Origin of the sequence: Paenibacillus whitsoniae (assembly GCF_003955665.1) — a bacterium.
GTDB classification, from domain to species: domain Bacteria; phylum Bacillota; class Bacilli; order Paenibacillales; family NBRC-103111; genus Paenibacillus_E; species Paenibacillus_E whitsoniae.
In genome coordinates this window covers 1-57,260 of the sequence record NZ_RXHU01000032.1, presented here as the reverse complement: position 1 = coordinate 57,260, position 57,260 = coordinate 1, and the positions used below count along the sequence as shown (strand labels likewise).

General features: G+C 47.6%; 43 protein-coding genes. 10 read left to right on the top strand and 33 right to left on the bottom strand.

Annotated elements, in window-relative coordinates:
* Nucleotides 1-169 precede the first annotated feature (169 nt).
* The 3 genes from EJQ19_RS12120 to EJQ19_RS12110 form a co-directional block, all read right to left on the bottom strand.
* Nucleotides 170-3,418, bottom strand: coding sequence for an S-layer homology domain-containing protein (locus tag EJQ19_RS12120; RefSeq protein ID WP_126141483.1), 3,249 nt, complete (start codon nucleotides 3,416-3,418; stop codon nucleotides 170-172).
* Between the two features lie 87 nt (nucleotides 3,419-3,505).
* Entirely contained in the window at nucleotides 3,506-4,612 is a 1,107-nt protein-coding gene (locus EJQ19_RS12115; protein WP_126141482.1) for a BTAD domain-containing protein, read from the bottom strand.
* A gap of 4 nt (nucleotides 4,613-4,616) precedes the next feature.
* Nucleotides 4,617-7,640 carry an ATP-binding protein gene (locus tag EJQ19_RS12110; protein WP_126141481.1) on the bottom strand — a complete coding sequence of 1,008 codons (3,024 nt, stop codon included), beginning with the start codon at nucleotides 7,638-7,640 and terminating at the stop codon, nucleotides 4,617-4,619.
* A gap of 387 nt (nucleotides 7,641-8,027) precedes the next feature.
* Between EJQ19_RS12110 and EJQ19_RS12105 the strand changes: the two genes are divergently transcribed.
* From EJQ19_RS12105 to EJQ19_RS12095, 3 genes are all read left to right on the top strand, one after another.
* Complete coding sequence (locus EJQ19_RS12105; protein WP_126141480.1) at nucleotides 8,028-8,708, top strand: response regulator transcription factor; 681 nt, start codon at nucleotides 8,028-8,030, stop codon at nucleotides 8,706-8,708.
* Between the two features lie 124 nt (nucleotides 8,709-8,832).
* A complete protein-coding gene (locus EJQ19_RS12100; RefSeq protein WP_241242862.1) occupies nucleotides 8,833-10,059 on the top strand; it encodes a sensor histidine kinase in 1,227 nt (408 codons plus the stop codon).
* Between the two features lie 152 nt (nucleotides 10,060-10,211).
* The gene (locus EJQ19_RS12095; protein ID WP_126141479.1) at nucleotides 10,212-11,603 is read left to right on the top strand and encodes a DJ-1/PfpI family protein; all 1,392 of its coding nucleotides are present in this window, start codon (nucleotides 10,212-10,214) and stop codon (nucleotides 11,601-11,603) included.
* 95 nt (nucleotides 11,604-11,698) lie between these two features.
* Here the strand turns inward: EJQ19_RS12095 and EJQ19_RS12090 are convergent, their stop codons facing one another.
* The 8 genes from EJQ19_RS12090 to EJQ19_RS12055 all read right to left on the bottom strand — a co-directional run bounded on the left by EJQ19_RS12090 (nucleotide 11,699) and on the right by EJQ19_RS12055 (nucleotide 16,073).
* Complete coding sequence (locus EJQ19_RS12090; protein ID WP_126141478.1) at nucleotides 11,699-12,382, bottom strand: DUF4386 domain-containing protein; 684 nt, start codon at nucleotides 12,380-12,382, stop codon at nucleotides 11,699-11,701.
* Nucleotides 12,383-12,386: 4 nt separating this feature from the next.
* Nucleotides 12,387-12,614, bottom strand: a complete 228-nt coding sequence (locus tag EJQ19_RS12085) for a helix-turn-helix transcriptional regulator (protein ID WP_126141477.1) — start codon at nucleotides 12,612-12,614, stop codon at nucleotides 12,387-12,389.
* 1 nt (nucleotide 12,615) lies between these two features.
* Entirely contained in the window at nucleotides 12,616-13,062 is a 447-nt protein-coding gene (locus EJQ19_RS12080) for a hypothetical protein (RefSeq protein ID WP_126141476.1), read from the bottom strand.
* A gap of 133 nt (nucleotides 13,063-13,195) precedes the next feature.
* Nucleotides 13,196-13,600, bottom strand: a complete 405-nt coding sequence (locus tag EJQ19_RS12075) for a VOC family protein (RefSeq protein ID WP_126141475.1) — start codon at nucleotides 13,598-13,600, stop codon at nucleotides 13,196-13,198.
* 93 nt (nucleotides 13,601-13,693) lie between these two features.
* Nucleotides 13,694-14,119: a VOC family protein gene (locus EJQ19_RS12070; RefSeq protein WP_126141488.1), complete on the bottom strand. Its 426-nt coding sequence runs from the start codon at nucleotides 14,117-14,119 to the stop codon at nucleotides 13,694-13,696.
* 27 nt (nucleotides 14,120-14,146) lie between these two features.
* Complete coding sequence (locus EJQ19_RS12065; protein ID WP_126141474.1) at nucleotides 14,147-14,575, bottom strand: SRPBCC family protein; 429 nt, start codon at nucleotides 14,573-14,575, stop codon at nucleotides 14,147-14,149.
* 68 nt (nucleotides 14,576-14,643) lie between these two features.
* Nucleotides 14,644-15,612 carry a sigma-70 family RNA polymerase sigma factor gene (locus tag EJQ19_RS12060; protein ID WP_241242861.1) on the bottom strand — a complete coding sequence of 323 codons (969 nt, stop codon included), beginning with the start codon at nucleotides 15,610-15,612 and terminating at the stop codon, nucleotides 14,644-14,646.
* A 110-nt stretch (nucleotides 15,613-15,722) separates the two neighbouring features.
* The gene (locus tag EJQ19_RS12055; RefSeq protein ID WP_126141473.1) at nucleotides 15,723-16,073 is read right to left on the bottom strand and encodes a winged helix-turn-helix transcriptional regulator; all 351 of its coding nucleotides are present in this window, start codon (nucleotides 16,071-16,073) and stop codon (nucleotides 15,723-15,725) included.
* Nucleotides 16,074-16,224: 151 nt separating this feature from the next.
* Here EJQ19_RS12055 and EJQ19_RS12050 point away from each other — a divergent pair, with 151 nt between their 5' ends.
* Nucleotides 16,225-16,740 (top strand): dihydrofolate reductase family protein, encoded by a 516-nt coding sequence (locus tag EJQ19_RS12050; RefSeq protein WP_126141472.1) that lies wholly within the window; start codon nucleotides 16,225-16,227, stop codon nucleotides 16,738-16,740.
* 47 nt (nucleotides 16,741-16,787) lie between these two features.
* On the opposite strand, the gene EJQ19_RS12045 is transcribed toward EJQ19_RS12050, so the two are convergent.
* A complete protein-coding gene (locus tag EJQ19_RS12045) occupies nucleotides 16,788-16,949 on the bottom strand; it encodes a TetR family transcriptional regulator (RefSeq protein WP_126141471.1) in 162 nt (53 codons plus the stop codon).
* A 6-nt stretch (nucleotides 16,950-16,955) separates the two neighbouring features.
* Nucleotides 16,956-17,825: a LysR family transcriptional regulator gene (locus tag EJQ19_RS12040; RefSeq protein WP_126141470.1), complete on the bottom strand. Its 870-nt coding sequence runs from the start codon at nucleotides 17,823-17,825 to the stop codon at nucleotides 16,956-16,958.
* Nucleotides 17,826-17,925: 100 nt separating this feature from the next.
* Between EJQ19_RS12040 and EJQ19_RS12035 the strand changes: the two genes are divergently transcribed.
* Nucleotides 17,926-18,810, top strand: a complete 885-nt coding sequence (locus tag EJQ19_RS12035; RefSeq protein WP_126141469.1) for a DMT family transporter — start codon at nucleotides 17,926-17,928, stop codon at nucleotides 18,808-18,810.
* Between the two features lie 65 nt (nucleotides 18,811-18,875).
* On the opposite strand, the gene EJQ19_RS12030 is transcribed toward EJQ19_RS12035, so the two are convergent.
* From EJQ19_RS12030 to EJQ19_RS11990, 9 genes are all read right to left on the bottom strand, one after another.
* Entirely contained in the window at nucleotides 18,876-25,733 is a 6,858-nt protein-coding gene (locus tag EJQ19_RS12030; protein ID WP_126141468.1) for a polysaccharide lyase family 8 super-sandwich domain-containing protein, read from the bottom strand.
* Between the two features lie 135 nt (nucleotides 25,734-25,868).
* Complete coding sequence (locus EJQ19_RS12025) at nucleotides 25,869-26,690, bottom strand: carbohydrate ABC transporter permease (protein WP_126141467.1); 822 nt, start codon at nucleotides 26,688-26,690, stop codon at nucleotides 25,869-25,871.
* A gap of 1 nt (nucleotide 26,691) precedes the next feature.
* Nucleotides 26,692-27,645, bottom strand: coding sequence for a carbohydrate ABC transporter permease (locus EJQ19_RS12020; protein ID WP_126141466.1), 954 nt, complete (start codon nucleotides 27,643-27,645; stop codon nucleotides 26,692-26,694).
* A 65-nt stretch (nucleotides 27,646-27,710) separates the two neighbouring features.
* Nucleotides 27,711-29,057: an ABC transporter substrate-binding protein gene (locus EJQ19_RS12015; RefSeq protein ID WP_126141465.1), complete on the bottom strand. Its 1,347-nt coding sequence runs from the start codon at nucleotides 29,055-29,057 to the stop codon at nucleotides 27,711-27,713.
* 130 nt (nucleotides 29,058-29,187) lie between these two features.
* Nucleotides 29,188-29,991, bottom strand: coding sequence for a response regulator transcription factor (locus tag EJQ19_RS12010; RefSeq protein WP_164716498.1), 804 nt, complete (start codon nucleotides 29,989-29,991; stop codon nucleotides 29,188-29,190).
* Nucleotides 29,992-30,007: 16 nt separating this feature from the next.
* Nucleotides 30,008-31,333, bottom strand: a complete 1,326-nt coding sequence (locus EJQ19_RS12005) for an ABC transporter substrate-binding protein (RefSeq protein WP_126141463.1) — start codon at nucleotides 31,331-31,333, stop codon at nucleotides 30,008-30,010.
* A gap of 25 nt (nucleotides 31,334-31,358) precedes the next feature.
* On the bottom strand, nucleotides 31,359-33,116 hold the full coding sequence (locus tag EJQ19_RS12000) for a sensor histidine kinase (protein ID WP_164716496.1): 1,758 nt from the start codon (nucleotides 33,114-33,116) through the stop codon (nucleotides 31,359-31,361).
* Between the two features lie 472 nt (nucleotides 33,117-33,588).
* Complete coding sequence (gene lepB, locus EJQ19_RS33055; protein ID WP_164716494.1) at nucleotides 33,589-35,367, bottom strand: signal peptidase I; 1,779 nt, start codon at nucleotides 35,365-35,367, stop codon at nucleotides 33,589-33,591.
* A 163-nt stretch (nucleotides 35,368-35,530) separates the two neighbouring features.
* Complete coding sequence (locus EJQ19_RS11990) at nucleotides 35,531-36,241, bottom strand: TetR/AcrR family transcriptional regulator C-terminal domain-containing protein (RefSeq protein WP_126141460.1); 711 nt, start codon at nucleotides 36,239-36,241, stop codon at nucleotides 35,531-35,533.
* 102 nt (nucleotides 36,242-36,343) lie between these two features.
* Here EJQ19_RS11990 and EJQ19_RS11985 point away from each other — a divergent pair, with 102 nt between their 5' ends.
* Nucleotides 36,344-36,709, top strand: a complete 366-nt coding sequence (locus EJQ19_RS11985; RefSeq protein ID WP_126141459.1) for a VOC family protein — start codon at nucleotides 36,344-36,346, stop codon at nucleotides 36,707-36,709.
* 537 nt (nucleotides 36,710-37,246) lie between these two features.
* On the opposite strand, the gene EJQ19_RS11980 is transcribed toward EJQ19_RS11985, so the two are convergent.
* From EJQ19_RS11980 to EJQ19_RS11955, 6 genes are all read right to left on the bottom strand, one after another.
* Nucleotides 37,247-40,342 (bottom strand): AAA domain-containing protein, encoded by a 3,096-nt coding sequence (locus EJQ19_RS11980; protein WP_164716492.1) that lies wholly within the window; start codon nucleotides 40,340-40,342, stop codon nucleotides 37,247-37,249.
* 489 nt (nucleotides 40,343-40,831) lie between these two features.
* The gene (locus EJQ19_RS11975) at nucleotides 40,832-41,374 is read right to left on the bottom strand and encodes an HNH endonuclease (protein ID WP_206438408.1); all 543 of its coding nucleotides are present in this window, start codon (nucleotides 41,372-41,374) and stop codon (nucleotides 40,832-40,834) included.
* A gap of 870 nt (nucleotides 41,375-42,244) precedes the next feature.
* Nucleotides 42,245-42,712 carry an SRPBCC family protein gene (locus tag EJQ19_RS11970; RefSeq protein WP_126141458.1) on the bottom strand — a complete coding sequence of 156 codons (468 nt, stop codon included), beginning with the start codon at nucleotides 42,710-42,712 and terminating at the stop codon, nucleotides 42,245-42,247.
* 3 nt (nucleotides 42,713-42,715) lie between these two features.
* Nucleotides 42,716-47,326, bottom strand: a complete 4,611-nt coding sequence (locus EJQ19_RS11965) for a leucine-rich repeat protein (RefSeq protein ID WP_126141457.1) — start codon at nucleotides 47,324-47,326, stop codon at nucleotides 42,716-42,718.
* A 102-nt stretch (nucleotides 47,327-47,428) separates the two neighbouring features.
* Nucleotides 47,429-48,019, bottom strand: coding sequence for a response regulator transcription factor (locus EJQ19_RS11960; RefSeq protein ID WP_126141456.1), 591 nt, complete (start codon nucleotides 48,017-48,019; stop codon nucleotides 47,429-47,431).
* Nucleotides 47,994-49,232: a sensor histidine kinase gene (locus tag EJQ19_RS11955; RefSeq protein WP_126141455.1), complete on the bottom strand. Its 1,239-nt coding sequence runs from the start codon at nucleotides 49,230-49,232 to the stop codon at nucleotides 47,994-47,996. The genes EJQ19_RS11960 and EJQ19_RS11955 overlap by 26 nt, the downstream gene beginning before the upstream one ends.
* A 141-nt stretch (nucleotides 49,233-49,373) precedes the next feature.
* On the opposite strand from EJQ19_RS11955, the gene EJQ19_RS11950 reads away from it, so the two are divergent.
* Nucleotides 49,374-49,754, top strand: a complete 381-nt coding sequence (locus EJQ19_RS11950) for a recombinase family protein (RefSeq protein WP_126141454.1) — start codon at nucleotides 49,374-49,376, stop codon at nucleotides 49,752-49,754.
* A gap of 74 nt (nucleotides 49,755-49,828) precedes the next feature.
* On the opposite strand, the gene EJQ19_RS11945 is transcribed toward EJQ19_RS11950, so the two are convergent.
* The 3 genes from EJQ19_RS11945 to EJQ19_RS11935 form a co-directional block, all read right to left on the bottom strand.
* Nucleotides 49,829-50,680: a hypothetical protein gene (locus tag EJQ19_RS11945; RefSeq protein ID WP_126141453.1), complete on the bottom strand. Its 852-nt coding sequence runs from the start codon at nucleotides 50,678-50,680 to the stop codon at nucleotides 49,829-49,831.
* Nucleotides 50,681-50,779: 99 nt separating this feature from the next.
* Nucleotides 50,780-51,361: a cupin domain-containing protein gene (locus EJQ19_RS11940; protein WP_241242860.1), complete on the bottom strand. Its 582-nt coding sequence runs from the start codon at nucleotides 51,359-51,361 to the stop codon at nucleotides 50,780-50,782.
* A gap of 165 nt (nucleotides 51,362-51,526) precedes the next feature.
* Nucleotides 51,527-52,366, bottom strand: a complete 840-nt coding sequence (locus tag EJQ19_RS11935) for an oxidoreductase (protein ID WP_126141452.1) — start codon at nucleotides 52,364-52,366, stop codon at nucleotides 51,527-51,529.
* A 190-nt stretch (nucleotides 52,367-52,556) separates the two neighbouring features.
* Between EJQ19_RS11935 and EJQ19_RS11930 the strand changes: the two genes are divergently transcribed.
* The 3 genes from EJQ19_RS11930 to EJQ19_RS11920 all read left to right on the top strand — a co-directional run bounded on the left by EJQ19_RS11930 (nucleotide 52,557) and on the right by EJQ19_RS11920 (nucleotide 54,934).
* Nucleotides 52,557-53,462, top strand: a complete 906-nt coding sequence (locus EJQ19_RS11930) for an AraC family transcriptional regulator (RefSeq protein ID WP_420901675.1) — start codon at nucleotides 52,557-52,559, stop codon at nucleotides 53,460-53,462.
* A 533-nt stretch (nucleotides 53,463-53,995) separates the two neighbouring features.
* Nucleotides 53,996-54,442, top strand: a complete 447-nt coding sequence (locus EJQ19_RS11925; protein WP_126141450.1) for an RrF2 family transcriptional regulator — start codon at nucleotides 53,996-53,998, stop codon at nucleotides 54,440-54,442.
* A gap of 144 nt (nucleotides 54,443-54,586) precedes the next feature.
* A complete protein-coding gene (locus EJQ19_RS11920; RefSeq protein ID WP_126141449.1) occupies nucleotides 54,587-54,934 on the top strand; it encodes a DoxX family protein in 348 nt (115 codons plus the stop codon).
* 568 nt (nucleotides 54,935-55,502) lie between these two features.
* On the opposite strand, the gene EJQ19_RS11915 is transcribed toward EJQ19_RS11920, so the two are convergent.
* A complete protein-coding gene (locus EJQ19_RS11915) occupies nucleotides 55,503-55,859 on the bottom strand; it encodes an SET domain-containing protein (RefSeq protein WP_126141448.1) in 357 nt (118 codons plus the stop codon).
* Between the two features lie 28 nt (nucleotides 55,860-55,887).
* A complete protein-coding gene (locus tag EJQ19_RS11910) occupies nucleotides 55,888-56,973 on the bottom strand; it encodes a CotH kinase family protein (RefSeq protein WP_126141447.1) in 1,086 nt (361 codons plus the stop codon).
* Nucleotides 56,974-57,260: the final 287 nt, after the last annotated feature.

The following is a 57,260-nucleotide window of genomic DNA, read 5'->3' as shown; positions in this document are numbered from 1 at the left end:
ATGTGTAAATACTAAATGATTGCGAACGAAGAAATTCGACCGAGTAAGATTCCCGTGTGAAATAGAGCGGAATTGACCGAGACCTCAACCGGGTGCCCTATTATTAAAAATAAGCTCTTCTCGTATTACGAGAAGAGCTTAGACTACATGGCCTATATCAGATGATACATTACTCGGTCAGCCGTTCTCCACCTTCAGGTCGAAGCGTATAAGCATGATCCGTTGAAGCTTCCTCGATGTCTTCGTATGCCCAGTAGGACGGGGTCACATCCGGCCAACTCGGCTTCACGTTTCCGGTAAGCGGCCCCCGCTTCAGCATCCGATTCAGCATGGTTACCGCTTCGGCACGGGTGAGCTTGTCGTTCGGACGGAACGTCAGATCGGGGTAGCCGTCCATATAACCGGATAGGGCTGCGATCATCCCGCTTGCCCAATGAGACGCCGCTACGTCCGAGAATGTGCGGGAAAGCGCACTCTCCGGCTTCAAATACCGATAAGCGATGGCGGCCATCTCTGCGCGCGTAATTGAAGCGTCTGCTCGGAAGGTTCCGTCCGGATACCCTTCCAGCATTCCCGCCTGCTCCGCTCTTCCGATATTCGCGGCAGCCCAGTGCGAAGCCGGAACATCGGAGAACACCGCTACAGCCGGCTCCGAGGAGGTCAGTACAATGCCACTGTTGACTAGCAGCGTTGCCATCTCTGCCCGCGTAATGCTGCGCTCCGGTCCGAAGGTGCCGTCCGGATAGCCGTCGACATACTTGGCATGGGTCCGGGATGGCGATTCGGCTCCGTTTCCTGCAGCCATATGCAGAATCGTGAACGTACTGAATTTGTTGACGTCAAATTGCAAGCCAAGCTTGCCGTCAGCTCCGGTAACCACCTTGCCGGTTACCACTTCCTTTTCGCCATCCGTATGCTCGATAAAGATGCCCATATGCTTCAAATACGCGGCCCGTTCCTGCGCATCTTGCGGCAGCACGACATCCCGCAAGGGAAGCGTCAGCGTAATGGCTCTGCTCGATAAGTTCGTCTCGATGGTCATCGGACGTGCGACAACTTGGATATCGTCATTGCCGGCGATCTTCCTGACGACCTCTTCCGTTCGGGCGCGCTGCTCGATCTCTTGACGAATCACAGCCTCTCGAATGGGGACGAGGCGGAAATAGAAATCTTCGTCCAATCCGTCCAGCGAAGCGATCGGAACGTGAATAACCGCGTTGTCGGTGTAGATTTCCAGATCGATTTTGTTCTTCTGAAGCACCGCCAATGCGTTCCGCGGCACGTTCACGCGAACTTCGCCGACTTCGTCCTTGGCGTCGGGGATGACGACTCTAGCCACATGCTGCTTGGCTGCCGCAGCCCGCTCGGCGACTTCGTTCGCCTTAGCTGCGTCGAAGGTGACGAGGTCGGATATTTTTCCGTTCGCCTGCTTCGTACGCTCGATTTTGACTTTGGCGGTGTCGGCCGGCTGCTCTCCGCCGATGACGACGTCCACCGTTATGGTTTCCTTGCCGTCATTTGACGCGGGCGTATTGTTGTTGGTGCTGCTTTCGCTATTACTTCCGTTGTTGCTATTGTTGTTCCCGTTGTTATTCTCGTTGTTATTTTCATTGTTGTTCTCATTATCGTTGCCTGGCGCCTGCTTCACTTGACTGCTTGTGAGTACGACATCCGACCAGTAGGCGACCTTCTTGTAGCCCTCATCATCGTACTCCGCCATGACATAAATATGCTGCCCTGCAGAGACGGCCAGATCCTCACCCGGCTGAAGCACCGTGTCGTAGCCGAAATCAGACGGAGCCTCGCCCACTAAGGGATGCTTGTTGCTGTCCGCGTCGCCGATCCGATATTTCAGCGTCAGCTCCCCGTATTTCTCGTCCTGCAGTGACCCATCTGCGATCGTCGCCGTCGTCGTGCCGATCTCGCTGCCGGGCGACCATGACAATCCGCCAAAGGCGGGCGCTGGGGTAACCGTTTCACCATGTCGATTGGTCCCCCAACCGACCAGAGTGCCGTCCGACTTCATCGCGATCAGGTGATACCTTCCTGCTGCAATGGCTACGACGCCGTCAAGCCCGGGCGGCGGTTGCAACCTTCCACCGTCTCCCCAGACGACGAGATGCCCATCTCTTTTAAGCGCCACAGAATAGTTGTCATTCGCATCGACCGCAACGACGTCCGACAAATTCTCTGGAATCGGTTCAAGGTAATGCGGCCCCCACCATCTGACCGTCCCGTTTGGCAACAGCGCCAGCGTGTGATTGAGTCCCGACGCGATAGCCATCGTTTCCGGCAGATTTTCAGGCACATTCGTCGCCCCCATCGAAGCGGAACCCCAACTGATGACAGTGCCATCCCACGTCAGCGCTGCCGCATGGTTATATCCGCCGGAGATGGACTTGAACGGGGTATGATTGGTTCTCCATTCCTCCGGGAATGCATAGCCTCCCCAGTTGATGATCGTCCCATCACTCATCAAGGCCGCAGAGGCGTACCCATCGAGTACGAGCTCGACAACGCCGGTTGCGGGAACTTCCGCAGGAACTGTACAGCCTTCGCCCAAGGCCGCAACGGAACCACCTGCCTTAATCGCATAACCGCAGTCGTTGGACGCGTAAACGGCCTGCACATTGGATAAGCTGTCAGGCACTTCAATTTTGTGATCGTTAATCCAACCATAAGCCTTGACCGTGCCGTCATCCTGAAGCGCTAGCGTAAATCCATTCCCAGCCGCAATTCGCGTATGGGGAATGGGCAATAGAACCGGCGATGCTGTGTAGGCAATATTCAGCTTGGGAACGGAGGACCCTGATGATACAAAGCGGAACAAACGCTTGTCCGGAGCATCCGCCCAAGAGCCCTCCAGCACGAGAACCAGCTCATTCTCGCCTTTAGCGATACTGTCGCGCACCAGTGGCGCAACGTTGAACTTCATCCATTTCCCGCCGCCTGTATCCGTTATGGCAAAAGCCCGTGAACGCAAATTTCCAAAAAAAGGCCGAACAGCCGGTGCCTCTAAATTCGATGAAGGCTGCGTCCAGTTCCCGTTAGGCTGATGAACTGTAAGCTCAGGGCTGCCTTCCGCATTCGCATAGCTATCGGTTACGAACAGCTCCAGATTAGCCTCCAGCACCGTTCCGGCGAAGCCGCTCAAACCGAATTTGAGCACGCTTAAAAAGGTGTTGTCCGGATCGGTGCCGACCGAAATCGTATCCGGGCAAGATGAGGTTGTGCTCATCGTTTCAACCGCACTTTTGTACTCGCAGCTGGCCAGCAGCTGGCCGGCGAACGTAGCTGTCGGATTCGGCTCCGCGCTCGCCGTGCCGGTCATCGCAATGGACGGAACGGCCAGCACCAGCGCCAGCAACAGTTGAAGTTTTATTTTGGACAACAGGCCGTACATGGATCGCTCTTTCAAAGGTAACTCTCCCTTTCTGCACTAGAATCATAGGTTGCATAGGCGTAGAGTACCAGTTGAGCTCTAAACATTTTCCAAACAATGCAATTATTCGCGATGAAGCTCATTGACAGGCAGTCCAAGGTCGGTCCGAAATGTCATCTCCTTAAGACGATTCACCTCGTCTGCAGCTGCAGCGTCTCCCAAGAACGTCAAATGCAGCACCAGATGATCATAATATTTCTCCTGATACGGTTGCAGTTCGAGCAATCTGCGCAGCAGGCGTTCCTTCAGCGAAGCATCCAGTTCGTGCTCCGCCTCCGATTCCAGATAGCGAATGACTGCCGCGCGCAGCTCGTATTTTCGGCTATTCGCCCAACTATAGTTTTCCGTCTCGAAATAATCGCCTCGATAGAGCGACAGCAGCTCCTCCGCATCGCCCGCCAGCCCACCTCTTCCGAGCAATGCTTCCAGACGCGTCACATCGCAGGCCATTTCGTCCGTCCGCATCCAATAACGCTCATCTCCGAAACCGATCATGTCCGGACAGCCCGCCTGCTTCAGGGTATTCCGCACATAGTACATCGTCGTATGAAAAAGCGACTGCGCGCGCTCGGAATCGAGTTCCGGCCACAGGTGCTCGTAGATGCGATACCGATACACGGGCGCTCCCCCATGGTGCCACAAATAGCCGAACAGTTCTTTCGTCTTCCTCGTCCGCCATGTGATCAGACGTCCTTCGGCATCGTACAATTCCATGCTTTCGAGCAGCTTCAGCGACAACGTTCTTCTGGGGGGCTCGTGGGAAATTGCGGTGCTTATGCGTATAGTCCCAGTTCGGCGCGCTGCTTTCTCACGGAGCTCTGCGTACCTCTCCAAGGTTTTGACGAGCCGGTGCTTGGCCACGGGTTTAAGCAAATAACCGATCGCTTTCGTCTCAAAAGCATCCACCGCATACTGGTCGTGCGCCGTCACATACACGATATCCGCATCGGGGAAATTTGCGAGAAGCGCGGCTGAAGCCGCAAGCCCGTTCATCTCCGGCATCTCGATGTCGAGGAAGATCAGATCCGGCTGCATGCCTTCAGGCTGCGCAATCGCTTCGGACACCAGGCGGAATTTGCCAAGCACCGTGACCCCGCCGACTTCCTGAAGTACAATTTCCATCACGTCGAGCGCAATTTCCTCGTCATCAATCAATAGTGCTTTTATCATCGCTTTATTTCGCCTCCGGTATATTCAGCCTGATCTGCGTGCCTTTGCCAGCGCTGCTGCGAATATCCAAGCCACCCCCGCACACCATCTGAAGGCGACGGTTGACATTGCCGATGCCAACCCCGGCGGCCCGCCCTTCTTGCAGCACACGCAGCAATTCCTCGCTGATGCCGACACCATTGTCTTCTACGGTGATCTCCGCCCCGCCATCGCGCCTGCATGCGGCAATCCGCAGCGTGCCTCCGGACGATATCGGCCCGATGCCGTGCCGCACCGCATTTTCTACGATGGGCTGAAGCGTCAGCGGCGGCAGCATGCACTGGAAGCCCGCTTCCATCTCGATTTGGACAGCCAGCCTACTGCCGAAACGCAGCTGCTCAATCGCCAAATAAGCCGTGACCAGTTCCATCTCGCGTTCGAACGGGACCCGTTCTCCCGAGAAGACGAACGTAAACTTAGCCCGTAGGTAGGTCGTCAAATGATGAATCGTCTCTCGCAGCTTATCCACATCTTTATAACTGAGCCCTACAAGCGCATTCATACTGTTGTAGAGGAAATGCGGTGTAATCTGCGCCTGCAAAAAATCCATCTCCCGACGCACCGCACGTTCGGACGAGCTCTTCATCGCAAGCAGCGACTGTACCCTCGCCCTCAATTCGGCCAGTTCAAACGGCTTCTGCACAATATCGTTGGCGCCGGCAGCAAACGCGGCCACGATATCGCCCGTCTGCCCGGAAGCGGTCATCATCAGGACCGGCAGCTCCGCAAGCCCTTGCAGGCGCCGAATCTCCCGGCATACGTCAAGCCCGGAGATGCCCGGCATCATCAGATCGAGCAGCAGCAGATCCGGTTTCATCTTGTTGCTGCGCAATGCTTCAAGCGCCTCGTCTCCGCTTCCGACCGCCGTATACCCATATCGCATCGAGGAGACCTCGTCGATCAATATTTTTAGGTTGGACGGTTCGTCGTCTACGATGAGAAGGTGAAATCCAGCCTCCTGATCGTCCTGCATCCCCCCGGACAGCGGGAACGGCATCGTCTCCTCCGAGACGGAGGAAGCTGCCGCCTCCTCTGACCCCAGATCGATCGGCAGCGTAAAAGTAAACCGCGACCCTTTGCCAACTGCGGATTCAACCTCCAGTTGTCCCCCTTGCAATTCCACAAGCTGCTTCGCAATGCTCAGTCCGAGACCAAGTCCCTCACCGGTTTCACCGGCTTCCTCTACTTGCACGAATGGCTGGAATAAGTCGGCAATCTCATGTGCCGGAATACCCCTCCCCGTATCTGCGACCGAGATGGCAAGCTCGCTCCCCCTTCGCTCTGCGGAGATGCTCACCGTCCCTTTTTTCGTATATTTCAATCCATTTTCCAGCAAATTGTACAAAATCTGCTTCAGCCGGTTCTCATCTGCAAGGATGAGCGGCATCTTGGCGGGCAGCGCATTGAGCAGTTGCACTTCCTTGTTGACCGGAGCGATGGACAGCGTCTCCATCACGAACTGGACGGACATGCCAAGGTTCACAGAAGTCGTATGAATCCTTAGTTGCCCATGGCGAATCCGGTTCAAATCGAGAATATCGTGCACGAGTCCCGCAAGCCGTCTCCCCAACAGATGCAGCATGCGTATATTGTCGCGATGCTCCGCTTGAAGCGGCCTGGCCTCGTTATCCAGCAGCGCCTGCGATAAATTGACGATCCCGTGCAGCGGTGTTCTCAGCTCATGCGAGGTTTTGACCAGAAATTCGTCTTTCTGGCGGTCATATTGCAGCAATCGTTCGGACAGCTGTTGGCTTCTCTGAAAACTAAGCTGAAGTTGATCGGACATAAGCAGCGCTTGCGACAAAACAAGCAGCACTGGCGTTACGATCATATGATAGGGATTGTCGAGCGCAAGCTGGTAGCGCAATTGCGCATAGAGCCAACTGACGAGCAGAAAGAAAATGCCAAGTGTCATATAATGACTGCTATGGTCTCCTCGGCTGTGGCTTCGGAAGACGGCATAGAACATCACCCCAAAGGCGATCCCTTCGATCACAATCCCGACATCAAGGAAGTTGACTAAGTACCGATTAGGAATCAGCAGGAGGATCGCAAGATAAGCGTAATTGACTCTGCGAAACCAGACAAATACACCGTTCTCCCCTTCCTTCAGGTACCGGTACACATAATGCGTGAAGAAGATCATCGACAGGAGCGGCAATATGAACAGCATTTTTTGAATCCACGGAAACGTTAACCCGGGTATAAAACCAATCGCCAATAGTTCATTGTCGATGCTGAAGAACAGTCCGAGTGCCAGGCAGAAAAGGCAAAAATGCATCAGATGCGGCTCCCGGCGCCACTGCCTGAACATGCCTGCATAATATAACCCGAATGCAAGGAGAATCGTGATCTGAATCATATCGGCAAGCTTCGAATCTTCACGTCGCCTCATCATGTCATCGGTGAGTCCAAATTCGGGAGGCTGCACCAAACCGCCTGCCATATAGGTAAAGCTGGCCACCTGAATAATAATCTCAACGGTTCCCGAGTCGGCTCGGACCGTACCGAAGTAAGGCGCATTACTAGGCACGAAGCTTTCCGTCGATAAAGAAGGACGGCCGTTGCCGCCCAAATCGATGCCATTCATGAAAATGCGGCTGGACATTCGGATTTTTTTCGCCCGGAGGCTGTACAAGGCCGCTTCGTTCGTATGAACGATCAGCCGATACGTACCGGCTCCATACCCGCTCTTGTCCGCTGATGCCAGGTTATTCTTCCAGCCTCCAGGCACTTGAATGAAACGGCCATTGATGCCGTCGCCAGTCCGAAAATCCTCCGGCCCTAGCAATTTCCCTTCATAGAACTCCCACTCGCCGCGCAGTGAGAGGACCCCCTGCTGCGCAAAATCCCATTTCGTCGCATCCAGCACGCCGCCGCTCGCCCTTAAGGCATGGGCCGGAGGATTCAGCCATTGAAACACGTTCACCATCGTAACGATGACAAACACACCAATCATTCCGAGCAATATGGCATTTTTTCTAACCATGGCTTCACCATCTTTTCACGCAATGCGTCGAATGCATTGAACATGTTCTAGTATACTTTATACGTCATGCAATCCGTTTCTTCGTTTTCGATAAGTATAACATGCAAATTAAATCCTACCCTATAGCGATTTATATTCATTTTTCAAGGAAAATCAGGCTTGCTTGATTATTAACTGTACAATAATGTAAGAAGTATCCCAGAATAATTTCTTTACCTTCTTGCGCAGACAAAGACGTAAACAAACGCCGCCTGTGGGGGTGTTTGTTTACGTCTGTTCATATTGAGTTCATTAGAACGGTTTATTGTGTCGCTATGTAAGAGCAGTTCCTTTTGTTTGACCGAATGAAAAGTAAGGGCATTTCTTTTTGTAGGGGAGAGAACAAAAATGGCAAAGGTATTAGTGGTAGACGATGATGCGCATATCAGAGAGTTGGTCCGTTTGTATTTGGAGGATGAAGGCTTTGAGATCATCGAAAAATCCAATGGGGAAGATGCGTTGCATTACGCGGAGAACCATATCGTTGATCTGGTGATTCTCGATATTATGATGCCTATCATGGATGGCTGGGCACTGTGCGAGAATCTTCGTAATTTCGGTGAGATGCCTATATTAATGATTACCGCGAAAGGGGAATCTACTGACCGAATCAAAGGATTTAAACTGGGCACGGACGATTATTTGGTGAAACCGTTTGACCCCGTAGAGTTGGTTCTTCGGGTAAAGGCCTTGCTCAAGCGGTACCGTATCTCTACAGCCAACGAAATCCAGCTTGGCACGATTACTTTAGACCGTAAGCGTTATCAAGTTATCTATAATAATGGGCAAGGTGCAACACTCCCCATGAAAGAATTCGAGCTGCTGTATAAATTGGGCAGTTACCCCGGGCAATTGTTTACAAGGGAAAATCTCATTGTACAAATCTGGGGTCTCGACTATGAAGGGGATGATCGGACAGTCGATGTTCACATTAAAAGGCTTCGGGAGAGGTTCATTGACTTCGAGTCTGAATTTCGCATTATCACGATCCGGGGGCTTGGTTATCGATTGGAGGTGCATCAGGATTAAATCGCTGTATACCCGCGTCGTATTGGTCTTTATTTGTATTGTGGTGTTGAGCTTGCTCGCAGCGTTTATGGCTAGCACCACGATGTTTGAGGGACGGAAAAACAATTTTATAGAAGAAACGCTCGTGAAAGATGGTAAAACCATTATCGAAGCCTATCAGTCGAACCCTGCCGCGGAGTTGGGAACGTTTGTGCAAGGTTTCTCCGGTCTTTCGATTTATAGTATCCAGCTTTTCAATAAAGAAAGTATGCCCATGCTTGAAGCAAAAGAGCTCATACCTGTGGAACAGACCACGATTAAGCAGGTGCTGGATGGCAGCATCGCACGCGGTTTCGATACAGAATCACATGGCTTTCCCGTGGTGGGGGTACCTTTTTCGGTAAGAGGCGATCCCTACGCTTTGTTTCTTACCTTAGATAAGCAAACGGTAGCACAAGAGCAGGAAAATATGCCTTGGATTCATGCTGTATATATCCTTGTTTTAGTTATTGGTAGCTTTCTGATTCTAATAGCCGCCCGCTATGTCGTACATCCAATCGTTCAGTTAACGGAAGCCACTAAAAGAGTGGCAAAAGGGACCTTCGATTCTGCCAACCTGCCTATGAAACGTAGGGATGAGATTGGTCAATTAAGCGTGAGTTTTCATGAAATGGCAACAGAGCTTGCAAAACTGGATCACATGCGACAAGACTTTGTTTCGAGTGTCTCTCATGAGATTCAATCCCCTTTAACTTCAATTTCAGGATTTACGAAAGCTTTAAAACATAAGAAACTAAGTGAGGAGAGCCGTCTGCGTTATTTGACGATTATCGAGGAGGAAAGCGAGAGATTGTCCCGATTAGGGCAAAACTTACTTCAGCTCTCTTATTTACAGCAGGAGGATCACCCGTTAAAGGTGACTACCTACCGATTGGATGAGCAGCTGCGAAGGGTTGTCATCACGATAGAGCCTCTATGGACCGCAAAAGAAATCAAGATGGATATTGAGCTTGAGGCCATCACCGTTCTTGCGGACCAAGATCAGTTGGATCAGGTGTGGATTAACTTGCTGAACAACGCTATTAAGTTCACTGCTCCTAATGGTACGATACGTATCCAATCGATGGACAAAACGCAACACAATATCGTGTCGATAACGGACAGTGGAATCGGGATCCCTGAAGAAGAACTTGTTAACGTATTCAAACCGTTTCATAAAGTGGACAAAGCCCGTAGTCATTCTGTTGGGGGAAATGGGCTTGGTCTATCCATTGTTAAGAAAATCATCGATATGCATAGCGGAGAAATACATGTGTCTAGTAGTCTGGATTCCGGAACAACTTTTACGGTTTCGCTGCCGCGGGGGAACTAGCAATCGCGAGCACCATTATAAGATTGGCAAAATATCGCCCGGAAGGGCGGTATTTTTTTGACCATTTTTAGCCGTTCATGTTGAGTTCACAGAACGCAATTATTTTTAATCCAAGGGAACGTTACCACAAAAAAGTCAAGGGAGAATGAAAGATGAAAAAGTTAATATTACGAGTTGTTGTCTATGTCATGATGTTCATTATTCTATTTGGAGGGGTCGGTGCGTTCGGATATATTCGATCCAACAAGGAGTACTGGATTCCCACCCGGCAAACACCAGTGCCTGTTTTACAAGCTTTGAGCGTGCCTGAACATAACCCGAATAAACCTACAGTAGCTGTTCTCTTATCCAATCCAACGACAGAAGTATTTGATTTTATGGTTCCGTATGAACTGTTCGCGATGACAGAGTCTTATAACGTATATGCCGTGGCTCCGGATAAAGAATTGAAAACCCTCTCTGGCGGTTTGGATCTGATGCCGCACTATTCGTTTGATGAACTGGATCGTTTATTAGGAAAAAGTCCCGACCTCATTGTGATCCCCGCCATGCCTATGGTTGACGAAGCCAAGTATAAACCTATCCGGCAATGGATACAAAACCATGCGGATACGAAGATGTTAAGCATCTGTGCCGGAGCGTTGAATCTGGCAGACACAGGCCTATTAAAAGGGAAAGAAGCAGCTACGGACTGGAAAAGCTTCGAATATAATGAAGTCACAAAATATCCCGAAACAAACTGGAGAAGGGATCTGCGTTATGTTGCAGACGGGAACATCGTCTCCTCCGCAGCGCTCACTTCAGGAATTGACGCTGTCCTCTATGTCATCTCACAACAATTAGGTGAACCTATGGCGAAGAAAATAGCGAAAGAGATTCATTACCCTTCTTATTCCTTCGTAAAAAATCCGGAGATGCAACCCTATCATATGGATCGGACCGAAGTGGCGTATACGCTCAATCGTGCGTTCCAATGGAACGAAAAAAGCACTGGGGTATTGTTGTATGACGGAATGGATGACGGAGCGCTGACTACGATTTTCGATACGTATGCGGCTTCTGGAACAACAAAGGTGCATACTATCTCAGATGCCAAGCAACCTGTCGTCACGAAGTACCACCTTAACCTGGTTACCAGATATAGCATGTCAAACGCGCCGAAACTCGATCGAATGCTTGTTCCGGGCGTAGAGGCGGAGACTTTAGCTGCGGAGGATATTAAACAGTGGCATGCCAAGGATAACAATGTAATGCCCGAGTTCATTCACAGCGGCTCTGCTGACAGATTTATGTTCGATGCTCCACTTGAGGATTTAGCCAAGCAAGAGGACGTCGAAACCGCTAAATATGGAATCAAGCGGTTAGAGTACCGTGTGACCAACCTAAGCTTTGAAGGCAAACCATTTTCCTATGAAGCCTTCGGCATACCGATTTTACTGGCCTTAGCAGCCTTGCTTACTGCTTTCTACATTGACAGACGATTTATTAGTAAAATAAAGAAAGGCCGTCATCCATCAACAACAATGGACAACAGCAGGTCATAAGAAGAAGTTCGACTATTTCAAGCTAGCTTTTCGGAAAAATTTCCGCCGTTACTTATAGTACGGTTCGCCGGGCTGTCTGTAACGGCAAGTTATTTCTATTTTGCAGATCCATTAAACCCTTTCACGATCAGCCACACCGCAAGAGTCATTTCATTGGCGAATATCGGAAGCGCTAAGATCGCTCCCCAAGTAGAGACTTGATCGATAACCCCAAACATTTCAAGCAAAGCGGCAAGAAGGATCAGTACGGACCCTGTCAAACCCAATAGGGGGATGAACCTGGGGACAAGCTTTGATTTATAAAAGATATAACTGTACATCATCGTATTGATTCCCAGAAAAAAATTAGGACCAAGCAAAAATGTGTAGTCATGCACGGCTTTCAGCAATGTACCTGAAACTTGATAAGAAGCTGTATCCGGGGCACCCGCCGCTACATAAGCCTGGCTTAAGGCTAACAGGGCCAGTACGCTGACAACCCCGACCGTAATCATCACGGCCTCTAAATACCGAAAGCATACATGCCAAATAGCAATCGTTCTATTATATTTTTTCAAGAATGGGAACATCACCGTTGCCGTACCGACTGCTGAAACGACAAGAATTAACTCCATAATCGCGCCCAGGACTACCTGATGAGCATGCGCGGATCCTTGAATCAAGTAGTTCGAATCGTTCAGAATCGGTTTATATAAAATAACACCTACTATAGCTGTAATGGCGGCAACAATAAACAGAACACCTACGATTCTTGACGCTGTCTTCGATGAAAAATCCATTTTCTCATCTCTCCTCTGGGTTTTCTCCGTAGAAGAATACCTCTTCTATCGGCATGTTAAAAGCTCGGGCAATACGAAAGGCTAACTCCAATGACGGGGAGTAGTTTCCTTTTTCTAGCGCCACGATCGTCTGTCTAGTTACACCTACCTTGTCGGCTAGCTGCTGCTGGGTCATTTCATGATGATTGAATCGTAATTTTCTGATGTGATTGCCAACAAGAACTTTACCCATTTTAGACTCCTCTCCTGTAGTGATACAGTCTCGATATAGAACCGATTACGTCTGATAGAAATCCAGAAACGATTAAGACGATGAACATCACCTTCAAGGGCTGGTCGATAACTAATGCTCCCATAGCCAGAAGGAAACCTACGATAAACATAGCGAATGAATTTCGAAAGGCCAACAAGTCGATCCGCTTATCCAGTTCATCCGCGAATGAAGGCTCCTTTTCACCCGTCGTCATTCGGAAGACAATGTTAAAAATAATGCTGATCACGATATGTGCTGCAATAGAAACCAAGGTCAATACCAGAACGAAGGATCCCCAGTAATGGAAGGTTACAGGTGAATCCATCACTTCTTTGGGATACTCCGGATACTTGTACAGACCATACACTGTAAAAATAAGTATGCTGCTGATTAGCGATACAATGCTCTTCTTTTCTTGATACATCATGTATGACACCGCCCTTAGTAAAGTAAACAACACTAAACATAATGTATAACAAACTATACATGAAGTCAATTTTATTATACAAAAAAAACCGACCACCATCTGGAGGTCGGCAATTTCATACTCTTCTAGCTCGTCAATTTCTACCGCTAAACCGTTTAATCGCTTCCTCGGTCACCGGTTCGAAGAGGTTAAGAAGGTTCCCGTCAGGATCGCGGAACAGCATGGAACGGTTCCCCCACGGCATCGTGGTCGGTTCCTTTACCCAATTATCGACAAATGGCTTCAAGCGCACATATTCGGCCTCGATATCATCGACGCGGAACTCAATAATGACTGTGCGATTGCTAGCCCCCATGACGGAACCGGCGCCGAATAGCTGGGCCGTTTGGGAATGACCGATGGCAAGGGTGCAGGATGGTGCAACAAGTTCGGCAAATACGGGCGCAGGCCGTAACGCCGAAACCCCCATGACTTTCTCATAGAACGCGACGAGACGATCCACGTCATCAGTAATAATGCGTATAGAAGCGAAATTCACCAAATATCATCCTTCCTAATCTTAGGCTTGACTGCAACTCATATCCCATTATAAAAAAACGCTACTGACACCATTATGTCAGTAGCGTTCTGGTCATTGTCCCTGTCCTTCAAATGAACTCATGTCCATATAGGCAATTTCCCAAATGTGCCCGTCCAGATCTTGAAAGCCCCATTGATACATAAAGCCGTGATCTACCGGGTCGGCATATATTTTTCCGCCCAAGGATACCGCTGCGTTAACAATTTCATTGACCTTTTCCCGACTTTCGGCCGACAACGCGATGATCTGCTCAGCGTACTTGTCGGTGTCGACGACTTCTTTTTTCGTAAAAGATGTAAAGTATTCTTCTGTAAGCAACATAGCAAACATGTTCTCGCCAATCACAAGGCACGCCGCTTTTTCCTCGTCTGTGAACTGCATATTGAACTCAAAGCCGAGTCCTGTGAAAAATGCCATTGATTTTTTTACATTCTTTACATGCAGGTTTACAAAAATATGTGTGGAAGTTAATGCCATTTCGATCACCTTATCCTTTTTGGTTTATTAAAATTCTTCTGTATACCTTTTGAAGTTGTCCAAAATCGCTTGCCAGCCAGCCTGCTGCATCTCAATGGAGTGGGTGCTCTCCGCATCAAAAATCTCAACGACCTTTGTTTCATTTCCTTGCGCCACGAAGGAAATATCCACCTTCCTCCCATCTCCCAGGGTGTACGAAATTTGCTCGTGCAGCTTCACCGCATCGTATACCCCACCGAAATCGAATCCCATGCTGCCGTCTTTCGCTTCCATTCTTGTTAGGAACTTGCCGCCAACCCGCAGGTCATTTTCTGAAAAAGGCGCATGCCACGTTTCCGAAGCCTGATTCCACTTTGTGATGTGTTCCGGTTCAGACCAATACCGCCATACTTTTTCGACTGGCGCTTGAATCACGGCCTCAACGGTTACTCTCATTTGTTGATGACTTGCTTCCATTAGGGGCACCTCTCTCGTATTATCATTTTTTGATTCTCATTTATGTAGACGAAATCCAATGGCACTATTCATCGGTCTAATTGATCAGGAAGCCCAAATCGGGAAAATAATTTTGTATTGATAAAATTTTGAATGTGGAATATCTTCTTGTCCTTCATGATAATGACGTGAATGCCCCAAGGGACCAAGCAGGTTTTATCGCTGCTCGGCATATATTGCGCAAAAGCAGGGTAACCTTCGTTCACCCTAGTCGGCAAAAACTTGGACCCCTCACAATGCCAGCGCGTAAGCGAGAAAAACTTGAACAAATCGTCTTTGCCGCGTATCCACATTGGGAATGGTGGCATAGACATAAAGCCTTCTTCATGAAACAGGTCTACCAGGGCATGGATATCAAAACGTTCGAAAGCTTCCACATACCTGGAGAGAAGCTCTTGATCCGGCTGGACATCCATGAGGCTGTATTCTTCCGAGCTGCGTTTCACCCGATCCATCGTTTCTCTGGCTCTTTGCAAGGCGCTGTTAACAGCTGCTGGCGACATGCCTAACGTTTCTCCAATCTGTTTGGCGGACCATTCGAATACGTCCTTCAAAAGAAGTACCGCACGTTGACGCGCAGGCAAGGTTTGCAAAAGGGTAATAAAACAGAGCTGAAGGGTGTCTTTGCGAATGAGGATATCTTCCGGATTTTCGGATATGGCAGGGGCAGGCCAGATCCAGGAGGAGTCGGGCAACGTTTCGCTTGGGGCGATAATAGCTGCCGCGGGATCGGTAAAGTCAACGGGACGCGTGCGGCGTTTCGCTTGTCTAAGCTTGTCCAAGCATAGGTTTGAAGCAATCCGATACACCCATGTTTTGTAAGAGGATTCCTGTCTAAATGAGCTCCAATTTTGCCAAACACGAATAAAAGTTTCCTGAACGGCGTCGTCGGCATCATCAATCGATCCTAGCATTCTATAACAGAATGCCGTTAACTCCGGCCTCAAGTTGTCAAGTAACTGAATTTCTAGGGCATGCTCCATGGCTGTTTCGTTCATATGGACCTCCTACTAAGGTATGGTACGGTTTAGCGCGCAATCTGTAACGAAAAGTTGTAAGGCCATCCTTACTCGGGACGGCCCTTTTTATTCACATGCTGTATCATCCATTATGCTCCATGGCTGCTATCATTGGTATTTTTTTTTAGGTACGCTCCATGCTCCTGCGCCCAGTTCCACATCGCTTCAAAAATCGGTTGCAGCGCCTTCCCACTCTCGGTAAATTCATATTCGACATGCAACGGCACACCAGGATAAAGAGTACGGGTGACGAGCCCTTTCTCCTCCAACAGTCGTAAGCGATCTGTCAGCGTTTTCGGGCTTATCGGCTGCAGCCTGCGACGCAATTCCCCGAATCGCTTGGTTCCGTTAAGCAATTCGAATAAGAGAAGAAGCGTCCATTTTCCATCCAGAAGCTCCAAAATTGGCTCAACAACGCCAGGACAGGATCGATCGATCATCGCAATCACTCCATAGTTTATTTTTTGAAACTATTGCACTTAAATGTAACTACTTTTCAAATGTACCACACACCCATTATGATGTAAATCAAGCAAAGGGAATTTATCCCATCCAACCATTATTGCTTTGAAAAAAAGGAGGAGTAACACCATGAAAACAATTCTATGGGCAACCTTAGCCGCTAACGGAAATTATGCACAATCCGGACCTGAAAATCCGCCGACAAAGGAAGCGCTGGACGACTTCTTTACACAGGTTAAAGATACAGGGAATTTTATTGTCGGGCGTCGGACATTTGAAGGCATGCGTGGCAATGGTGGACCAGGGCCTTTTGCCGATATCGATATCGTTGTCGTTTCTAAGAACGCCACGGATATCCCGGGTGTAACGGTTGTGAGATCACCGGAGGAAGCTTTGGATTACCTGAAGGAGAAAGGCCATCAAACCGCTTTAATTAGCGGGGGTGCGGACATCCACAATTCATTCTTGGGTCAAGGACTGGTAGATGAATTGATTTTCAATGTAGCACCCGTATTGGAAGGAAGAGGGTTGAATCTCTTAATCGACAAAGAAAATTATTGTAGTAAGCCTGTGCAACTGCTGGACTTCAAGGCTCTAGGTGGCGGTGTCGTCCAACTGCGTTATGGGATTGAACGGGCCGTTTGAGGACTTTCGAAATTATTGATGCGTTTCCTCCATCCATTTATAGGTTTCTATTTTTTCCTCACGAGATATCCGACTCCGAATACTGGCGATAGCCATTCGAAATGCGACTCGATCAGCGTCATCTTCGTAACGCCGGCTTCGGCAGCAATGCGGTCGACACCGATCGCATGGAAGCCATTAGCAAAGAACAGCTGGCTGATAAGGATCACACACTTTCACAGCGGCGGAAACAGATCGAGCGTAGTCCGAATGAACAATTTCACCGCGTGGGATGCCTCATCGATGGATGGAACCGCAAGCCGAATATCGCGATAGGCATTCGGTTCCAGCTCACGCTTCACGAGCCCTGTAGGAAGCGACTTCAGCGCAAGCTCGGACAGAATGGGGAAGCCGAGACCTTCTTCTGCCATGTGGAGAGCCATGCTGACGCTCTGAACGATGTACTTTGATTGCAGGTGGGTTCCCGCTCGCTCGAATAGGTCCGTAATCGGCGGCTCATAGCCGGCTTTGCAAGTAATGAATGGCTCCGTCGAGAGCTGTTTGACAGGGATAATGGGCAGATTGCTCAGCGGGTGATCCTCTCGCAGTACTGCGAACATTTTCTCCCGATAGAGTGGAATCGTGTCCCAATCGCTGTCCGGCGGAATGAGCAATGCAACGTCGATCACTCGTGTCTCCAGCCAGTTTCTCAGTTCGTCGATGCTTCCTTCTTGCAGCTCGAATGCGATGTTCGGATACTGCCTGGCAATCGTGCTAATAATACGAGGCAGGAAGTGGGCAGCGGCCACGGGGAAGGCTCCGACGCGGATTGTGCCGACTTGAAGCCCTTTCTCATCGGCGACGACTTGGTCGACCTTGGCGAAGGTGCCAAGAATCTCACGGAAAAGCACGACGATTCGCTCACCGGCTTCAGTCAATTGTACGCCGCGGCGGTCACGCAGCAGAAGAGGGATGTCTAACTCCGCTTCTAGCGAGGAGATTGCTCGGCTGACCGCAGGCTGCGTCATATTGAGTTCGATGCCGGCTTTTGTAAAGCTAGCCATCTCTGCAATCTTTACGAACAGCTTGATCTGTGTATTAGTCATAACGCCAATGATATGCCCCCTATAAAAAACATTCATTTTAATCATGTCGGAATATAGTGTATCATTCGCATAAGGCTTCCCACAAGGAGAGATTCGTTATATGTCAGAGACAGCATTATCGCGCAAACAAACGTTATTCTACTTGGTCTTCCTCATTCTAATGTGGGGGATTAACTGGCCTTTATCCAAGTATGCCCTCGAGTTCACGCCGCCGCTTCTGTTTGCCGGACTTCGCACCCTAATTGGAGGAGCGCTGCTCCTTATTATTGCGCTGCCGCGCTGGAAGCAGCTTCGGCTTCGAGAAACATGGCTATATTATGTGTTATCCGCATTCTTAAGCATCGTATTCTACTACGGCTTCCAAACCGTTGGCCTCCAATATATGCCGGCTGGCCTGTTCTCTGCGATCGTGTTCCTCCAGCCTGTGCTGCTCGGATTGTTCGCCTGGATGTGGCTGGGAGAAGGGATGTACACGCGGAAAATGGTCGGCTTACTGCTCGGCTTCGGCGGAGTCGCCGTGATGAGCATCGGAGGATTGGAGGGGGGCATTTCCATCTTCGGCGTTCTGCTCGCCTTGGGATCCGCACTAAGCTGGGCGCTTGGCACGGTTTATATCAAACGGCAGGCGGCCAAAGTCGATTCGCTATGGATGACCGCTATGCAGATCGTGATTGGAGGCATCGTCATGACGGTTTACGGCTCGACAGTCGAGAGCTGGTCTGAGGTGCGCTGGACAGCAGCTTTCTTGTACGATACGCTGTTCATCTCCGTGTTCATCATTGCGCTTGGTTGGCTCGCATACTTCAAGCTAATCGGTTCAGGCGAGGCATCAAAGGTCGGCTCTTACACATTCCTTATCCCGGTCGTCTCCATCGTCTGCAGCATTTTGTTCCTGAATGAGCATTTGACGATGGACCTTATCGTGGGAATGGCGCTTATCGTTACCAGCATATTGCTTGTAAATGTAAGGCATAAACAGGTTTAACGCGGCTTAATCGTCAACATAACCAAACGGGGTCTCCCAAATAAAAGGAAACCCCGTTTGCTAGACTACCTGTTATACAAGTTATAAACGATAACTGCTGTTTCAGCCCTTGTTGCGGTTGCCTTCGGATTTATTGCATTGCCGCCGCTGCCTTTTATAATTCCAGCTTTAATCAAAGCTGCAACATCATTTAAGGCGTAACCGCTTATTTGTGCCGAATCCGTATAGCCTTTCAGTTCAGATTCGGAGGCATTTGCCATTTGTCTTCCAGCCTTATCCATAGCTCTTGCTGCAAGAACAATCATGTCTTCCCTGGATATCTTGGCATCTGGATTGAAATGATTGTTACCAACCCCATCCGTAATTCCAAGAGCTTTAGCTGTTGCCAGCGCTTCCGCATAATAAGCACTTGAGCTTACATCTGCAAAGTTGCCTTCTGTTTTTGCAGATAACCCAAGAGCCTTAACAAGCATGAGTATGAAGTCTGCCCGCTTGACATCGGCTGAAGGATCGAAGGTTGTTTCAGAAGTACCGTTAATGACACCTTTAGATGCCAAAACTTCGATGGCCCTACTTGCCCATGAATATCCGCCAATGTCTCCAAAGCTCTTCTTCACATAGGCTACTGCATAATTGCCGAAGTGTGTTGTTTGAAAGATTACCTCACCCGTTCTGGAATCATATTTGCCTGTTGGTACCGCCACTGCCTTTCCTGCTTCATCCATATACCATACGACGATATGCTCTGGATCGGCAAGCTCAGCTGCTGTAGGCGTATACGGTATTTCCACGGTAACAGGCGCTTCAGGATTGCTCCATGATATCCTGCTGCCGTTTATACTTACATGGAGTTCTACTGCAGGTCTCATACCTATTTGTGACCTTACTGCCGTATCACTCACTACGTTTGTATCTGCTTTTGCTAGGGTGAAGCTTATACGCTGTGCCCCTTTTACATCGAATGGTGTGAGCATGTTACCAGGTATGGATACCTTACCGAGTTCCGTTGCTAGTTCTATCTTCTTTGATGCATTTTCTGACATCAGAGCTGGTACCGTGAAGACTGCTTCATATGCACGGGCTCCCTCAGCCTTCGGTACATGGATTATTGCTGTATCCGATGTTTTGAGAGCTTTGGTCAATGCATCTGCATCAATGGTAGTTGAAGCTACGCCTGCATCGTTCAGTACAGGCGCAGATGCCTGAAATGTTCCCGAAGCATTTTCTATCGGCTTTGTTGGCGGCGTGGTTACTGGCGGTATTGTTCCCGGTGTTTCGGATGAATCGCCTCCACTAGATTCGCTTCCACCATCACTTTGTCCGCTTCTTCTGACGGTTACCAAACATGTTGCGGTCTTACCGCCATCTTCCGTTGTTACGGTAATTATCGCTGTCCCTGCTGCCACAGCGGTTACCCTACCATTACTGTCGACTGTTGCAACACTGGAATTGCTGCTCGACCATGTTACATGCTTGTTTACTGCACTGGATGGTGTTATGGCAGCTGTCAGCTGTCCGCTACTTCTTACCGCCAAATCCATTGTGCTCTTGTCAAGTGTTACTCCATTTACTTTCTTCGCTGCTTCCATCAGTTCCTCATACTGTCTTTCTGCAACGGCCAGCTCTTCATAGTTATCCACTAATGCTTTCTGATCTTCAGACAGTTCATTATACGCTTGCCGCGCAGCATCGATATCTGCCTTGCTGTTTAAGGTAACCATACCGATTGCACGAATCAATGCTTTTACGGTTTCCACTTCTGCATCAACAACTCTTATTTCCTGTTCAAACATATACTGTGGATTAGCGACACTGGTCGCTCTTACAACCACGTTCCCTAAGCTAATTGCTTTTATTAAACCTTCGTTCGTTACGAGAAGAACACGTTCATCACTGGAAGTCCAGCGAATGTTCTTAATTGATGCATTATCGGGAGTAACTGAAGCATCAAACTGGGCAGTTGTCCCTTTCTCGATGATCGCTACACCACCTCGCACCTCAAGACTGGAAACGGGTACGGGAGCACCGCTATAATCGGTTACCGTTACTTCACTACTCGCATAAACGGCATCAGAAACCGTAGAATAAGCCTTAATAATTGCCGATCCTGTTGTTATACCCGTAACAACACCTTTATTGGATACCGTTGCTACTTCGGGGTTTAGGCTGACAAATGCAACGCTTCCCTCATTTATATAAGGTGGATCTGTAAGGATGGCAGCTGTTTTCTTATGATTTCGTAAAACAGTAAATTTCTCAGAAGCAAACTGAATGGAATTAACCGTTGTCTCTGCCAAGCTTCCAATGACCTCAAATTCATATAAAGAATAGCCATACGTGGTACCGCGCTTAATACCTTGCATACGAATGTATCTTCCCTGTATCGGCTCATCAAGTACATACCTCTTCCATCCGGCAGCACCGCTTTTTTCATAGACTACATTCGTTACTGAATCGCTGTCATTATACACCTGAATGTTATACTCTTTACCATAAGCTGCTTCCCAAAGCAAATTAATTTGATAAATATTGCTTTGAGCACCCAAGTCAATGGTATACCAATTGTTGTCTGATCTGGCAGACGCCCAACGCGTTGATGGATCTCCATCTATAGCAGCTTTCGGATCACTATTCGTGGTGTCATTGCCACTTGTTGTTGCGGTTTTTCCAAGTGCAAGATTTCGAAGATCAACTCCATCTTGTCCGCTTTGTGCTTTGAACGAGAGAACACGGAACTCATAAAGTGAATAGGCAGCAGGTGCTTGTGTACCACTTAATCTAACATATCGATATTTTTGTATCTCATCAAATGCTATCCAGACATTACCGCCTTTACCGTTCGTCTCCGTATACAGATTGACCCAGGTGCTGCCATTCAGGGATCCCTGAACCACATAATTGGTTGCATATTGCTGCCAGTTCAGCTCAATGGCTCCAAACCCCTTTGCTGATCCAAAATCGACCTGCAGCCATTGAACATTTCCTACACTGGATTCCCAACGCGAAAGATAGTCACCATCTGTTGCTTTATTTGCAGTGTAAGTACCATTGGCAGAACTTGCGGAAGTATTTGCGTTAAGTGCAAGGTTTTCGGAAGTTCGGACATTAATATTTGCACTTATATCTTCCTTCGTTCCAAGAACTTTCGCTGTTAGAACCGCTGATCCGAGTGCTCCAGCCTGCAATGCCCCTGTTGAAGAATTCACAGTAGCAATATCCTTATCTGAAATCGTATAGTTGATTTCACCTGTCGCATTCATCGGTGCCAATTTGACGGTCGGGGTTACATTATATTTCATAACGGCTTCAAGCTGCTTATCCTTAAAGCGGATCTTTTGTAGGGGTGCAATTTCATGGACATAGGATAAGTGCAGGTCGGCAATAGCAATTGAATCGGCTCCACCGCTTATTGTAAACAATAGGTAGTTCGTGCCATCCTCTACTTCAGGAATGTTGTAAACCACTTTATTGTAGTTTCCATAATCAAGACCGGCAATCTCTTGACTGGAAGCAACAGGCCTGTAGCTTTTCCCGTCCTTGGACGACATCATCGAAACGGCACCGCCATTTGCTTTGGCGATGAAAGCAGTAAGAGTGGCATTTCGTATATTGGTATAACTATAAAGCATCGTTGCATTTTCAGAGCCGCTTTTTATCAGAAGATCCTTATCGCCGCCGAATTTAACACCATCTCCCTTCGTATAAACGGCATCACCTTTTACCTCATAGGTTCTGGAATCATCCAGCATCGTATCCATGACAAAACGGTCAGAAGTCCAAGCATAATTGATGACCAGTTTTGAAAGCTGTGGTGCCCATATTTTGGTATTATTAGAAACTGAGATTTTGATAAACCTTATGGAGCGATCCAATTCCGCTGAATTGGTATATACAACTTTACTCCACTTATCTTTAACTACGGTTCCGTTTTTTGTTGCCGGAATAGGAATCCAGTTCTCATTATCTGTTGAACCGAAGAATTGAAGGATCGTATTATCCCCTGCACTAGCTAAACCATAATCATAGGTCGTCAGTTCAAAGTCTTTTGGTGTTGGCGTATAGTAGGTTACATATTCCTCTCGTCTTGGATTCGTTTTATCTGCATCATTTCTCTTAAAACGGGTAGAATCTCCATCATAGTAAGTATTCGCATTGGAAGCGTCGAAGGCCCATCCACCGGAATAACTGACCGTCTTGGAGAAATCTTCGAATTCTTCGATCAAAGTACGTGTGTTGCCAATATGATAGGATATTTCGGGAGATAGGCTGCCTTCTCCTGAATCATTCATTGCTTTAACTGCAAAATAATAAGTCGTATTTGCATTTAACCCTTTGATTTGCGCTGTATTTCCAAAAGTAACGAGCGAATCCGTATAATTTCCGCTTTCCGTACCGTAAACCAACTTATAACCTGTTGCTCGCGAAGCTTTTGCAAAGTCAAGGCTCAATGTGACATCGTTTAACGCCACATTTGTAATAGATGTTTCTCCTGGCGCCTCAAGTGGTTGGAAGGAAAACTCAGCTTCAATCGGATTCCCGAAAGATTGATCGACATCCAGCTCAAACCTGATTGACGGGGAAGTTTGAATAACCTTAATCCGGCTATCTTTAGAAATAACCCCGACAGCTGCCCGGTTAATATCCACCGTAATTGTGCCCGAATTTCTCTTTGTCGTATCTGAAAGAGCAAAGCTAAGCTTATGATCATCTTCTTTTATCATCATAGAAGCAGCTTTATCAACAGTAACATAATCTTTTACACCCATTGCATCAATGGATTGATCACCATCTTGCCAGAAGTTTACGCCAAGCGTATGGAGCGTTTTCTCGTATACAGCGTGAACATTATTATCCTGACGGATGATTTCAATATCGCTGGAGTCTGCATAGTTTTCAACCTGCTCTGCGGTCATTTCAGGCAATAGAACGTAGGCATAGCTTTCATTCACCGGCTTTGAGCCATGATCAATCCACATCGTAAGGTAATTGGCTGATTGCACATCTTCATCCACATTATAAGAGCCCAAATCCGTCCATTTCCCTTTACGGGTTTCACGGACTGCGCCGATCTTGGTTTCTTTCGGAAAATAAACGCCAATATTGGAGCCTTTAACATTTCCTTCGATTAGTGCCCACCTGGCATTATCGATTTCACCGTTCCAACCGAGCGTGTTTGACTGTCTTTCCCCATTGATAATTAGAGCATTATCACCTGTAATATAATGGTTATCAATCGTAGTTTCAACATGGTTATTATGTGTAGAAGTAATGCCTGACCCTAACGCTACAACCTCGTTATCAAACATAAACCACGATTTTTTTGCGCTCACTTTTGTGCTGCCGGATGAAATCTCCAGGCCGGCAGTACTGTAAGAACCATTAAGCGTGGTGCTTCCAGCAAAGGAGTTTGCATTTTTATGACTGCCGACCGTGATGCCATTAACGGCAGTTACACCAGCAAGCCGATACCAGTCAACAGTTGGCTTTTGATAGGTATACTGTCCAATATCAGGTGTATAGACATAAGTCTGTCCAAGACCGGTATACCAGCCTTTTGTATTACTATCCCCTTGCTCAAAGGTTGTGATATCTTTGCTATACATAGAAAGACCAAATGAGAACTTGTCTGTCGTATGAACGGTTCTTACACCTTTACCAAAGGTATAGCTTTTTCCCGTATTTGAAACCGGCTTGATTGAATCGTCCTTAAGGATTTCCAAAGTTTTGGAGAGATTATATACGGGGAACATATACCACGCAACACCGGCACCCTCATTTAAAGTACGTATGGCATTTTCATTATTCATCCATTCCTTAATCATTCCTTTAAATCTCTTGCCCGCTTCCTCAGATACCGATTCGGAGAACAGTAGAACATCGAGGCTAATGGTAATACCAGCATAGGCATCGGTCGTATCTTTGCGGGTGATTTCACGTCCCCTTACCATATCCATGAAGACGCCTTTATACATAAAAGGCACATAACTTTTTTCCACGATGGTACTCATATTATCTCTTTCGGGGCCGGTAATCTTCCATGGAGAGTCATCAAGCATATAGATAAAGTGACTCACATCGGAAAATGCTTCTTTCCCATAGCCGCCATTATAAACAACATTTCCGTGCTGCATAAACGTACCGTCTTCATAATAGCCATCGCCGCTTTTAACATATCCCATAAAGGAAGGAACATCATTTTTTACATAGGCAAGGATTGTACTATCTTTAAGAAGAATGCCCGAATACATGCGGACACGATCTCTCCACAAAGCATTTGCACCAACATACATATAGGCGTCTCCCCCGACTTTGGTCGCTCCCCGATAAGCAGTTGATGTATAAGCCTGGATCTGTTCTGCTGTCAGATAATCATACATAAGCAGAACGGTCTCACTAAGATAAATCGGCCCTCCAATTTCCCAAGTAAACCAATTCCCATAGGAATTCGTTTCTACTCCGACCTTAAAATGATTTTTATAAATATAATCCATTCCACGGAGTATCTCATTTTTCAATCTTTCATTCTGATAAAGTTCACAGCCTTTCGTCTGAAAGGCTAGTGCCATGAACTTAAGGCTTCGGATCGTGAACTGGGTATTATTTGAGTCACTATATGCAGAACCGCGGTTGCCAAGCATATATTCTTTCCAAAGGTAATCATTGTCGCCCCAATCCGGTGTAGGAGTAGGATTGATCCTGTCAAGAAGATCCTGCGCCACATTATTGATAGCATGCAGCAACCCTTGCATATTCGGGTCCTTGGGATCATAATCACCGCCCATAGCCAAATACTGCCATTTGTCCCGCAGTTTATCAAATTCATCGACTGTTTGCCCTTGTGCGGAAACAGGCACACTGTTCAAAACCATGGTCAGCATCATGACAAACGCTAAAACCATACTCAATAGTCGTTTTTGCTTCATAACGACTCTCCTTCATCACATATTTTGCTGCTGCCGGCGTAATCAAGCGTTGCAACCGCTTTCTTACAATAGGAATTTGAGGCCCAGCCACTGCTGGCCGGGCCTATTTCATAAACGAATGACAGCTTGGAGCGGCTATCCTTTAATCGATCCCGAGAGCAATCCGCGTATGAAGAACTTTCCTAAGAAAATATATACGGCGAGGGTAGGCAGTGCAGCCAACAGCGCTCCCGCCATCTGCACGTTCCATTGCACGATCTGGCTTCCGGACAGATTCTGCAGCGCGACCATAATCGGCTGATGTTTCTGCGAAGTCAGTGATACGGCGAACAGGAATTCGTTCCATACGCTCGTAAACTGCCAAATGCCGACGACGACGAATCCGGTGATCGACAGCGGGAAAATTACCCTTCTGTAAATCCCCATGAAGCCGTTGCCGTCGATTTGCGCCGCTTCCAGCAGTTCGTTCGGTATGCCGGCGTAGAAATTGCGGAACATCAGGGTGCATATAGGCAAACCATATATGACGTGAATCAGGATGAGGCCGGGGATCGAGTTATAGAGCTGCACCTTCTGCAAAAATTGAATCAGCGGAATGAGAATGCTCTGGTACGGAATGAACATCCCGAACAGCATCAACGCAAACAACGTATCAGAGCCCCGGAATTTCCATTTGGACAGCACATAACCGTTCATGGAACCCAGCAGCGAAGACAGCAGCGTCGCCGGGACGGCCAGATAGAAGCTGTTGGCCAAATTCGGAATCAGCTTATCGTAAGCTTCGTGATAGGCTGAGAAATTCAGACGGGAGGGAAGCTTCCACATCTGGTCAAGCGTAATTTCATCCACGCTCTTGACGCTCGTGACGAGCATGACATAGATCGGGACGAGGAAGACGGCTGCAAGCACAGCGAGTGTGAAGTACAGAACAAGCCGTTTCGTGCGCGGCATCGCCATTCTACGACTTCTCCTTTCGGAACGCGGAAATCAAATAGGGCACGATGACGAGAGATACGAGCAGCAGCATGACCATCGCGATACCTGCGCCTTGGGCGTAATGATTCCCGCGGAAAGTCGTCTCGAACATATACATGCCGGGAACGTCCGTCACGAACATGGCGCCGGGACCCGTCATCGCGTAAATTAAATCGAATATTTTCAACGAAACATGCGCCAGAATGATGATCAGGCTCATAGAGATCGGTTTCAGCTGCGGAAGGATGACTTTGCGGAAGATTTGACGTTCGGCTGCACCGTCAACGCGTGCGGCTTCACGCAGATCTTCGGGAATGGCCCGTAATCCGGCCAAATACATCGCCATGGCGAAACCTGTCATTTGCCATACGGCGGCTACCACGACGGCTATAATCGCCATCGGCATGCCGAAATCGATCTGCCCGGTATGAACTTTCGGTATGATCTGGGTGCTGACGAACCAATCAGGCACATGCGTAAAACCAATATTCTTCAGAATCAGATTCACTCCGGTTTTGGGCGATAGGATCCATTGCCAAATGACCCCGGTAACGATGAAGGACAATGCCATCGGAAAGATGAATACGTTGCGGAAGAAAACCTCACCGCGGACTTTCGTATCGACAATCCGGGCCAGGAATAGGCCGACCATCATGGACAAGCCAATGAACAACGCGGTAAAAAAGAGCGTATTGCGCAAATCGGACTGAAACCGAAAATCCTGAAAAAGAAAGCGGTAATTGTCAAAGCCGATCCAATTGGACGACTTCACGAGCGTATTCCAATCCGTAAAGGATACATAACCTGTCCAAGCGATGAACCCGTAAACGAATATCCCGATAACCACAAACGACGGCAAGATCATCAGAATCGGCGCCATTCGGGCAATTGTCCGGTTACGGCGTCTTGGAGCCGTTACGGAACCCGTGTCTATCATAAGCGATCACTCCCAATAAGGAGGGTCAGCCGCGCGATTCGGCGTCTGACCCTTAATGCTATTCTCTACTTAATGCTCGAGCTTTGCGCTTGCTTCAGCGCTTTCAGCGCTTGATTCACATCGCCGTTGGTGACGAAAATGTTGATGACCTGGTTCGCTTGCGTCGTGAAGCCTTCTGGAGCGGCGGAGCCGTGAGCCATGCTCGGCGCCAGCTTGCTTGCCTTGAAATCTTCAATCGTCGATTGCCCATACACGTCATACTTGGATTTGTTCGCATCGACGCGAGCCGGAATGGAGCCCTTCAGCGGGTTGAACACATCCTGCCCTTCTACCGAGCCGAGCACTTTCAACCATTCTTTGGCTGCCTCTATGTGCTTGGCGCCCTTCGGAATCGCGAACGTGTCGGTGACGACCATAAACATGCCGGACGAGTTCGGCGTCGCCACCCAGCCGAAGTCTTTGTTCGCGGTTAATTTCAGATCCGTCGTGAAGTAGCCTTTCGCCCAATCGCCCATCACGTTCATCGCTGCTTCGCCGTTTGCCACCAGCTGCGCGGCGTCCTGCCAGTTGCGGGCGGCATGATCGGAGTTGATATAAGTTAGCATCTTCTTAAACGTTTCCAGCGAAGTCTTCACCTTGGCGTCGTCGAAAGACAGCTTGCCCGTCCACAATTTCTTGTAATCTTCCGTGCCGAGCTGGCCGAGCAGCACGTTCTCGAACAGCATCGTGGCCGACCACGGCTCCTTATCGCCCAAGGCCAGCGGAACGATGCCCTTGGCTTTCAAAGCGTCGGCCACCGCGAAGAACTCGTCAAACGTCGTCGGGGCTTTCAGACCGTTGCTGTCGAAAATTTTCTTGTTGTAGAATAACACGTTGCCGCGATGGATGTTGACCGGTACCGAGTAGATGTTGCCGTCCTTGCTAACGAGGTCGATCAGATCTTGCGGAAATTTGGTTTTCCAACCTTCCGCCTCGTACAGATCGTTCAGCGGGATGACCTTGTTTGCCGCCACCCAGCCGGTATTCAGTTCAGCGCCGCCATGCACCTGAAACGCATCTGGCGGATCCCCGCCCTGCATCCGGCTTGCCAGCACCGCCTTGGCGTTCGTACCGGCGCCGCCGGAGACGGCGGAATTGATGACTTTGATGTTGGCATGCTTGCCTTCAAATTCCTTGATAAGTCCTTTCAGACCCGCTTCCTCGCCCGCGCCGGTCCACCAGCTGAAAATTTCGACCTGTTGATTGCCGCCGCCGGGCGTGGCGGATGCGCTTGCGCTCGGCTGTGTGCTTGGCGGTGTGCTAGGAGATGCCGCGGAAGGCGAAGCGCCGTTGTTCGAATTGCTGCTGCACCCCGTCAGCATCATGCCGAGGACGGCTGCCGCCGTAAAAGCCAGGCCCACTTTTTGTTTCATGTCATTAACCCCTTTCGATCCGATGAATGATGTAATCGCTTAACATCTTTATCCTACTCGATCGGGATTATTGACATAATGAGGCGAATCTATCTTTTCGTCCGCTTTTTCGCCTAATTTTGAACCGCTTTCATATTTGCGTTTTCCGGAAATCTCCTGGTGACATGCCCATATTTTTCTGGAACCACTCGCTAAAATAACGCGGATTCGGATAACCGACCGCTTCTCCCACTTGATAGATTTTCAGCTTGCCCTCCGTCAGCAGGCTGCAGGCTTTACCGAGGCGTATCCGGGACAAGCATTCGACAAACGATCGTCCGGTCTCCTGGCGAAACAATCGACTCAAATAGTTCGGCGTCACGAACAACTCGCCCGCAATGTCCGCCAAATGAACCTCTTCGGCAAAATGCGCGTGAATGTAGTTCAGAGCCTTCTTAATCAAATAAGAGCTCGGTTCCTCCAATGGCTCGATGGCGCTACGCATTCTGGACGGAGAAACTCTGTCCGAAGCGCAAAGCGCCTTGGCCTTCAGCAAGGCGTTTTCGATCTCCTCCACCTCTGTCGGCTTGAGCAAATAATCGACCGCTCCCAGCCGCAGCGCTTCCTGCGCGTATTGGAAATCACCATAACCGCTCAAGAAGATCACCTTGATGCCAGACAAGTCTTTGACTGTGATCGCGTCGGCTTCCTCTTCTACGCGGCCGCTGACGCGAAGCCGGGCCACCAGTTCGAGCCCGGTCATGTTGGGCATGCGTATATCGGACAAGACGATGTCAACCGGGTCTTTCTCCAAATAGGCAAGCGCTTCGGCGCCGTCCTCGAAAACGTTAACGAGCTCGATGCCGAGCTTCTCCCACTCGATGTGTTCGCATAGTCCTTCCCGAATCCAGGCTTCATCATCGATAATCATCGCGCGGTATTCCGCCTTAGCCAACCTAATCCCCTTCCTTTCACGGAGCCGCCCGCACCGCCAGACGGCGCAGATCGGTGGACGCCTCCCGGAATGCGTCCTGCGGTTCTTCATACAACGTCATTACTTTGGCGAGAGCCCGTTCCACCGCATCCACCATCGCCGGATAGTAGGTAACTGACGGCTCGTTCTTGGCCATCTTCATCGTTTCCAGAATGAGCGAAAAATCGGGGCGCTTCTCCCGGAACGCCGGGTCGCCGAGCAGCGAACGCCTCGCCGGCACACCGCCGGCATCAGCGTAGATCATTCCCCCACGTTTACCAGTGGCATATGCGAGAAACTTCCACGCCGCTTCCTTGTTATCCGAGTTTGCGTTGATCGCCAGCGTCCAGCCGTGCTGGAAAGGAACGCGTTGAACCGTTCCGTCGCTGTCCTTCCTCCCTGGAAGTAACGCGATCCGAATGAAGCCCGCATAAGGGCCAGCGTTTAGTTTGATCGACGGATATGCCGAGTTCCAATACGGTGCTGCCATAGCGACTTCCCCGGACAAGAGCGCGTCCCTCGTCCGCACGAAATCCCAGGACAGAATCTTATCCGGCACAATCTTATCCCGAACAAGCCGCTGCAAATAGTCTCCGGCACGGACCGATGCCTCCGAATCAAGTAGCACCTTGCCACTATCCTCGTCCAGGAAGTTTCCTCCGAAAGACCACAGCAAGGAGGCAAATATTTTGGTCCGCTCTTCCGGAACGACGCCCGGCATCGCGAGCCCCCATATCGTAGGGGACTTCGGGTTCCCAAATTGCGAGAATCTCTTTGCGATCTCGTACACTTCCTCCCAGGTATCGGGCGGATTCGGAATCAAATCGCTGCGGTAGTACAGGAAATGCGTACTGATGTCCGTGGGCAAAGCATAAATCGAACCTTTGTAGCGATACACCGTCAGAAAATCGTCGAGATCGAACCCTTCGGGAGCGGATGATTGCTCACTGCTTATGTAACCGTCCAAAGGCGCGATCGCTTTCGCCGAAGCAAACTGGGCGATAGACGTGTTCGGGACGAAGACGATATCGAACGTGTTCGAACCGGCGAGCAGTTGCGTACCTACAGCCGTAAAGTAACCGTCGCGACCGATCTCAATGAATTCGACCCTGATCCCCGTATCATGTTCGAATGGTGCCAGCAGCTGTCGTAAAGCTGCAGACTCGGTTCCCGTACGGATCAGTACCTTGATTTTGCGAACCGGCTCCGAAACAACCGTCGAATCCGTAGTCTCGAGATTCAGCAGTATCGTTCCGCTCAGCGCCCAGACGAGCAGCAAGACGAAAGAAACGATGATCAACCCGTTGTACTTCCTGCGATTCAAACCGTTCCCTCCTCAGCATCGATATCTAATGCAATTCGTTGTGGGGAATGCAAACCGTTACCGCCGTCCCTTCCGCTTCCCCCGCTTCCAGGCGGATGCCGTAATCTTGGCCGAATGCCAGGGAAATGCGCTGTTGGACGTTGCGAAGCCCCAGATGCTCACTGGACGAATCCTGCAACTGAAGGCTGACCTGCTCCATATCGACTTTCCTCCCGGTATTGTGGATGACGATGTTTACACATTCGCCCTCCTTGAAGGCACGGATTGTGACTTGACCGCCCCCGCTAACCTTGGAAATGCCATGTTCGAGCGCGTTCTCGACAATCGGCTGCAGGAGAAGAGGCATAATTTTCGTATCCTTCGTATCCGGATCGGCGACGATTGTATATTGAAGCCGATCGCGGTAGCGGAATGATTGAATTTGCAAATAGTTTTCGATATGCTCAAGCTCCATCTGCAAAGTGGTCCATTCCTGCTCCGCGCTCAAGGTGAACCGGAAAAACTTGCCCAACGCGGTCACAAGCTTGCTGATCGGTTCCGCCTTGTGCTTCTTCGACATCCAGTAGATCGTATCGAGCGTATTGTATAGAAAATGCGGCTTAATTTGCATTTGGAGCGCTTGAAGCAGCGCCTTCCGCTTCTCCTTTTCCTGCTGCTCATTCTCTTGGATCAGCTGTTGAATCCGCTGCATTAATCGGTTGAAATTGCGCTGCAGGACGCCGATTTCCTGAATGGAACCCTGGATTTCACGCACCTGCAGCTGGTCGATGGAAGGTGACGACATCAGCTTGGCCAAATTGATGACCGGCTTGGATATCGCGGTAGCCATGAGAACGGATACAATGGAGAAGATGACCGCGCCTAAACCCGCCATGACGAGTAAGTATTTCAAAATTTTCTGATTCGGGCTCATGAGCTCGTTTAACGGAACGACCGCTGTCATTCTCCAGCCGCTTACTGCAGACGTTTCGTGAGCCATCAACCATTTTCCCGCGACTTTACCGACTGCCTCCGCGGGATGCGATAGCGATTTCACCAAACCCTCGATGCCCGGCTCATCGAACAAGGCTGACTGCTGCCGATATATGTCGTCGCCCGCCGCGTCGGACAACATGAGAGCCCCGGTCGAACCGATTCGGACTGGGGCTAGACTATCGTCGATAAAGCGATCGTTCAATTGGATGAACAGATACCCTCTCAGTTCGGACGTATTGCTGTCGATGAGTTGCCTCGCTGCCGTCACGGAATCGCGCACCGGGGTCTTAAAGCCATCCTTGGTCCGATAAATCGCCCATTTGTCGCTGAACCAACCCATTTTAAGCGGCTGCTTCTGAATCTGTTCGACGATATGGTTGAAATTGCCGATATCCAACTGCTCGTAAGATTGAAAAGCGTTGTCCGTGGACAGCACCGTTCGGTTCGGGGTGACCAAATAAACGGCGCGGATATGATCCAGCCGGCCCCGCAGCAGGTCGGAATACATTAACTCTTTGAATTTCTGATTCGCTTCCTGCAGCAAGTACGGGCTATTGATGGGCTTATCCAGAAAATCGAGCGGGCGCTGATACAGCAAGGGCCACGTTAGCCGGTCGATCTCTGTAAGATCCGCTTCCAACGCTCGCTGGGTCTGACTGACGGTCTGCAGCAAATATTGGCTGACCTGCTTTTGAAAAATCTCGTTTTGTTTCTCGTACGTGATATACGTGATGACGATCAAAGGAAACAGCATAAGAAGCAAAAAAACGGTTAGCAACATCGCTCGTATGGAAATCGGCCTGTTCAACGCAAAGATTGTTTTTCCTCCTTCCCGCTTCCCGGTAGTTTCCCTTTATCGCTCAGTATTGCGAATAGGGAATGCACCCCATCGTAAATTGGCTAGCTGTTTCAGCGTCGGTTTGCGCCCTTCAGTGCAAATAAAGCGCTCTCAAAATGAAGTCCTCAACGATCAATCCTCAAAATTACATCGGATAAGAAGATCATACAGAACCTTCGCCGAAAATTTAATGAGGCAAAACTTACTTTTATTCTGTTTTTATATACCCCCCTAAACAAGTATAACATTACCCACACTCCCCAGGAACGATGGATGAACCCGAACCTTAGCCCCGGATTTCCGGTGGCGCTCGGGCAAGCACGGATTAGGCGTTGTCCCTGCTCGGCTGTATGCTCATCTGTCATGCGAGATTCATATTACAGTTTTTATTTTAAAAAAATGACGGGGCGGCATTTTGCCGCCCCGTCTTCTATCTCCTTCGCTATTCCGATTCTACAATGTCGATGCCTTGAATGACCACTTTCTCTGCTGGCTTGCTGTTTTCATTATAATTGTCCTGCTGCTCGACCGGAACATCAGCAATCGCCAGTACAGTTTCCATCCCCTCCGTTACTTTGCCAAATATGGTGTAGTTGGGGAATTGCGCCAGATTACGGCTGTCTTCTCCCGTGCAAATGAAAAACTGGCTTCCGTTCGTATTCGGCCCGGCATTCGCCATCGCGACAATTCCCGGTTCGTAAGTGTAAGACGTCTTCAGTTCGTCTTCGAAGCTGTAGCCCGGTCCCCCTCTTCCTGTACCTGTAGGATCACCACCCTGAATCATAAATGACTTGATAATCCTGTGAAAAATAACGTCGTTATAGAACCCTTGCCTTGACAGAAAAACAAAGTTGTTTACAGTCTTCGGGGCCATATCGGCAAACATTTCGATGGTAAAGTCACCTTTGTTTGTATGCACTTGAGCCTGATACTTTTTCGAAGTGTCGATGGTCATGGCTGGCGGGACCTTATAGGTTTTGGCCGCCGACGTGGCTGGGGCCGGGTTTGTCTGCTTCGTTCCTTGAGGTGGATGCTCCACCTCGCTTGGGACGTATTTATGCTCGATGTGAATTATCTTTCCAATAATTTGCTTCAGTGAGACGGGGCCGACGTAGGAAGACCGGCTGTCGATGCTGTCGGTGTAATTGTCTCCGATCACGAACACCTGATCACTGCTCAGTACCATCTCCGCCTGATCAACCTTGTTCCCCGGTAGCATATTGGACGTTGAGCGCTCGCCGTTCACATACATATTCTCCTGATCTATGCGAATCGCTTCTCCCGGAAGTCCAATCACCCGCTTCATGGATTGCCTGCCGTCCGGCCCTTCAAACATGACCAAGTCGTTCCTCAAAACCGGATGAAGCTGGCTATATTGCTTGTCCACCCACGTCCGTTCCCCATTTGCGATGGTCGGCTTCATAGAGTTATCCTGTGCAATAAAACGCGCGTAACGGTTTATTTTTGGCAGATCCTTGGCGGATTCGAGAATGTCTAGAATCTCGTTCAGCGCCGGGACATCCTCAGAATTTGCTTCATCCAACTGCTGCTTGACCTGTTCAATTAATGTCTGGCCTTGTTTGGTTTTCTTATTCGGATCGGCTCCATATTGAACGAGTAACCTCACCAATTCGGGATTTTTCCCGTATATGGCCATATCCATTTCATCCGGCGCAAAGGCGTAAACCGGATTGGGTATATCCGGGATAGCCCCGTAATCCAGCAAAAGCTTCACCATCTCGATATTGTTGTGGAATGACGCCATCCCCAGTGAGGAAATACCGTCATTTCTATTGGCAAAGTTAGGACCGCCGCCGTGCTCAAGCCAATATCTGACCTTATCGAGATTGTTCGCGATCGCCTCGCGGTACACGTAGTAGCTTTTATCCGTCACGATATCGACATGATTCGTTGCCGAGTCCCACGTAACGTCTCCCCCCGATGCTTCCCCCAGAAACCGGATGGGTACGAATGTCGAGCCATTTACGAGTAGGGGTGCAGCGGGAAGTTCCTTCTCCACACCATTGATATAGGCCTTGCGGCTGCCCATCTGCATTTGAACCTTCAAATTCGGAGCAGTGCCTGTAACGGTCGAACTCATCTGTTCCCACTGTACGGTGAAGCCAAGCGCTTCAAAGGAAGGCCGGAATTGAACGAGTGTATTTCCTTCCTCAATTATAGGCAGTTGATCATAGATCACCTGATATTCATTAACAAACACCCGAACAGGTTCATCCGCATAAACGGACGGAACCAAATAAAGCTGGAGTAAACATAGAAGGATAACTAGCCTGAAATATCGCAGCAATTAGAGCACCTCTATCATTTTCGTATTCACCTTCTACAAGATTTTACCATAAGATTATTCAAACTGTACCGACAAGTTATTCCTGTTTCCTTTTGTCAGCCAAACCGTCGATTAACACCCTCACCCCAAATTGGAATTCCTTCTCCCAGTCCGGTCTAGTTGTGTAAGGAGCTAGGCGAATCATATTCGGGAATTTCTCCTCAGGCAGTTGGCGATAAAACTGCTCATACTGTTCACTCATCTCTTCAGAAGAGGTAAATTGACCTCTTGCAATAGCCATAAGTTGAACGTTCTCAGCTACAAAACCAAGCACATAATTTTTGAGCAGCGATGCAGTCCATGGAATATGGGAATCTGCGAATCCCGCGGAAACAAGCAGCTCGTATAACTTTTCGATCTGAGTTAGTCTGTCCATGCCTCTCGCAATCGTCTGCGTAAATAATTCAACCGCATCTCTGTGGGAAAGAAGTACCAGCCGAAACTGCTCAGCCCACTGAACGATTTGTTCCTTCCAATCCAAGGACCGCTCTGGCCAAACCATTCCTCGACTTATTCGATCCGAAAGAAGCTGCATTAATTCTTCTTTGTCCTTGACGTGATAATATAAAGAGGCTGTTTTCACCTGTAATTTATCCGCTATCTTCTTCATGCTTAGATCCTTCAATCCAACCTCGTTTAACACCTCAAGAGCCGTACCCAGTATCCGTTCCCGACCAAGTGGTACATGGCCTGAACTAATTCCTTCGTTTTGCCCATCTGACAGTATGTAAATTCGTCGTCTTGCCACACATCCCACCTCTTTCACTTCAAGTATATCACGAGTTGACAATCTAAATATATTAGATTATTCTAATCCCGTTAGATTAATGACAAAAGGAGCTGTGGATGAATGAAACTTAACCATATGAACTTGTGCGTTACTGACTTATCTGAAGCAATTATGTTTTTCCAAAGTCTCTTTGACTTTCAGCTTATTGAACAAAAAGGGACTGCAATCGCCGTTATGGAGGACGGTCATGGATTTACCTTAGTTCTCAGCAGCATGCCAACTAGCCTGGATGAAGACTATCGCTATCCAAAAGATTTCCATATTGGCTTCTACATGGATACAAAAACCGAAGTTGACGAGTTCCATAAAAAGCTTGAAGCATTCGGAACCGCATCCGGTCATGTACCTAAAATGATGAGAGGCGGATACACCTTATATTTCTCGGCACTGAACGGAATTCTGTTTGAGGTCACTTGTTTTTGTTAAAAAAAGGGGGTAAGCAGCCGCGTTGCTATTTGAAAGGTACGATACCCGATTGAATCCGATGCCACTCCAGTTAAGACACGATATCCCTATAACCGCCCTCTGGTTTATTATACCTGCGGATCTACGCCTTCTTCTTCTAGCCTATACGTATTGGCGTAAAAAGGACCTGAAACTTGTAGCGTTTTCCAGTATTTTCAACATACCTTTCTCAGGTTTTTATGTCCTCCGTAATGTTTATGGGCATCGAGCATCTGTTCATTGCGCTTGGCATTTATAAACTCAACTGATGGATTCCCGCTTATGCCTTGGTAGGTGTGTTGACTTTTTCCATATCGGGGAAGAATGGCTTAATTGGTTGCGGCAAGCTTCTTCCCGCCCTGTTCGATTCATCACGCTGCAGTGTGCAAGTTACGGCTTACAAGCACACTGCTTTGCCGTTTCTCTCATGTTTGATTTATTTCGGTTTACCTGTTCGGTCATCCACCAAGGCTCGAAATATCTCTATTCACAAATTGACCCGGCAGTCTTCAACAGACTTCACTTGTTATAGTCATCAATAATTGAAATTGTTTTATTTACCACTTTACTACCGAGAGAGGCATATAATTTCTTATCGCCAATCACATAAAATTCTCCTTTAGCTCGTGTAGCTGCAACATTCATCATATTGGGCTCAGAGACAGCCCAGTTTGCCGCCCCGCTGCTATCAGAGTCAGCTCCAAGAACAAAGTAGACAATTTGGGCCTCTTTCCCTTGAAAAGTATGAACAGTTCCAACATTCGTTGTTTTCCCATTTTCTCGTTTCGTGAAGTTCAATTCATCTAAAACGTGTGCAAGTTGATCCGCCACATTTTTAAATGGGGTGATAACATAAATTTCATCCGCTAAATTCGGATCTTCTCGCAAACGGTTATCAATCATACTCTTCAGCAAGTCAGCTTGTTCTTTAACAAACTTGTCATTTGCTTTTCCGGTTGAATCATACCACTGTGATTTTCCTTGTGACTCATCTTCTGATTTACCCTGTACCATCAACCCACCATACGATATTTCATTCGAAATTTTAAACATCGGATAGTCTGACCGTCTGTGCACCCAGAGTGGTATACCAATCCATTCATCCTCATTTTTTTGAAAACCATATTGGCTCGTGGCATCTACAATTGTTTGAGTGGAAGCATTAGCAGAGACAAATTTCTCATCGACTTTGTAGTATCTTCCGATCAAGGTCAGAACATTCGAATCTAGCGTCAACACTGGTTTTATTTGTGATGGATCTCCAACAACCATAACCTTTTTGCTTCTAAAGATTGCACCAACACTAGCTTGTGGTAGCGCTTGACCAGCCTCGTCTGCGAACAGATTGCCTATTGCGTTTTCGTTAAGATTTTTAAACATTCTACCAAAACTAGCAAACGTAGTGCTGATAACAGGGATAGTGAAATTCAACCATTGCCATGATTCTGAAATTAACTGATATCCATTCTCTTTTCCAATGTGTTCAGACTGATTACTCCAAATAATCCTCGCGGCTTTTAAATTCCTTCTGTTTTCATACAGGAATTGCTTTCTAACTTTTAAAGCTGAAATAAACAACTCTGATTGTAATTTGCGGAATTGCATGGTAAACCATGGGTTAGACTTTTGAAGCTCATCATATGATAGTGAAAAATCTAGTTCCTTAATGCCACTTTGTGATTTGGTTTTTTCCAATAGCGAAATTTCCTGTTCCAATTTTTCGATATCATTTTGTTGATTGCTCATCCATCGATCGAAGTCCGCTTTTGTGTCCTGAATTCGTTTGTGGGCATCCTCACTTTTCTTAGCGTTTTCCCTTATCCCACCTTCAAGTTTTATGCGTCTATTCAACAATTTAGTTCTTTCGTTAGATAGATCATTTAAATGTTCATTCGATTTATTCAGATTTTTAAAATACTGCTCAACTTTTGGCTTATTAAATAATTTCTGAAACCACAAAAAACTTGGTTTTTGTGAAATCACCACATCATAATTCCTTTCAGCTTGAGCTTGTACATTGATTAAATTTTCAATTTCAATGGAACAATTCAATCCATCCTTTTGGAGATTTACAAGTTCTTGCCCCAGTCCATCAAGTTCGCGATTCACTTCTTCTTCCTGTGAAATTATATCTGCTCGTTTCCTTTTTTCTTCTTGTTCAAAAGCAACCAATTGCTTCTTATGCTCGATTTTTAATTTCTGAAGCAAATATATGTTCTCGCTATATTCTTGCATTTTTTCCCTTTCCATTTTTAACTCATCATAGAGACGGGAGAATTCTTGATATACGCTTTCACCTCTACCAGCTTGATAATTACCTTCTAACTCTTTTTCAATGGCTTCAATGTTTAAAAGAAGCTTGTTAATATTTGTTGAAGTTCCACCTTCTAATGAGAATACACCCCAATTTTCCTCATTTAAAAGCTTACTTTTAATTTCACGATTCTTCCCGAAGCCTTCACCGGTTAATTCAGAATTAGAAATATCTTTGAAATAATCTGCCTTATCTAACTGCGTTTGAAAATCGCCAGCAATGTTTTCTTTCTTTGGTAACTCTTTAACTATGTTTTGGACTGCCCCATTGTTTGAACTTGCAACAACAATATTTTTATCTGAAATAGAAGATGGTAAAACGCCAAGCTTGGCATCTTGCCAATAAACTAGACTGCCTCGAATCTTTTTTTCCGAAAGCTGCATAATTTCCGCTGCCTGTTGTACTACCAAATCAGCAAAAATATCCTTTAACAGTGTTGTTTTCCCTGTTCCTGGCGGACCATTGACACTACGAATTTCATTTTCATCATTTAAAGCTAGATTCACCGCAGCCTGTTGCATGAATGAAAGTGCAAAACCAGAATTGCTTGGAAAACGTCCTAACGGATAATAGTTAGGTTGTAACGCGAATGCCTCGAAAATTTGTGGGTTAAAATGAATTGACTTTGTATTTCCATCCAGATTTTGTCTATCTCCCGAAAAACCATTAAAGTATCGATCTAAATTTTTATTAGTAATGATCTTTGCTTTGTTCAGATCTTCAATAAAAAACGAATGCAAATTGATATCTCCATTATCCAGGTTTTTCACAAATCCATAGCGGAAATTACCTGTAGAAACATTATACTTTTGTAAAAGCCCAGAAATGGTGATATTAAACCCCTCATCAAATTTACTTTTCAAATCTTCTCTAAATGAGTTTTCAACTTTTAAGAAGTTTTTAGGTAAATCACCATGCTGGCGGATATAACCGCTCATTGTAAAAAACAATTTATCTGCTATAAAATTTAATTGGTTATCAAGAAATATAGCGAAGGTGAATTTGTCTGAGTTATTCACCTCTTCGTAGGTTGCAGCAATCTTGTACTTCTCCCTCAATATATCAACAACTTCTTGGAAATTGAAAATATCAAAATATAATACTAAACCGGACTTTTTAAAGAACTCATCTGATACATGTTGCAGTTTTTTTTGTCTAGCTAAAAAGTCTGTAAAAAACTTATTCCAGTCCTCTTCCCTTGTACGTAAGGGTCTTAGTGATTTGTCTTTTCTATTAATAGAACCCTCGGATAGTTGTTCTATCGTAATCCAGGCATTTAAAATGTCTTGCCTTTTATTCATGTTCTCCCCCCATTATCATCTATACTTGCCTATTATAAGGCTCTCACCCTATCATTCTGAAGACACAAAGGACAATTTGACTTCCTTCCAATAATACCACGGACTTTCCGTTGTCAGCCATTTCATCCCTACTTATGGTAGGGTTGAGCTTATCGGGGTTATCGACGACTGATGCGAATGATGCCTGAGGTTTATCCGTTTCTGCATTCTTAAAATCTACACAGAGAGCCACCGAAGTAATCGGCGGCCTTATTTATTGAGGATTCAACTCCCTCGGCTCGTTAGGCTGTAATCGAGCTTATGGAAAAGGTAACGCGGGAGTATTACAAATCCATCGGCTTGGGTGAAGCCTACGCGCAGGAAGTGGCAAGAGAGGCACTAGAAGATTAAGTGTAACGAGAAAGAGAACGCCTGTTATGGACGTTCTCCCTTGTGTTGGTATGGTGGAGTGTTCAGGGGCTGTGATGGAACAGACGGAGATCGTGTGCCTTAGTTACGTCTCTTCAGTTCCTCAGCTATTTGAACAAATATACTTGAAAGAGTGATCTCCGACCCGCCTCTAGCCTGGTTCATATGAAGACCAGAATTGCTAAAAAAGCGTTTCATCAACTCTTTATCCGCTAGCATCTCAGTAACATCATCGATTCGGTCTAAGAGATCAAAACTCCTCAACTCCCTCATGATATCTTCTTGAACCAATGCTATGTAATCTTGCCTTTCTACCCAATCCAAAAACGCCTCACGAGATTTCGTATTCGGAGCCCGGTCATGACAGCTTTTACACATCAGAAATAGATTATCCGGAATATCTTCCCCACCAAATTGACGGGCAATTATGTGGCAACGTTGAAGAGGTGCCCTCTCCCAATTCTTTATTATCTCTTCACGTGTGGCCCTGGGCCTGTTCAAATCATACTTATCATCTAAATCGCGTTTGCAAGCCCAACAACACGGCTCCCCCCAGTCTAATCCTCTCTTATCTAACCAGTCCATCCAATGTTCAAAAATCTGAGTCTTTGTTGGCATAGTCATGGTCTAGTTCTCCTTAGTCATATTAATCCTTGTTTCCAATTGGCCCATATTGGCCACGATGAATGAAGACGGTGTTATTAGATGTCTACGTCTTCGAAGCTTTACGAAGTTCTCTAATTATCCTTTAATATAGCCCCTCTATCCCACCTCAAACACACAACAAAAATTGTGATTTATCAAGTAACCCCCCTCAATTCTAGGAAATTAATCATTTTCCTACACCAATCAGTCCAATCCTCTAAGCTCCTCCACCATACCAACATCCGGGTTTTTCGCTGTCACTTATGGTAAGGTTCTCCTTATACACTATAACGGCTAAATTTTAAGGCACCCATAGACCGGGTGCCTTCGAGTTTTTGAGTAAGTGCTAAAAATCGTTATTTCTTTTTACTTGGTTCAATTGATCACATTAGCCATCTCAGGTATCAGTCAGTTGTGCAAGGTTGCCCATGCGGCACTTGACAAGAAGTCATCCACATCTACATAGCCTAAATCTATGGGCAATATAATTGTACTAGATTAATAGACAGCGTTCAACCAGTAGACCCATATTTCCCCTAGGTTGATTACAAAGCGGCTCGGAATTTGACACTATTAGATTTTCATGCAGGTTTAATCCGCAAATATTTCGCTGAAACTTAGCCGTCACTTATGATACAGTTCTCCTTATACGTTATAACAGCTAAATTTAAACGGGATGGACTAGCATAATAGCTGTCCATCCCGTTCTAGTTATCGTGATTCGATTATTAGGTATGAATTTAGAATGAAGTTCGCAATCTCACACTGGTCAGAGGCGTGTCATTGACGATAACCTTCGTCATTTGATCGGATGTCAGCCCCGAGAAACAGGCGTTTGCTCTGGAACAACTAGCGTCTGCGCATCAGTTCCTTCTCAAGGCTCTCTCTCCCTCTCGTCATCGCCCAGTAGTGGTTCGAGGTGAAGAACGGTTTTAAGATCGGCGAGAACAGTTTGAGCAAGGGCTTCTCGGCATTCACATACCAATCGAACTGTACATTCACATATTCCCCGTCCTGCTCAAACTGCCACGTTCCGTGACCGACCAAATCTCCCGAGGACTTCAAGGAAATGAAATGCGGTGCTTGTTCGGCCGTCTTGCATGACCTCCAGCGGAGCTTGTATGGCAGCTTACCCCTCGAGAGAATGTCATAGACCTCATTGCCCGTCTCCATGTCCGTGCCTCCCTTTTGAATCTTCAAATATACTTCGGGCCACCAACGTTGATAGTCCAAGAAGTCGGAGCAGATCTCATAGATCTCCCAGATGTTTCCCTTCACCCGCCATTGGGTTGGCATATAATATTCGTTCGCAGCCATGGCTTAGTTCATCCCCTCTAACAACTGTTCGATTTCGGAACTTAATGAGATCGCTCGCAAGAGGACGGTCAAAGCTTCGACTCGGGTAGCGCTCTTTTCCGGGTCAAAAACATTCGTGCTTCTTCCGCTGATAATGCCGGCATTCGCGGCTTGCTGAATCTGATCCCTAGCCCACGTACGATCGATATCCCGAAAATTTCCCGTCTTCACTTGCTTCACCGAAGTCAGATTCACGATTCTTGCGAGGATCGCAATCATCTCGGCACGCGTAATATTTCGATCGGCCTGGAAAGTACCGTCCTCATAGCCGCTAATGATGCCGTTGCTAGCCAACATAAAGACTGCGTCCCTGGCCCAACTGCCCCCAAGATCGGTAAAACCGGGCGTTGCCGCGGTGCCTTTGGCAAGCGGGAACAGCTTCGCCAGCATCGAGGCGAATTCTCCTCGCGTGATGCTTGCATCTGGCTTGAACGTCCCGTCGTCGTATCCTTGAACGATCCCGAGTCTCGCGAACAGGCGGATACTATGAGCTGCCCAGTGATCTTTCACATCTGCAAAGACGGGAACGTTGGCATTGCGGGGATCGCCCAATTTGACGGTAAGTGCATCCAGCATCGTATGGATCGCTCCCGCGTCATTCACGTCGATCGGCAGACGGCCGGGAACGACGTTGAGTATCGGGGGCTTCTCAGACGGCTGCGTTGTCGGAACTGTCGGTGCTTTAGGGTCCGACGGTGTCGTCGGATGTGATGGCGTTGTCGGGACTGTCGGTACCTTAGGGTCCGACGGTGTCATCGGATCTGACGGCGTTGTCGGGGTATCACCACCGCCTAGTTGACGCTCGTAGATCGTGATCTCTTGGCTTCCGATGCTCCCGGAACCATCCTGGGCCGTCGCCTGAACCGTTACGAGGCCGGCATGCTCTGCTTTCAACAATCCCGTCTCATCAATGACGGCCCTGCCGGTACCCCTTTGAATCGACCAAGACACCTGCTTGTTGGTGGCATCGCCCGGACTCACGCTGGCGGCCATTTGCAGCGTGCCGCCTTCATAAACGGAGGATGTGACGCTTGTCACCTTGATGCTGGTAACCAGGATCGTGTCGACCGGTGCCCATGCCCTCGTGATCGTAACATGATAAGTTTCGGTTGTACCATCTTCCGCCGTTACCAGTATCGCTACGGGGTTGGAACCAACTTTCAGATTGATCTGTACGGGCTGACCTGACTCAACTACATTTCCGTTGACGGTAACGGTTGCCGCCGGATCGGACACTTCAGGTACGATCGTGACGCTGCTTATCGCATATCCGACGTCGGCGGTATAGCTCGTAATCCCGGCTTGGAACCGAGGCGTCAATTCACCTACGCTTAACGTCAAACGGGCTAAGTCGGCATCCGAACTCGGATTCGGGCCAGGCAGCGGACTTACCTGAATCGATACCGTTGCAGGCTCCACACTCGATCCATCGAGGGTTGCCGTTAGCTCGACCGATGCAGTCTCGAAGACATAAAGGGCCTTCCAATAGACTTGGAAAGTGCCATTCTTATCGGTCGTCACCGTTGCCTTGTCGCTCTCCGTTTGGCTCCACTTGCCTTTTGAGCTGCTTAGGTGAACGGAGATATTGGCTTGAGGCGTAGCGCCTTCATCATATACCGTACCAGTAACCGAGATTTCATGACCGCTTAACGCCACAGTGCTACTCGTGACTAGACTGATCGCGAGCTGCTTGCGTTCCCAGACGGCATAAAGCTTTACAACTCCGCTGATAAGCTTGAATTTATAGCCTTCGCCTGCCTCATAGAAGTTTCCGCTGCCATCCTTTTTTGTGTTCCATCCTTGAAAGGTATACCCGGTTCTCTTCAAGCTCCCGCTCGGTTGAATGGTGGCCGATGAATAATAATCGTAATGGGTACCGTCGACCGGCGCTTCTCCTTCAATTTCCCCGTTGGCGTTGCCTTCATATTCGATGCGGACATCGCTTATTTCAAATGCGAACCCGTTCGAGAGCGCATAGTTGACCATTTCACTACTGCCTTCAGCCGGGAAGATAAGCTTTACCCCCGTCTGCATCGTCCCTCCGAACACGCTGCCCCCTAACTCCAAGGTCGCAGGCATGATCACTTGAGAGAGCTTGTTATTTTTAAAGGCCTCCGAATCCAAGTGAGTTAACGTCTTTGGAAGAATGATAGATGACAACTGATTATCGGAGAACGCGCCGAAACCGATTTTTTGCAAACCGTCTTCGGCGAACGTTACATCCTCCAGAAGATTGTTATAGAACGCATATTCATCCACCAGGGTGACGCTATTCGGGATCGTAATCGAAGTTAGCCGATTATCCTCGAAAGCATGGCCGTACACTGAAGCTAAGCCGTCCGGGAGTACGATTTGGGCTAACTGATTTTCCCTAAAAGCATAGTCTCCTATGCTCTTTAAGGCTTTCGGCAGAGTCACTGTCGTTAACAAATTGTTACTAAATGCGTTCGTGGAGATGCTCGTCACGGTATCGGGTATGGAGACGCCCGTCAACTCCAAGTTCGCAAAAGCCCCCGTCCCGATCTCCGTCACGACATAGCCATCTATCTTCTCGGGAATGACAACGTCCGAATCCGTTCCTTTATATCTCGTAATCGCAATCCCGCTACCCTCATCCTTCAGGCTGTAAGCATAATCCCCGCTGATCACGGTATCGACTCTGCGCACGAATATCAAGAACGTTCGAGCATTGATCCCATCCCGCGCGGTTACATCGATTCTAATTATATTCATCCCGGTATGCAGCGGTACGCTGACGGGTGAACCGCTGACGGCAGGTAAGCTGACGGTAGCGCCGGTGCCGGCAGACAAATAGTTAATCACCAGAGTGGACTGATCGCTGGCGGTCGTTGCCCTTACGTTAATACTTGTTACGGCATTGCTGACGTCCGCCACGGTATAAGTGTACGTGTCGCCCGAGAATTCCGGAACGAGAGCGATGGACCCTAGCGACAAACCGCTTAACTCGGCATTGGACTCATCTGGCGGAACGACCTGAAACGTCCGGCTGTCCGCCATCCCGATCGTACCATCTACGTTTGCATAAATCGTTACTGATCCTGGGTTCGCTACCGAAGGAGCCGTCCATTCCACTGCAAACCGGCCGCTTGCATCCGTTGTCGCCGACACGTCGCTGTTATCGGTAAGCTTCCATTTGCCCAGGGTGCTGCGCAAATTCACGACGGCGTTCTCTACAGGTAAGCCGGTATCGTCCCTCACTACGCCGGTGACCGTAAGGCTATGGCCACCAGCTACATGATCGCCATCCTTCTCTAACGCTAAGGACGCGATTGTTGCTGCTCCGTTCCACTTCCATTTCGCATACAGCGTCATATCTTCGGTGACCTTGTCGGTGTCATAATCCCACGCGTCGATATTTTCGGGATCCGTATACCAGCCGACAAAGGCATATCCCGCCCTCGCAGGCTCTGAAGGCTTGGGAGCTTGTCCTCCGTAGGCAACCGATTGGGCCGGGATTGGCGTTCCCCCTCTCGTGTCGAAAGACACTTGATAGAAATTCGCCTCCCAGTTGGCATATAAGGTAAAGCCTCCGGCTCGAATGCCATAAATAATCGGGTAGTTTCCGTCCGAATAATTCATCCCGCTTCCATCTGGCGCGGTGTTCCATCCTTTGAAGGTGTAACCAGTCTTCGTTAACGCGCTTGGATCCTGATCCGGATCCGGTACCGGCACCTTAAACACCCCTTTATAGCAAACATATGGAGTATTCGATGGAGTGGTTCCCCCTGTGTTGCCATTTCCGTCATAGGTAATCAAATAATTGCAGGGTCTAATTGGAATACCGTATTTCGTTGCATGGTTAAAAACCGTTACACTGCTCTTCGGAATAAAAAGGGTTGCGGTCGAATCAAATACAGGATCCAGATCCCCGCTGCCCAAATTGACTTCCGGTGGAATCGCGACATCTCCCAATGAATTGTTTGTGAATGCCCTCGAGTTAATGGCGATTACTGACTTCGGAATCTGAAGCGTCTTTAATTGATTGCCGTTGAACGCATAAGAATCAATGATCTTTAGTCCTTCCGGAAGGGACACGCTGGACAATCGATTATTCTGGAAAGCATACCTTCCGATGGTAGCCAGACTGTCCGGAATCGTCACGCTTTCGAGCTGATTGTCAGCGAACGCATACTCATCGAGAAAGGTAACTTTTCCGAACACAATGCTTTGCAGCTGGTTGTATTGAAAGGCCCCTCTTCCGATATCCGTGACGCTCGGGATCTCGATTGCAGTTAATTCATTATGGGCGAATGCAAAACTAGAAATCATCGTAACGCTAGACGGGAGCGTTACGCTTGTTAGTTTAGGTTGACCCGAATTACTAGATGGATCAAATGCACTCGACCCGATCGCAGTGACCGGCTTGCCGTCGAACTCGCTCGGAATCACGACGTCCGTGCTCGTTCCCGAGTAATCCGTAATCATGAAAGTGTTGTCTGATAGCAACAAATAAGTAAAATCGCTGTCCTGGATGGCCTCCGCATGTGCAGCCGGTGCAGGCAAGCTGCCGCCAAGCAGAACGCACAACATTAACAAGGATAAGATCCGACGCATAATTCTTCTCCTCCAATAGTGAGTGATTCATTGGATTATTGTAGAATAATCGGATATATTAAAAAATCCCCCGATTGGGGGGGATTTTTGAGAGCTTATCGGCTATGGAATGATCTTCAATTCCTTGGCGCGCTGCAGCGCCCTTACGCGGTTATTGACGTCCAACTTCCGGAAGACATTCTTCAAGTGATACTTAACCGTCTCCGAAGTGATGTGCAAAGTATCCGCAATTTGCCTATTGGATAACCCTTCGGCCATATATTGAACGATTCGTGTCTCCTGTCCGGTCAGCAGGCCGGTTGCGCCCGGCTCCTCCTCGGAAACATAATTGTGATACTTTTCCTTAATCTTCTCCCACGTTCGGGCGAGCCGTTGTTCCGTTACTGGCTTCATTAAGTAATCTAATGCATTCACTTCAAAGGCTTGCACCGCATAATCGTCATAGCCCGTAACGAATATGACGGATAGGGAGGGATCGCGCTCTAGCAATAATCGGGACAAAGACATCCCGTCAACATCCGGCATGGAGATATCGAGGAACGCCACCTGAAAGGGGGTGGCTCGCGCATACTCATACGCCTCGCGTGGGGTTAGGAATGCGCCGCATATCTCGAGTTCCTCGAATTCGGCAAGCATATACTTCAGCCGTCGCACCGACAAAGGTTCATCATCCACGATTATAGCCCTTATCATCCATCTTCCTCCTGTCTGGCAGATAGGGAAGCTCGAAAGACACTTTCGTCCCGATCCCGGCCGTGCTTTTGACTTGCAAGCTTGCGTCGTACAGCAGCTTGATGCGTCGCGATATATTCCTCAACCCTATCCCACTAGGCTCCGAACCCGAACCAAGGACTTTTTGCCGCTTCGCCACGCTCATTCCGCACCCGTTATCCTCGACAGCGAACTGAAGCTTATCGTCATGCTCCAGAATCGAGATTGTGACGGTACCGCCTCTTTCGTTAGACATCAGACCGTGCTTAATCGCATTCTCGACCAACGGTTGCAAGACGAGCGGAGGAATGAGGTGATTTGGATTGGCATCGATGTTGTACTCGATGGCTAATCGGTCGCCGAAGCGTACCTTTTCGATATTAAGGTAAGCCTTGGTCAATTCTAATTCATTCTCCAATGTCGTGAAAGTGTCCATTTGTTTGAAGTTGAGCCCGATTCTGAAATATTGAGCCAGGTCTAGCGTAAGCTTCTCCGCCTGCCTAGCGTCCTCCACGCAGAGGGCGGCTATCGAATTCAAGGCATTGTATAGAAAATGCGGCTGAATCTGCGAACGTAAAAAGGCGATCTCTGCATCTTTGGCTTCGGCCACTCGCTGCTGATTTTTCACTAGCGTCTCCTTAATGACCTCATTCATCGCAACGAAGATCAGCACGACGGCGATCATGACCAAGGTATACAGAAGCATAGCGCCTAAAAATGTTTCGGATAAGCCGATGAAGATAGCCGCTGACAGAAAGCTGCAAACACAATAGCTAACCGTAAGACCTGTTGCTATCCACAGCCTCCGTTTCTTATTGCCTTGAAGGAATCGGGACTGGAAGAATATGAATATGGGGATGCACATGAACACCGCCAGCGTCGTCGCATAGAAACCATCATCGATCCCTAGGTAGGAGCGGTAAATCAGAATAAGCAGGGATAGAAACATCGTCGTCTCGAACCCGCCGTAGAACGTCCCCAGAAGCAGCGGAACGATACGGATGTCGATGGTTAATCGGTCGGTAACTTGGACGGGAAAGCTCATGCACAACACAAGCGCCACACCGAATAAAACAGCCTGCATCAGCCTGAAATACTTAAATCTCCCGAAGCCGATCAAATAAATGAGCTGGAAGGCGAAAATCAACGTAACGACGAACGCTACTTGCAACAATAAGTCTTCGAGGATATTCATGATAACAGCCCTATATCCTTCCTACCATTCTATTAGGAACATTGTAAATAATTTCTGGCTCTTTTGTCTATTGGGGAACCGTCTCGATTACGAAGGAGCAGTTGATAGGGTTCAGCGGCCAAGCCCAATGAGGACCCACTGGTGCTTTGCGAACTGCTGGAAGACGCTAAGAATGGGCGCTTCAAACAAGTCGTGCACCTGCGGCTGAACCGGCTCTCCCAGAAGCTCAACGAGCTGCTTCACATCGTCGAGTTGTTCGACAAAAGCGGAAGAGAATCGAAATCGCCATCTGAAATCATGAGAACACTTTCATATCTGCTGACCTTAATGATTATGGGATGGGCAGTAGTTTTTATGGGAACAGCGCATGGCGAGGGAGGCGATGGAGGAACATGCATGACAAAAAGGAGAACACCTGTCATGGACGTTCTCCTTGGTTTGGTTTTCTTCTGCTGTTGCAGCATTTTAGGAGTAGAATGGGGCAGCCCCTACGCGGTTAATTTCGCTAGGTTATCCACCTGATTTAGCTTCCTTGACATAACTGCATAAATTTCGCCGTCACTTATGGTACGGTTCACAAGCAACCTCCCCTACCCCTAAGTCGTGTTTTCAATCCGTACCTGGTTTAATGTGAATTTCTCGAGTAGGTATATGATTAGCAAGGATGCAGCGCGAATGCAGATTAAGTAAATCAGGTTCCAATTATGGTAGAAAATCAATACGCCTGTGTTCAAGAGTATGACATCGGCTGCTGCCAGGATAAAAAGGGGGACCACCATCAAGTACTTGTTCTTCGGCACGTACATAAAGAAGATGACAATAGAAGCTAAAATTACGTGATATAAAAAACCGCTGAATAACGTGCTGTCCCTGTAAGGGTTCTCGACCCAATACACGCGAAAAAATTGCTTGTCGAAAAGCATCAGCACGCTAGTCGGAGTCTGCAAAATAATCCATGCGATCGTCCAGAAAACGATGATTCGAGGAAATTTACGTTTGGTTTCATGTAAAATGATGTACCATTTCTTTATAGCAGCCAAAAAAACAAAGGTAATGATGCCGGTCATATAAGTTTGCCACCAATGATGACTGTAGACGCCGGCTTTAAGAAACACCTCCTCGACCACCATGAATCCGACGGAAATCAATCCGATCAGGAGATAGGACGGTTGAAGATACATCACCCAAACCGCGGTCGAAGCCCATAATGCTGAATTGGCTATGATATGGCCAATAATATTTTCGGAAAAGGGATCCTGATAAAGTCCGGGTTTATAGGCGTAAGCATTGAATACGAAGAGTACGACGGCTTCTCCTACCCACGTCCAAGCCGTCGAGAACAAAAAGTAACTAAGCCATTCCGCAGCGTTTCCTTTTCGATACACCGTATAGCAGGCAATGATGGCTCCGATGACAATCAATCCGTAGTACCAGATCATATTCGGCATAAGACGTCTTCCTTCCGCAAAATCCATTTCGCCTATTATTCCCAGTGAAAGGTTGCGTTCATACGTCCATATCCGCTTGAACGAAAAAAGAGGCCACCTTTATCGTGACCCGTTCGTTCCTATTCGCCATCGAATCCCTCTTGCATCAGGCGGGCCGATAATTACAGTCTGATCGACCTGCTTGATGACTTCAGCCCACTGAGCGGCATTTATGCCGTATACGATTTGGAATACCTCCGGGGGCGTCTTCCTCAGGATGTCGGATCCATACACGATCTCAAAGTTTTTATTATCGAACGTAGCCACAAGGCGGCTGTGATCCATGATTGCGTTCGTCCAATGCCACCATCCCATCGGAATATACACCGATTGCTGCGGCCCGACACGGTAACTAAGAAGTTGAAGGGTAACGGGATTCAGAACGGATTCGATAATCTCCCCCTGGATCACGTAGAGGAGTTCGTTCGCGTTGGGGTGCCAATGCGGTTCTATGCTATGTTCTCTGCTTAAATTTACATCGACCAAGCTTAAGCCTTGCATGACAGGTAGCTGTTTCGCGGTTTGATAAAGAATGAAGTTCCAATCGTCCTTCACGAAGTAAGGGGAATATCTTAAGTCAAAAAACAAATTCAATGAGGGGGAGCTATAGTCCATTTGATGGCCAGTCGTTGTCATTCGCATGATCACGCCTTTTCGAACAGTTTGAACCCACATCAAAGTATATTCAGTCATCCCAATATCATGCTGGTTCACTGCCCATATTTGCATTGTCTATATTGTCCTTGAACGAACGCAAGCAACGCATATTGATACTATCATATAGCTTCACTTGATAGTGATCACCGCTTATTCAAAATCAGTCTGGAAGCTGATGGCCTTGTTCGCTTTCAGTTCTTCACGCAATTGGTCCAGCTTCTCGGACGCTCTCCGGTAAGCATCACTGCCCAGGAACAATTGGACCGGGGGATTCGACGATTCCGCCAGATCGATGAACACCTCTGCCGCTTTTTCAGGATCGCCAAGCTGCTTGCCGTCTTTTGCTACGAACTGATTGTGCGCAGAGTGAAGCTCGCTGTAATCCTCAATTTTATTGGCAGACAATACCAGGGAATCTGCCTTATTAAACTGGGTTCTAAACCCCCCGGGTGCTACTGCCGTCACTTTGATCCCCAGAGATTGCACATCCTGAGCAAGCACCTCCGTCAATCCCATTAGCGAGAACTTCGTCGCTGCATATACACTCCAGCCCACATGCGGAGCGAAGCCAGCAATTGAGGCAATATTGAAGATATGCCCTGATCGCTGCTTCCGCATATAGGGTAGTACACTTTGAATGACATTAATCGGACCAAATACATTGACTTCAAAGTTGGCCATGATTTCCTTCTGCGACAGCTCCTCAATCGCACCGCCGATGCCATAGCCTGCATTGTTAACGGCCACATCTATTTGCCCGAACTGCTCGTACGTCTTGTTCACGGATGCCTGAATCGAATCCGCTTGGGTCAGATCAACCGTCAACGGCAGGAATTTTTCTTCTGGCACCTCACCTACAGCTTTCTTTAAATCTTCTATATTACGTGAAGTTGCAGCAACTCTATATCCGCGCTCAATTAATTTTCTCACCAAGGACAGTCCCAGTCCTTTCGAAGCACCGGTCACGTACCATACTTTAGCATGTTGCATATTTTCCCCTCCAATGGATAATCACTACTGTGTATATGGGCAATTGCCACAGGTCTGTTGTAACAAACTTATTATGCTCCTTCCAGGCTAAATTCCGTTAGAATATTACTCTCACTTTCTTGCCTATTACTCTCACTCCGCTTAACAAATAAAGTTCTTGAATTTATAATGGAACACAATAATGGGAGGGATGGAAATGTTGGATGACGCTCAAAAAACATACTATAAACAGTTGGAGCTTGCGCAACTCGTCGAGAAGTTCACTGGTACAGATGGCGATCACGATACACCGATCCCCTCATTGCATCTGGTCCGCGATTCCCACTCCGAGGTTCCGATATGCAGAATTCAAAAACCTTCGCTATGCATTGTAGCTCAAGGCGAGAAGGTTATCATGCTCGCAGATGAGCGCTACCAATACGGGGTATCCGATTACCTGGCGGTGTCCCTGGATGTACCGATAACCGGCCGGGCCACTCAGTCCTCTCCTGATTTCCCCTACCTAGCGATTCGTCTAGATTTAGAGGCCAGTCAAATCTTTCAGATTATGAAGGAGACGGAATTACTTCCAGACAGCACCAAGAGATATCACAGAGGGCTATTCGTAGGCAAAATGAATAATGCTCTCCTCGATGCAGCCGTCAGACTGGTAGGCCTGTTAGAGACCCCGAAGGACATTCCGGCACTGGCGCCCCTCGTCATACGTGAGATTATTTACAGACTCCTTAGCGATGATAAAGGGGACGTGTTCAAGCAAATTGCCATGGCTGGAAGCAATTACGCTTCTATTGCAGAGGTGGTCGAGCGGATCAAGAGGGATTACAACCAGCCGCTGCGCATCGAAGAATTAGCTGAACTGGCGAACATGAGCTCCTCCTCGTTATATCGTCACTTCAAAGAAGTGACCGCCATGACTCCGGTACAGTATCAGAAGCAAATTCGACTGCAGGAAGCACGCCGTCGCCTGTTAACCGAATCCACCCATGTGGCAGATATCGCGTTCGAGGTAGGCTATGAGAGCCCTTCCCAATTCAGCCGGGAATATGCGCGCTTGTTCGGCTTCTCTCCGGTGAGTGATATCAAGCGGTTCAGCTAATAAAATCAAGCTGCTTTCAACAATATGAAGAATTCACGAAAGAACGGTTCTACCCAACACACATCAAGGCTAAGGCTACATAATTGGGACGACGGCATCTGCAACCTCAATGTCCAATCATACGAGCCATCACGGCTTGCGCTCCCTTCTGGGACCGTCAGATTATCCGCTGAATTAAGAGCCTGTAGCAGTATTAGTTCCATTGAATTGCTCAACGCGGAACTATCGAGTGTAAAAGCTTGTCCAACTCTTGATATAACCCCCTAGGAAAATACCAAGCACATCGCATGGGGTATAAGCCGTCGATCGTTTTTTCGCCCTACTTATAATATGGTTCTCCGTGTTGTCTGTATCGGCAAGTTTTCTCCACGTGCATGGAGTTCCATGCCATACTCCCTACGAAGCGATGTCGCGCGGACTGAACCCGTGTCCTCCTTCAGCCAGAGGTTTTCCTTGAGTCGCCCTAAATAGCGAAATCGGACATCTTGTAAACTGTGTAAACATTGTACATAATGGATTTGAGGTGAATTGCCATGCATCTGAAGAAAAAAAACAACACGGTCACTCCGTCGGCATTCGGTTTGGCCATACAAGGACTTGTCTTACTTTCGATATCAGATAAAGTGCTTTCAAGTAAAGAAATTGCGAGTATGATGAAATCTGGAACGACGTTTATGCGCCGGGTGATAGGTCAACTGGTTCGTGCAAATCTTGTCGAGGCTAGGGAAGGCAGAGATGGCGGCTACTTGCTGGCCAAACCTGCAAGCTCGATTACAGTGGCGGACGTTTACCGGGCTCTGCAAATGTACAATCCTTTGGGAAGTGGGATGGTCGATTCCACGCTCGACTGCGAACGCGGGGCTTCAGTAAGAAACCTTTTTCAGGAATTGTCTTCTCAAGTGGAAGAGAGTACGCTTCACGTTTTCAAGCAGTATACGATTGAGCAAATTGCTGCAGAAGTTTTTAAAAACGAAGTATAAACTGCGCTTAACATAAGCATAGTTTTGTGATATACTGTACTCATACAGGGTTCAGTATCATAAGAGTGTATCGACGACTCGCATCTGCATCCCTCGTATGAGGTTAACTGTGCTTAAATCAAGTTCAGTAAGGAGGTGAAAAAGTTGCAAATCGTATCGATTATACTTGAGATTATTCTGGGCATTGGTTATGTGATCGTCGGATTTATGAAGTTTGGAGCCAAAGAGCCGGTCGAATCATTCAAACAATACGGCTATTCGGATGGATTTCGCATTCTAGTCGGTATAGCGGAAATTCTCGGCGGGATCGGGATGCTGATTGGGATTTGGTCGCAACTGGCAGGCACGCTAGCTGGTTTGTGGATTGTCGTCATCATGCTGGGTGCTCTTGTTACCCAAATTCGTGCGAAAAGCCACGCCAATGAAGTGATGCTGCCCGTATATTTTCTAGTCTTGGCCCTGGTGGTACCTGTGCTCAATTGGATTGTTTAATCATACATCGGTTACGCATAGTTCCGCGACATACTGTGCTCGTACAGAGTTCAGTATCGCCAGAGCCTAGCGACTCGCATCAGGATCCCGGCATGTGGTTAACTGTGCTTAAATCAAGTTCAGTAAAGATACAGATCACGGTTGATCCGTTCGAAAAAGACAGCAGGCTAGAATGCGAGTATCCGTTTACTGCTCGAGTAGCTGCGGAAGTCTCCCTGCAGAGAATGATTACATGGAACCACCGAAGAGCTCGCCTTCAACAAGGAGACCGAGAAATATTCTTTAAGCGTAGCCCTTCCGCTGAACAACAAGCTGAAGGGCTTTTCCATTTGTAGAGAAGACTTCAGGATGCTTAATTTGGAAGCCTACTGATGTCTAACACAGCCAAACGTTACCAGCTAATCTCCCTCCTCGAATTTTTACTCTCTGTTTTGGAATCTGGCTTTAGGAACTTGACAACCCTTTATCGCCGTCACTTATGGTACGGTTCTCCGTATCATCGTTTAAGGGAAACTTTAAGGGCGCCCTCTTGGAGGACGCCCTTATTTTCGGAGAGTATTCTACCTGTTTAATCGATGACCTTAAACCACAAGGAAGATTGGTCCTCAGGGTCTCCATTGTAATTAATCAAAATCTCTTCTCCCGCTTCAATATCTTTGTAGGCATAGAAGTCAATGGTTAGATTCTTTTTATTCGAGATATATCTCGCATTGGGAGAGAAAGAGTGATTGTATAAACAACCGTATCCTAGAGCTATAGCTTTATCCTCTCCCCACCGAAATACATAGTTTTTGAGGATGCTTGTCCTCATTTGTTCCCATTCGTTTTTGGAAACAACGATAATTGGGGCTGACTCAAGTAAATCACCTTTTTTAAAACTCCCGGTTGCATAAATTCCTCTGCCATATTTCTTTGTATTACTCATTTTCAGTTTTATCAGTGTACTCCCTCCTTTACTCAAGATCCTTTAAATGCTTTCGAAGATAGCTGTTGCGTTGTTCAATGAAGCGAAGGATTAATTCTGGCTCGCTATTAAATAGCGCAATAGTTTGCTTCTTATACGGATCTAAAGAAATATAGGGATTTAATTGCTTGTGGAGATTGGCTACCATAGGTTCAATAGCCTTAACTGTAAATTTCGTTTCTAGAACCTCAGCCATCATACGACGGTATTGCTGCCTTATTTCCAAAACATCCAGAAGACGTGCAGTGAGCGTATTATAGCCTTCGATTGGAACGGCATCAAATTCCATTATGTCGCCATTCCAATTTCGACCCCAAGTTGCGTCATAATCCCAAGGGATCATTTGATATAAACCCGTCTCTTCATTTCGAAATATAGAATAGTTGTGAATAAACCCATCATAGTTTTGGGTACACACGGCCCCGCATAGCCACAATAAGTAATTGTCGATATTCATATCCTTTTTAATCGCTTCACCAAATTCCTCTCGGTTAGTTGTATTTATTTTTATAATAAACCTTTCTAAATCTTGATTATCCTTATCGCTACCTATTTTTTGATAATATCCAGATAGAAGTGAAGATTTTGGCTTTTCCTTTGGTGTTAATAGAGAAAAGTTTGCATGGTTGATCGTGGCATAATAAATAGGACCAGACGGCAGTCCTCTTTTTTGTAAAAAGAATTCATCCACCGATTCAAGTTCTAGATAAATTCCCTTTGTCTCCCCGTTCAATTCTAGAAGGACATGCTTACTAATTGGAGCAATACTCCCAATACTCTCGAAAAAATCAAAGGAAAGCTTGTTGCGTATTAAGGAAGGATCCCGGTATTCAGCATTTAAGTGTATCTCACGGGCAGCAAACTCTTCTTTATATGACCTAAAGTCGATGCTATAGGATTTCTTCCGAAATTTACGGGTATGATCTCCCCGATAGGATAATCCAATCTCATAAGGAATATTTTCTACAACTAATCTGGAGGGAACATGATCATCTTTCCATACATCTTGCATTAGTATCTTTAGATCTTTCGGCTCAATCGTTATACCATAAGTGGGGATAGAAGTATCTTCCATAAAATCATTCCCTTGCTTTTTTTATATCATATGAGGAAGCAAGTGGTGTTGATAATAAATTGGGGCTTAACACTAGAACAAATTAATATCAATAGACATAGAATACACTATCTGATTGTAAATAAATTTTAAGGAAGGTGATAATATGGGAGAAACTCAAATACTAGATTTAATAACACAAGCTAAAGATTCCGGGCTGGATGAGTTCTTAGTTCGAAATCCTATGTCAAAAAAAAGCAGCGGTGGTACTGACGGTACCGGCAAGAGCACTGGTAAAGGTACCGGCA

Bases quoted from the DNA above. Each gene is read 5' to 3' on its own strand.
- EJQ19_RS12090 (WP_126141478.1), bottom strand. From the start codon at position 12,382: ATGGATTTTTCATCGAAGACAGCGTCAAGAATCGTAGGTGTTCTGTTT.
- EJQ19_RS12065 (WP_126141474.1), bottom strand. From the start codon at position 14,575: ATGGAAGCAAGTCATCAACAAATGAGAGTAACCGTTGAGGCCGTGATT.
- EJQ19_RS11915 (WP_126141448.1), bottom strand. From the start codon at position 55,859: ATGAGTAATACAAAGAAATATGGCAGAGGAATTTATGCAACCGGGAGT.
- EJQ19_RS11960 (WP_126141456.1), bottom strand. From the start codon at position 48,019: ATGATAAGGGCTATAATCGTGGATGATGAACCTTTGTCGGTGCGACGG.
- EJQ19_RS11965 (WP_126141457.1), bottom strand. From the start codon at position 47,326: ATGCGTCGGATCTTATCCTTGTTAATGTTGTGCGTTCTGCTTGGCGGC.
- EJQ19_RS11980 (WP_164716492.1), bottom strand. From the start codon at position 40,342: ATGAATAAAAGGCAAGACATTTTAAATGCCTGGATTACGATAGAACAA.
- EJQ19_RS12025 (WP_126141467.1), bottom strand. From the start codon at position 26,690: ATGGCGATGCCGCGCACGAAACGGCTTGTTCTGTACTTCACACTCGCT.
- EJQ19_RS12020 (WP_126141466.1), bottom strand. From the start codon at position 27,645: ATGATAGACACGGGTTCCGTAACGGCTCCAAGACGCCGTAACCGGACA.
- EJQ19_RS11925 (WP_126141450.1), top strand. From the start codon at position 53,996: ATGCATCTGAAGAAAAAAAACAACACGGTCACTCCGTCGGCATTCGGT.
- EJQ19_RS11955 (WP_126141455.1), bottom strand. From the start codon at position 49,232: ATGAATATCCTCGAAGACTTATTGTTGCAAGTAGCGTTCGTCGTTACG.
- EJQ19_RS12110 (WP_126141481.1), bottom strand. From the start codon at position 7,640: ATGGTTAGAAAAAATGCCATATTGCTCGGAATGATTGGTGTGTTTGTC.
- EJQ19_RS11975 (WP_206438408.1), bottom strand. From the start codon at position 41,374: ATGACTATGCCAACAAAGACTCAGATTTTTGAACATTGGATGGACTGG.
- EJQ19_RS12080 (WP_126141476.1), bottom strand. From the start codon at position 13,062: ATGATGTATCAAGAAAAGAAGAGCATTGTATCGCTAATCAGCAGCATA.
- EJQ19_RS12085 (WP_126141477.1), bottom strand. From the start codon at position 12,614: ATGGGTAAAGTTCTTGTTGGCAATCACATCAGAAAATTACGATTCAAT.
- EJQ19_RS11910 (WP_126141447.1), bottom strand. From the start codon at position 56,973: ATGGAAGATACTTCTATCCCCACTTATGGTATAACGATTGAGCCGAAA.
- EJQ19_RS12070 (WP_126141488.1), bottom strand. From the start codon at position 14,119: ATGGCATTAACTTCCACACATATTTTTGTAAACCTGCATGTAAAGAAT.
- EJQ19_RS12060 (WP_241242861.1), bottom strand. From the start codon at position 15,612: ATGAACGAAACAGCCATGGAGCATGCCCTAGAAATTCAGTTACTTGAC.
- EJQ19_RS12115 (WP_126141482.1), bottom strand. From the start codon at position 4,612: ATGATAAAAGCACTATTGATTGATGACGAGGAAATTGCGCTCGACGTG.
- EJQ19_RS12055 (WP_126141473.1), bottom strand. From the start codon at position 16,073: ATGATCGATCGATCCTGTCCTGGCGTTGTTGAGCCAATTTTGGAGCTT.
- EJQ19_RS11930 (WP_420901675.1), top strand. From the start codon at position 52,557: ATGGAAATGTTGGATGACGCTCAAAAAACATACTATAAACAGTTGGAG.
- EJQ19_RS11985 (WP_126141459.1), top strand. From the start codon at position 36,344: ATGAAACTTAACCATATGAACTTGTGCGTTACTGACTTATCTGAAGCA.
- EJQ19_RS12035 (WP_126141469.1), top strand. From the start codon at position 17,926: ATGTCAGAGACAGCATTATCGCGCAAACAAACGTTATTCTACTTGGTC.
- EJQ19_RS11970 (WP_126141458.1), bottom strand. From the start codon at position 42,712: ATGGCTGCGAACGAATATTATATGCCAACCCAATGGCGGGTGAAGGGA.
- EJQ19_RS12050 (WP_126141472.1), top strand. From the start codon at position 16,225: ATGAAAACAATTCTATGGGCAACCTTAGCCGCTAACGGAAATTATGCA.
- EJQ19_RS12040 (WP_126141470.1), bottom strand. From the start codon at position 17,825: ATGACTAATACACAGATCAAGCTGTTCGTAAAGATTGCAGAGATGGCT.
- EJQ19_RS11940 (WP_241242860.1), bottom strand. From the start codon at position 51,361: ATGCGAATGACAACGACTGGCCATCAAATGGACTATAGCTCCCCCTCA.
- EJQ19_RS11945 (WP_126141453.1), bottom strand. From the start codon at position 50,680: ATGCCGAATATGATCTGGTACTACGGATTGATTGTCATCGGAGCCATC.
- EJQ19_RS12095 (WP_126141479.1), top strand. From the start codon at position 10,212: ATGAAAAAGTTAATATTACGAGTTGTTGTCTATGTCATGATGTTCATT.
- EJQ19_RS11935 (WP_126141452.1), bottom strand. From the start codon at position 52,366: ATGCAACATGCTAAAGTATGGTACGTGACCGGTGCTTCGAAAGGACTG.
- EJQ19_RS12030 (WP_126141468.1), bottom strand. From the start codon at position 25,733: ATGAAGCAAAAACGACTATTGAGTATGGTTTTAGCGTTTGTCATGATG.
- EJQ19_RS12105 (WP_126141480.1), top strand. From the start codon at position 8,028: ATGGCAAAGGTATTAGTGGTAGACGATGATGCGCATATCAGAGAGTTG.
- EJQ19_RS12015 (WP_126141465.1), bottom strand. From the start codon at position 29,057: ATGAAACAAAAAGTGGGCCTGGCTTTTACGGCGGCAGCCGTCCTCGGC.